This window comes from Aeribacillus composti, from assembly GCF_031760945.1.
GTDB lineage: Bacteria > Bacillota > Bacilli > Bacillales > Aeribacillaceae > Aeribacillus > Aeribacillus composti.
The window spans coordinates 675,857-733,527 of the sequence record NZ_CP134501.1 but is presented as its reverse complement, the minus strand read 5'-3'; the positions used below and the strand labels follow the sequence as shown (position 1 = coordinate 733,527).

Sequence of the window (57,671 nt, the reverse complement as noted above, 5' to 3'; positions counted from 1 at the left end):
CGCCGTGAATGGCAAGGCCACCATGCCAAATTTTAGGGATTTCCGAAAGATTTTCAGAATAATATTCCCATTGAAAAATGACATAATAAGTTCTGGCACATATAATCGCAATAGGAATAGCAAACAATGCAAGATCGATAAATATATCTTTATGAAGACCTCTTCTCTCCCCTTCACGCATCGCCAAATATAGGCCGAGCAATGCGCCGATTCCTATAATGATCCCGTACCAATGAACTTGTAATGGTCCTAGCTGAAATGCGATTGGATCAATGGGCTGAATTGCCTCTTTCATTCTCTCATCTCTCCTATTTCATCAATTAAAAATCTTCGTGATCTCCATCTTCGATAACATCCGCCAATTTATTTGTAAATTGTTCCGCCGCATTGAATCCCATTCTTTTTAACCGGAAATTCATTGCCGCAACTTCAATAATAACAGCCAAGTTTCTTCCAGGACGTACAGGAATTGTTAATTTTGTCAGTTCTGCATCCAAAATTTTCATTTTCTCTTCATCGAGTCCTAAACGGTCGTATTGTTTGTTCGGATCCCATAATTCCAAATCGATGACAAGGGAAATTCGCTTATGACTACGGACGGCTCCTGCACCAAACAATGTCATCACATCAATGATTCCAAGACCGCGGATCTCTAAAAGATGGCGGATCAATTCCGGCGCACTGCCGACTAATGTATCCCGATCCTCCTGACGAATTTCAACACAATCATCTGCAATTAAGCGATGCCCTCTTTTCACCAGTTCAAGAGCAGTTTCACTTTTGCCTACCCCGCTTTTTCCTGTAATTAAAACACCCACCCCGTAAATATCAACAAGCACTCCATGTACAGCTGTCGTTGGAGCAAGCTTGCTTTCCAAAAAATTGGTTAAGCGGCTTGACAAGCGGGTCGTTTTCAATGGTGAGCGCAGCACTGGAACATTTGATTTTTCAGATGCCTCAATTAATTCCGGCGGAGCCTCCATCTCTCTTGACACAATGATTGCCGGTGTTACATCTGTACATAGCTGCTCCATCCGGCTTTTCTTTTCTTCAGGCGTCAATTTTGCAAAAAACGTAAGCTCCGTTCTTCCCAGCAGCTGTATACGCTCTTTTGGATAATATGTAAAATAACCAGCCATTTCAAGACCAGGTCTGGAAAGATCACTTGTAATAATGGGCCGGCTGATTCCCTCTTCTCCGCTGATCAATTCAAGTTGGAATTTTTCGATAATATCTTTTGTACGTACTTTCGACACGAAGTCTTTCCTCCTTAGACTTAAAAAACTTTTTTCATCTTTTTATTGTAACACTTTTCTTTTTGGCAACAAACATCTTTCATCAAGGACATTCATTGCTTAAAAGCAGAGACAAGGGCATCGGAGCGAAAGATAAAGGCTATTCAATCCAAAACTCTTCTTTTTTAGGAGAGAAAAAAAAATGCTTGTTGGAATAAGGTGAATATGCACGGACATAAAATTTGGAGCGACTCGGAAAATAATGGAGCAAGCGTAAAAAGCCTTCTCCTCCTTCAGGAGCCCCCTGATAGTCCGCCAATAATTCATAAACAATCCGATCAGGAGTCCCATCATGATCATCATCAATTTTTGTTTTTAATAACTCACTGTCATCATAATGGCCGCTCAAAACGATTTTTACATTCGGATTCTTTTTGACGATATTGCGAAATATACGATTTCCAACCAGCGTTCGTTTTCCATTTTTATGCAAATATTTATGGACAGCTATGATTGCTGTTCGGTCTGAATGACGTTTTAAGACTTCGTTCATCCAGCTGATGCTGTCTTTGTCAACATGCCAGCCGATATACAAAAAAAGAAAATGTTGATGTCCGAGCGTAATTAAATCGTAATGCCCTCGATTATTCCGATATCCCCCACCGTAATAAGGCTTCGTGAAAAAACGATCTTTTCCAAAATATTGATGAAACATTTTATATGATTTTCCTTTTACTAAATCGTGATTGCCCGCAAGCACTCCATAAGGAATAGACACCTGTTCCAGTTTTCGGAACATGCGGTCTGCTTGAACCCACTGCTGTTTCTTTTCCGCACGGTTGACAATATCACCGGTATGAACAACATATTGTATATTCCAATTATCACGATTTTGCACAATCCAGTCCATTTGATTACGAAAAATATGAGGGTATTTTTCCGAATAGTATTGAGTGTCTGAAAGCCATACGATCGTGTAGACGTTTGAATCATTTGGCGAAGCTGCAAGCTCAAAGCTAGGAAATGCGGGAGATAAAATCATGAAAACAAAAATAATAAGAGGAAAGATTTTTTTCATTTATATCACCTATTCGTATCATTCCCGAAACGATAGGAGATATGAATGAAAAAATCTTTTTCATTAGTCTTTAAAACGGTTCATAAACACCAATTGAATGAGCAGATTCAAAAATGAAATGAAGATGGAGGCGAGGAGGGCAGTTCCAAAGCCATCAATATTAAAGGCATCTCCCATTATTGCCTGGGCAATCATCAACGTAACTGCATTGATGACAAATAAAAATGTTCCGAGAGTAAAAACCGTAATCGGCAATGTCAATAATATTAGAAACGGCTTCACAAAAACATTTAACACTGACAAAATCATACTGGCTACAATAGCCGCTCCAACTCCGCTTAAATAAAACGAATCAAAGAACCCAGCTACAACAATCAAAATCAGTGCATTTAATAAAATGCTTGTCAACCATCTAATAAACATCGAAATTCGTCCTTTTCACTTTCTATTTACAAATTATTATAACACTTTCTATGTGAAAGTATGAAACAGATTGACATTTTTTCACTATTTTGGTAACATTCTTTACACAAATGGGAAAGGAGTTGATAGGCTTTATATTTTCTGAATTTTCATATTTTGCTCGCCCTAGACGACTCGTCTTTCTGTCCTGACGTAAACGTTTGTTTATTTTAACAGAAAGGAGGGGCAACAGTTCAAATGAACTCATTGTATCTTTTATCTGATTACCTGTTAATGAAAGCCTATTATGAAGCCATTCAAATCGAGGCTAGTGAAGAGTTTATCGTTTTATTAGAAGAAGAAATTGTTAGAAGAGGAATTGTCCTTTCCTCTCCTAACATAAATGTACAATAAAATTAAACTCACGGAGAAGATTATACCATTTTTTCGTTATTTTGTAAAATGAATTTTTCTTGAATTGGAATGGATGTTTCATGATCGTTTATATAATTTTTTCTGAAAGGGGTTGTTACATAAGCAGAAAACTGACTTATGGACAGCCCTGCATACGTTATGACACAATGTAAGAAAAAGGCCGTTCTCCTTTCTCGAACGATGTCAGGGCATTTTTTCTGCTAAATAAATTTCATTTTTTGCTAGAGAAATATGTTTTCATTTATTCATTAGCACAAATTGTGTGCAATTAGTTGGAAACTGGCATTTGCAATGAACGCAGCTTTTGTACAAAAGCTGCGAATTTTTCATTTGTCCACCAAGCAATTATCACGAAACGCGCACTGCTGTATCATATTAGTCCACACTTTGTTCGCAGCACAATTCATGACTTTATATAGGAAAAATTTCACCAAATCGTATCTTCATCTATAAAAGAAACTGAAGGACAACCTAAATAGTGCAGCAACTAGTCCGAAAGGCCATGAAGCGATCAAGGGATAAATTTAAAACAATTAATTATCTCGACCTAATTTTTTTGTAAAAAGACCCCACAACGTGCAATGTTTACACATGTGGGGCTTCTTTTTTTCAATTGGTTCAATGTCATTTGGTGTTTTTTAAACATTTCCGTAAATTAGGAAAATTTCATCCGATTATGCAGTTGTTCTTAGATCCATCCGTTTTTCATAACGGCTCATTTTCTTTTCGAGTTTGGCAAATATGACTTCACATACCCAACAAATAATCCAGTAGATGATCGATGCAACTAAATACATTTCTAAAAATTTATATCCATTATTTGCTATAATTCTTGTAATGGCTAAAATTTCTACGACTTTTACAGCAAAAGCTAAAGATGTTGCTTTGATCAGTCCAATAAACGTATTGCCTAAATTCGGAAAAGCCACAACGAATGCTTGAGGCAGGACGATTCGATATAATCCTTGTGCAGTTGTCATGCCGACTGAGTACGCAGCTTCCATTTGTCCAGCGTTTACTGCATTGATCGATGCGCGGAATATTTCTGCCTCATAAGCAGCTGTATTGATTGTATAAGCAATTAATGCATAAATCATCGTCGGAACTTCATCCGCATTTAAATTCAATCCGAAATGATGATTAAGAAAATCAAACAATACCGGAACACCGTAGAAAAAGACGTACAATTGGACAACTAACGGTGTTCCCCGAATAAAAGAAATATAAACGATGGACAATTGATTTAGTACAGGAACTTTATATATTCTGCAAAGAGCAATAAGCAGCCCGAATACAAGTCCAAGCACCATCGCAACAATGGCAATCGTCAATGTCACTGGCACACCTTTTAACACTTCAGGCACTTGCTCTAAAGCAAATTTAAAATCAATAGTTGTTGCCACGAGTTATCACGATCCTTAGCAAAAAATTACTTAGATAAACTAACTCGACCTTTTTTAAACACTTTTTCGGCATAGCCGATAATACCTTCAATGAGGATACAAGTACCCCAATATACAAGAGAGATCACGACATAAATCTCAAACATTCCCATACCATGATTATTCCCTAAGATAATTCGAACTTGCCCCATAATATCAATAATACCGATCGAAAAGGCAAGTGATGTATCTTTTAACAATTCAATAATATTATTGCCTAAATTAGGCAATGAAATGACAAAAGCTTGAGGCAAAATAATTCTCCTTAGAGCTTGTGTATACGTCATGCCAACGCTGTATGCTGCTTCTAATTGCTCCGTGCCGACAGCTAAGTAAGCTGAACGGATAACTTCTGATAAATAAGCTGCTGTATGAAATGAGAATGTAATAATAACAAAAACAAGTCTGTTCCAACTATTAATATCAATATTAAAAACTAGCAATAATTGAGGCAGTCCGAAATAGACAAGAAACAGCTGAACTAATAACGGAGTACAACGTGTGAATGACAAGTAAAATGTTGCAATTCCATAAAGGATAGGCGGTTTTTGGATTCGAATAATCGCGATAATAACACCTAAAATTAAAGCGAAAAATAAAGATGTGACCAGCATGAACAATGTTAGAGGGAGCTTATCTAACACTTTCAAAAATAAATCTGCCCAATCTTGTAAACTCGTGTTAATTTTGCTCACCACCTTCATTAAGAAATATATACGAATTTAAATATACCGTATTGAATGATTAAATAATCATTCAATACGGTTTTTGATTATTTCTCGTATTGGAATCCTTCTTTTTTAATATAGTCAAGGTCTTTGAAAAAGTCTACACCAAACCATTTCTCAGCAAGTTTCGGAAGCGTACCGTCTTCAATTAATTCAGCAGTTGCTTTGTCAATTTTCTCAGCTAGTTCTTTATGTTTTTTGTTATAAACAATATAAATCGGCTCTTTCGAAACGATACCACCTATTTTCAAATCCAATTTAAGCTCTTTTTGAAGAGCATCAAATGTAGTTTTGTTCAAAAAAACAGCATCTGCTTTTCCTTCAGCAACACGTTTTAAGTTATCTGCTGCTGACGGATTTTCCATACTTTCAATCTCGATCGGATTATCTGGATTCTTTTCGTTGTACCCGTTTAAAATAGCACGAAGTCCACCGCTTGGCGCCATTGGAGCGAGTTTTTTATCCACCATATCATCTAACGATTTAATATCATTTCGATCTGATTTCGTCACTAATACAGTTAAAGAGTATCCATACTCATGTTCTGGATAAAGGAATTTCTGTTCTCTTTCCGGATTTTTGAAAAACCAGTTAATCGCAAAATCGAATTTTCCTGTGTCAACCCCGATTAAATTCGATTCTTCTTCTCCAAACGTATACTCAAACTTGTATTCTGGCAATTTCTTTTCAATTTCCGCTAAATAATCCATATCATAACCGATAGGTTTATTTTGATCATCCGTATATAAAAATGGTGGATTTACTTCATCACTTAATGCCACTTTAATCACTTTTTTGCCGTCATCAGTTTCTTTACTTTCACTGTTCGAACAACCAGCGATGACGAAAATAGATAAAATGAATAAAAAGAATTTTGTCCAAATACGTTTACGATTCATGCAGTAATTTTCCCCCCATGTAAATTTTAAAATAGTATATTCAGGCTCTATTAGAAGCCTTTTTTAAAATTGTTTTGTTCGCTCATGCTTTGGATGAACTAATATTTCTTCAGGCGGTCCCTGTTCAATAATGGCGCCGTCTGCCATGAACACAGCACGATTCACTACTTCTCTTGCAAAGTGAATCTCATGAGTTACGATCACCATTGTTTTGCCTTCATCAGCAATTTTTTTAATAATCGACAAAACCTCTCCAACCATCTCAGGATCGAGCGCGGAAGTAGGTTCATCAAATAAAATGACGGAAGGGTTTAAAGCAAGTGCTCGCGCTATACCAACACGCTGCTGTTGACCACCGGACAGCTGGCCAAGATAGTCATTCATTTTCTCTTTCAGGCCAACTTTTTTAAGTAAATCAATGCCAATTTTACGCGCTTTGGCAGCTTTCATTTTCTTTGCAACGATAAGACTTTCCATTACGTTTTCCAGCACCGTCTTATTTTTTAAATAAATTATTATGCTGAAAAACCATTGCGGTCTTTCGTCTTAGCGTTAAAATGTCTTTTTTGACGCATGTTTTCCTTTCACGGAAAACACATCAATAGTAATAGTACCTCCGTCAGGTCTTTCTAAATCATTCATACATCGAAGAAGGGTGATTCTCCCAGATCCGCTTGAATCGATAATAACTAGGACATCCCCTTTGTTTACTTTTACATCAATTCCTTTAAGAATTGAATTTTTTTAAAGCTTTTTTGAATGTCCTTTAATTCGATTATACGAATCACCTCTCTTTATTATCAAAAATATCAAAACATTGGGTTAATTGAATAATCTACACTATAACACAACTATTCCTAGTTGTAAAGTATGAATTAAATTGTTATAATGGAAAATGTTCGTAAATTTAATAGTTCATTGAACCTATTAAAATATTAATCTGAACAGAGTTTGCTTAAGGAAGTGTGGAACGTGTCAAAAAAATTATTTGTGAAAACGGATGCGCAAAGATTGTGGATCGAAAAGCTGTTAAAGCATGAAGAGTCGTTTAAAAGTCATTCTAGGGAAAGCGATGAAAAGACAAAGTTTCCAAAAGAAAATATCCAAGCGCTTGTCAATATGGGGTATACGAAGCTCTCGCTGCCAAAAGAATATGGAGGCGGCGGCATTGGTGTCACAGATCTAGTTCTATTCCAAGAAACCATTGCTAGCTTTGATGGTGCTACAGGCCTAGCCATCGGTTGGCATCTGGGCGTCGTTGGGGAGTTGTATGAGAAAAAACTTTGGAGGGAAGAAAAGCTTGCCTCTTTTGCAAAAGAAATTTTAAACGGCGCTTTGGTGAACAGAGCAGTTAGTGAAGCAAAAACAGGCAGTCCAACCCGCGGCGGGCGCCCTGAAACGGAAGCAGTGAAAAGAGATGGCAAGTGGATTATTTCGGGCAGAAAGACATATACTACTATGTCACCTGTGCTGACACATTTTCTTGTATCTGCATGGGTTGAAGAAAAGGAAGGAATTGGATTTTTCTTAATTGAACGAGAAGCAAAGGGATTATCAATTGAAAAAAATTGGGACGTTATCGCCATGAGAGGAACAGAAAGTCACGATCTTGTGTTAGATAACGTTGAAGTAGCAGAAGAAAATTTTGTAGAGCTAAACCATGGACCGAGAGGAAATACAATAAATGGTTGGATTCTGCATATTCCCGCTTGTTATTTAGGTATTGCACAGGCGGCGCGTGATTATGCAGTGAAATTTGCGACAGAATATTCTCCAAATAGTATAAATGGAACCATTAGCCAATTGCCAAATGTACAAAATTTAATCGGTCAGATTGACTTAGAATTAATGAAAGCTAGACATTTCTTGTATAGCGTAGCAGAAATTTATGATGATGAAGCACGCCGTCCATACATTACAAACGAGCTTAGTGTTGCGAAGCATATTGTGACGAACTCAGCCATCAACATTGTCGATAAGGCGATGAGACTAGTTGGAGCAAAAAGCCTTCAACTGTCAAATCCGCTGCAGCGGTATTATCGTGATGTGAGAGCAGGGCTTCACAATCCGCCAATGGATGATATGACGATTTCTAAATTGGCTCAAACAGCCATTCAAGAAATGGAAAATAAATAATTTATATAATGCCTTCTTTTCACAGGGACTGATTTTAAAAAAGCTGATCCAAGGCCGTCAAATATTTTTTTTGGGTCAGCTTTTTTATGAATTAGCAATGCATCAAAGATATTCAATACATTCGGTAATTGTAGACATCGTGAGCACAATAACTAAGACGCCAGAAAAACCGATTCATCGAGTCTTCAAAATTATGAATTTGAATGAATGATAGGAGAAACATCAGTTTATAAAAAAAGAGCCCTTTGTCACACAAAGGGCTCAAGCTCTGTTTTTATGCGAAATGTTCATATATCAAAGAAAATCAGTATTTCCTCGATTTTTCGCTGAAAGGGCTAGTAAAAATCTACAACTCATCTCCTGAAAACCGATGGAATAAAACCATCCGTTTCAGGAATTTCAGGAACATTCTTCGTCATTTAAAAGAGACTGGCAACAGCCTATTTAACTGTTTGCCGCTGCCTCTTTTTTCAAAATGAAATTTTTCATTCTCTCCCGATCCCGATCCAAAATCGGTTTTAAATATTTTCCTGTATAAGACTGTTTCGCTTCTGCCACTTCTTCAGGGGTACCCGTTGCAATGATTGTTCCTCCGCCGTCCCCGCCTTCTGGTCCAAGGTCGATGATATAGTCAGCTGATTTAATCACATCTAAGTTATGCTCAATTACAAGAACTGTATCTCCGTTTTCAACAAGCCGATGCAAAACCTTCAAGAGTCTAGCAATATCGTCAACATGCAGCCCTGTTGTCGGTTCATCTAAAATATACAGCGATCTTCCAGTAGATCTGCGATGCAGCTCTGAAGCAAGCTTTATCCGTTGTGCTTCCCCACCGGACATTGTCGTAGCCGGCTGACCAAGTTTCATATAACCAAGTCCTACATCGTAAATGGTTTGCAGCTTCCGTTTGATTTTTGGAATATTTTCAAAGAACTGAAGTGCGTCTTCCACAGTCATTTCTAAAATATCCGCAATATTTTTTCCTTTATATGTGACTTCAAGAGTTTCCCGGTTATATCTTTTTCCGTGGCATACTTCACACGGAACATATACATCTGGAAGAAAATGCATTTCAATTTTAATGATTCCATCGCCTCGGCATGCTTCACAGCGGCCGCCCTTCACATTAAAACTGAAGCGTCCTTTTTTATAGCCTCTTACTTTCGCTTCATTCGTTGCTGCAAACACATCACGAATATCGTCAAATACGCCGGTATACGTAGCTGGATTTGAACGCGGCGTTCTTCCAATCGGAGATTGGTCAATGCTGATGACCTTATCGAGATGTTCAATCCCTTTCATTTCTTTATAGGCACCAGGTTTTGTTTTACTGTTATTCAGCTTTTGCGCCAAGCCTTTTTGCAATATTTCATTGACTAACGTACTTTTCCCCGAACCAGATACACCTGTTACTGCCAAAAATACACCTAAAGGAAATTTGACATTTACATTTTTTAAATTGTTCTCGCTTGCTCCTTTTATTTCAATATACCGACCATCCGGTTTTCTTCTTTCGACCGGCAATGGAATGAACTTTTTCCCTGACAAATATTGTCCTGTAAGCGAACGGTCATCATTCATCACTTCTTTTGGTGTACCCGCAGCTACAACTTGACCGCCGTGCACGCCAGCTCCCGGCCCAATATCGATCAAATAATCAGCTGCAAGCATCGTATCTTCATCATGTTCAACTACAATCAACGTATTGCCGATATCCCGCATATTTTGAAGAGCACGGATCAGCCTGTCATTGTCCCGTTGATGCAAACCGATAGACGGCTCGTCCAATATATAAAGTACTCCTGTCAGTCTTGATCCGATTTGCGTGGCAAGACGGATTCTTTGCGCTTCTCCACCAGAGAGCGTACCAGCTGATCTGCTTAATGTTAAATAATCAAGACCTACCTCAATTAAAAAATTCAGCCGTTCTTTTATTTCTCTTAAAATCAAATTGGCAATTTTCATTTCTTTTTCTGTCAATGCCAATTGGTCAAAAAACTGATAGGCTTCACGAATAGATAATTGAGCGACTTGTCCGATATGGCGTCCGTTAATAAGAACAGCCAGACTTTCCTTTTTCAGTCGATGCCCTTTGCATGTCGGACACGGCTGATTCGTCATATATTTTTCCATTTGTTCACGTATGAAATCAGATGTCGTTTCTTTATAGCGCCGTTCTATATTGCGGACCACACCTTCAAATTCTACATAGCCTTCCCGGATTTGCCCGAAATCGTTCTCATAGCGAAAATAAATTTTTTCCCCGCCGCTTCCAAATAAAATTTTATCGAGCAGATGTTTCGGTATATCTTTAACTGGAATGTCCATATCAATACCGTAATGGTTGCAAACCGCTTGAAGAAGCTGCGGATAATATTGAGAGCTTGTCGGCTCCCACGGTGCAATTGCGTGTTCTTTTAATGTCAAGTTTTTATTTGGAATAACGAGATCCAAATCCACCTCTAGTTTTGAACCTAAGCCGTCACAAGCATGACAAGCTCCGTACGGGCTGTTAAAGGAAAACATCCGCGGTTCAAGCTCTCCAATCGAAAAACCGCAAATCGGGCAGGCATGATGTTCACTGAAAAGCAGCTCTTCGCCATCGATGATGTCAATTATGACTTTTCCATCGCCTAATTTTAAAGCTGTTTCAATTGAATCGGTCAACCGGCTTATAATCCCCTCTTTCACGATCAGCCGATCCACAACGACATCGATGGAATGTTTTTTATTTTTTTCAAGAGAAATATCATCGGTAAGCTCCATCATTTCTCCGTCAATCCGCACGCGGACAAACCCTTGCTTTTTTATTTCCTCCAATGTTTTCACATGCATTCCTTTTTTTCCAGACACAACAGGCGCAAGAACCTGCAGTCTTGTCCGTTCCGGATATTCCATAATCCGGTCAACCATCTGTTCGATTGTTTGCGAAGAAATTTCTATCCCATGCACCGGACATGTCGGCCGCCCGACACGGGCAAAAAGAAGCCGTAGGTAGTCATAAATTTCTGTCACCGTTCCGACCGTTGAACGCGGATTTCTGCTTGTCGTTTTTTGATCAATCGAAATGGCCGGCGATAAGCCTTCGATCGCATCGACATCAGGTTTATCCATTTGTCCTAAAAATTGGCGGGCATAGGCAGATAAAGACTCCACATATCGCCGCTGTCCCTCTGCATAAATTGTATCAAATGCTAAAGAAGATTTACCCGATCCCGATAAACCTGTTACAACGACAAGCTTGTCTCTTGGAATCGTGACATCAATGTTTTTTAAATTATGAGCGCGTGCACCTTTTACAACAATTTTATCCATTGCCATATCCAATCATCCTTCCGCTTTCAGCTCCAAAATTAGATCGCGCAATTCAGCAGCTCTTTCGAAATCTAATGCTTTTGCAGCTTCTTTCATTTCTTTTTCCATACGGGCTATCAGTTGTTCTCGATCTTTTTTCGACATTTTGTTCAGCTTCACAGCCTTTTCCGTTTTATATTCTGCTTCATCTTCCGCTGCATATGTCGCCCTAATTACATCGCGAATATCTTTTTGAATCGTTTTTGGCGTAATGCCATGTTGACGGTTATATTCCTCTTGAATCGCACGACGCCGTTTTGTTTCGTTTATGGCGATTTCCATCGATTTTGTGATTGTATCAGCATACATAATGACATGCCCGTTTGCGTTCCGAGCCGCCCGTCCGATTGTTTGAATAAGAGAACGTTCCGAACGGAGAAATCCTTCTTTATCTGCATCTAAAATTGCAACGAGAGAGACCTCCGGAATATCAAGCCCTTCCCTGAGCAAATTGATCCCGACCAACACTTCATGTTTGCCAAGGCGCAGGTCGCGGATAATTTCAATGCGCTCGAGCGTTTTAATTTCGGAATGGAGATATGTCACCTTAATCCCGATTTCCCGCAAATAATCCGTTAAATCTTCCGCCATTTTTTTCGTTAATGTGGTCACAAGCACCCGCTCATTCCTTTTAACCCGCTTTTGAATTTCGCCGATTAAATCGTCTATTTGCCCTTCAACAGGTCGGACGTCAATGGTTGGATCTAAAAGTCCAGTCGGGCGGATAATCTGTTCAACAACAACCGGCGTATGCTCCAGCTCATACGGCCCAGGGGTGGCAGAAACATAAATGACATGTTTCATATGCTTTTCAAATTCCTCAAATTTTAACGGACGGTTGTCAAGTGCTGAAGGCAAACGGAATCCATGATCGACAAGCACTTGTTTTCTCGCCTGGTCGCCGTTGTACATCCCGCGGATTTGCGGAATCGTCACATGCGACTCGTCAATGACGATCAAAAAATCATCTCCAAAATAATCTAAAAGCGTATAAGGAGTCGAACCGGGCGGTCTTAATGTAAGATGACGGGAGTAGTTTTCAATCCCGGAGCAAAAGCCCATCTCCCGCATCATTTCTAAATCATATCTTGTCCGTTGCTCGAGCCGTTGCGCTTCCAAAAGCTTTCCATTCTCCCGCAGTTCATGCAGCCGTTCCTCAAGCTCCTTTTCAATATTAGCAATGGCAATTTTCATTTTTTCTTCTCTTGTCACAAAGTGTGATGCCGGGAAAATCGCTACATGCTCCCGCTCTCCAATAATTTCGCCTGTCAGAGCATCAACTTCACGGATGCGGTCGATTTCATCTCCGAAAAATTCCACGCGGATACAATGTTCATCGCGCGAAGCAGGGAAAATTTCCACTACATCCCCGCGCACGCGAAAAGTTCCCCTGCGAAAATCTACATCATTTCTTTCATACTGCACATCCACTAAACGGCGCAGCAAGTCATTGCGCTCGATTTCCATTCCTGTACGAAGACTTACGACCAGCTCACGATATTCTTCTGGCGAACCTAAACCATATATGCAAGAAACGCTTGCGATAATAATAACATCTTTCCGTTCAAACAATGCAGAGGTGGCCGAATGTCTTAATTTATCAATTTCATCATTAATGCTCGCATCTTTTTCAATATACGTATCTGTTTGCGGAACATACGCTTCCGGCTGATAATAGTCATAATAGCTGACAAAATATTCAACTGCATTGTTCGGGAAAAATTCTTTAAACTCGCTATACAGCTGTCCGGCAAGCGTTTTATTATGGGCAATGACCAGCGTCGGTTTGTTCACTTCTTTAATCACATTGGATATCGTAAACGTTTTGCCAGTTCCAGTTGCACCTAACAATGTCTGATGTTTTTTTCCTTGCCTGATTCCCTCCACCAGCTCTTTGATAGCTTTCGGCTGATCTCCTTGAGGCTGGTAATTTGAAACTAATTCAAACCGATCCATGGAACATCCTCCAATTCAGAAACTTATATTTTATTTTAACATATAATCAGGCTGAATCACCAAAAATACGAACTGACGTTTGATTTTCATAGACAATAAAAACCTGTCAATCGTGTTGAACAGGTTTAAGTAGATGTTTTCTTATCCTTTTTCATGCTTCTGGCAGCGATAAAACCAGCTGCTAAGCTGGCTACATCCAAAATGGCGATATAAATAGTATCCATATGACCTGCAAAATAAGAGGCAATTAATAAACCAGCCGTCAACAATGTCCCAACGACATGACTATATGTAACTCTTGTGAAAAATAAGACAAGCAAAAAAGGGGCGAATGCGGCAAACACAAGCTTGATCATAAAAAAACCTCTTTTCGTCAACGGTTATACATTTATTATATTGAAGCCCTCAAAAAGCTTTCAAGCAAAACCACAAAAGAGAAGGGAAAAATAAGCCAATGCAAAGAATAAAAAATGATGCGATGTATAGCGGTCAGAAAACCTAGGATACAGGGGAAATAGTTGAAATCGATGAAGTCAAAATAAACGGCTTTATGATTATATTTAAATGCAATAATGAAGCTCATAGGCTAAAAAATTCGCCTTTATAAAAGCAACTTTTATACTATATTTACTTTTTTCTTACGGTCACCCCCTAAGACTACCCTAAGCATATAAAAAAGCATCCAATAGCCGCCTTTTTTCACTATTGGATACTCTTTCTTAATCTTGAGATAGATAAAACAAATGATCTAAATTTACATATGAAATATCGTATTCAGAATTTACTGCATGTAATATTTTTTGATAATCTTCCACCTTAAGATCTAGTGGTAGATTTTCAAACTATTCTCCATTTACATGAAAATCCAGTATTAATGCACAAAAATCTTTACCATCAACTAAATCCATTGCAAACTCTCTAAAAATATCTGCATCTTCTTCATTTAACTGTTCATCTGACAATACATAGATTTTTATTACATTTTGAAATTGTTGAATATCCTCTTCATTCATGTATTTATAAAGGTCTTCTTAATCCCCGATAATAAGATATCCCATAGACATACTGTTTTTAAATAATAAATAAATTTCTAAATCCCTGAGTCTAATTTGTCTTTTTTAAGATATATAATTTAATTGATTCTTCCTCTAAATGTAGAGATGTTTAATAATTGTTTAAAGATTAAAAAATATTTTTCAATATTCGTTTTGTTTCAGCATATACATTGCAATACTCCTGAACTCCACTTATCAAAAAATGAATGATTCCAGCCACCTAAACTTAATCATCTCAGCTGTAACATAAAGAGCTGTTAGGTCACCGAGCAATATCTTGGATCAATTCTCTTTAGCATTAGTTTTAGCTTTATCTAATTCTTTTTGGTTCTTAACTGCATTCTTGAAAGTTTCCTTTTCTTGTACACATTTTTGTATGCCTGATTTTATTTTATGGCTTGGGTTATCTGTAACGATTATTTGCCGATAAATGTTCTTGAGCTTTATTTTTGATTATTCTCCAAAAACGCCTCATATGCTAAACCGATTGCTCCGCAAAGTCCCGCATTATCCCCTAATCCGGGCGGAACAATATAATCTGCAATGTTTTCTAGCACCACTTCATGGCGAACATAACCGTTTAATAAAGCTTGAACATTTTGATGTATAAGGGGGAACAATTGCTTTTGTTTGGCGACTCCGCCGCCAATTATTATTTTTTTAGGCGATAAAACGAGTATAAGGTTGGCAATTCCTTGTGCAATATAGTACGCTTCCAAATCCCATACTTTCTCATTTTTTTCTAATTCTTGCCCCTTTTTTCCCCAGCGTTTTTCTATAGCAGGACCGGATGCCATTCCTTCCAAACAATCTTTGTGATACGGACAATTGCCGGCAAACGAATCTTCAGGATGGCGCCGAACAAGCATATGCCCCATTTCCGGATGGATTAGCCCGTGTACTAGATGTCCTTCAGAGATGGCACCGACTCCGATCCCGGTACCGATCGTCATATAAATGCAGCTATTCAGACCTTTCGCAGCCCCCCATTTCATTTCCCCCAGCGCTGCTGCATTGACGTCGGTATCAAAGCCAATTGGAATAGGGAATTCTTTTTTTATCGCTCCGACAAGATTTATATTCGCCCACTGTAGCTTCGGAGTAGATGTTATGTATCCGAATGTTTCGCTTGTGCGATCTAAATCAATCGGACCGAATGAGCCAATTCCAAGCGCTTTAATATCTTTATCCCGAAAAAATTTGACCACTTGTTCAAGCACTTCATCAGGCGTTGTCGTCGGAAAAGAAGTCCGCTCGATGATATTTCCGTTTTCATCTCCAATTCCACAGACAAATTTTGTTCCGCCCGCTTCAATTGCACCTAAAAGCATGCACAATTCCTCCCATGATTTTGTCCAAAATGTTATGTCCAATTTTTCATTAGCGGCAGGTTGTCAAATTAATAAGATTATAATAAATGTCATATGTTTATGGAAGAGAAATATTAAAAAATGCAAGAAAAAAAGGCGATCAGCCATTAGCTGAAAGCCTCATTTAGAAGTTTTTTATTTCGTTCCCATAAAATCGTTAAACTAATGAGGGTCACTAAAACAGTCGCCCCCATATCAGACAGAATGGCTATCCAAAGCGTAAGCCAGCCTGGAATCGTCAGCAGCAGTGCAGCGGCTTTTAAACCTAGAGCAATCCCGATGTTTAACTTGATGATTCTATTAACTTTTTTGGCGGTTGAAATAGCTTCAGGCAGCTTTCCTAAATGATCTTGCATTAAAACAATATCAGCCGTTTCAATTGCGCTGTCTGTTCCTTTTCCCATTGCAATGCCTAAATCAGCAGCTGCGAGCGCAGGTGCATCATTAATACCATCTCCGATCATTGCCGTTTTTCCTGAGAGAGACAGCTCTTTTACCTTTTCCACCTTTTCTTCCGGCAGAAGGTTTGCAAAATATTCACTTAAACCAACCTTTTTCGCCACTTTTTCAGCAGTTTTTTCGTGGTCTCCTGTCAACATGACAGTCCTCTTCACACCTGTTCGGTGAAGCATGCGGATCACCTGGCTGCTTTCCTGTCGAATTTCATCCGCTATACCGACCATACCGAGAACGTTTTTGTCATCTGAAACCAAAACGATTGTTAGTCCTTCCTGTTTAAAGGCCTTTATATCTTCCTTTACATTTTCGCTGAGCGAAAGATGTTGAATCGTTTTTTCATTGCCGACACGGTATTCCTTCCCGTCTATCTCCGCTTTTATTCCCTCACCTGATGTTGCAACAACGGAGCGAGCCTCCAAAAGGGAAACGTTTAACTCATCTATTTTTTTCATAATGGCTTTAGCGATCGGATGAGTAGAGGATTTTTCAATTGATCCGATGATGCTCCAAAAAGAAGGATCATATTCTACAAACTTCTCTACATAAGGCTCCCCTTTTGTCAGTGTACCTGTTTTATCAAAAGCTATTATTCCAATTTTCCCTAATTGCTCTAAATAAACCCCGCCTTTTACAAGAATACCTTTGCGTGCATTTCTCGTGATTCCTGAAACGATAGCAATGGGAGAGGATAAAACTAATGCACATGGACAGCCGACAATTAACACTGCCAATCCTTGATATAAGGATGTTCTCCAATCAACTCCTAAGAAAAGCGGCGGAATAAAAATAACGACAAGAGAGATAAGCATGATCAAAGGAGTATAATATTTCGCAAACTTATTAATGAATTGCTCAGTCGGCGTTTTTGTTTCCTGCGCTTCTTCAACTAAATGCAAAATTTTCGCTAGAGACGATTCTTCGTATGGCTTTGTTATCCGAACTTTCAAAATTCCTTCATTATTAATGCTTCCGCCAAACACTTCATCTTTTGCTTCCTTTTCAACAGGGAGAGATTCTCCAGTAATGGCCGCTTCATTAACTGAGCTTTTTCCTTCCACCACTATCCCATCCGATGGAATTTTTTCACCGGCTTTGACAAGAACAATATCCCCTGCCTTGATGTCATGAATGGAAACTTTCTTTTCCTGACCATCTATAACAATCGTAGCTTCATTCGGCGCAACTTCTAAAAGCGATTCGATAGAACGACGGGCCTTTTCCATTCCCAAGCCCTCTAAATATTCGTTCACTCCAAATAAAATGGCAACAACAGCACCTTCCTTCCACTCTCCGATGCCAAAAGCTCCAATCAAAGCAATTGTCATAAGGGTGTCAATGTTAAATTTCAATCGAACGAGGTTTTTGGCCCCTTTCAAAAATGTTTTATATCCGCTGATCACCGTAGCAATTATATACATTGTAACAGCGGCGGATTGTGATAATGTTTTCTCGAACACAACAGCAGCTATAAAAGCTAAAACCGAGAGCAAAACGAGCCACAATAAATAAGAATGTGTATCTTCATGTTTATTTTCTTCCTCAATATAGGCCCCATCTGATGCTAAAATTTTTTTGACTTTAGCAATATTAATTTCTTCATTGACATACAGTTTGCTAGATTGAAAATTTAATTTTGCATTTTCCCCATATTCAAGCTTTTGGATTTCCTCTTCCAGATTCTTTGCGCAATTTGCACAAGACAATCCCTTTACCCGATACTGAATCATTCTCTAATCCCCCAATGAAATAGAGTACACATTGCAGTATACAGTATATGTGTTTATATGAATAAGTGTTCATATTTTATATGTCCATTTTATGAAAAGGCAATTCAATTGTCAAATATTTTCGTAAATATAATTTTGACATGTACATATAAATAACCTTACAATATTAATGTTATCGAAATTCGATATCGATTCTCAAAATGGGGGGGTAAAAATGGAAGATAAAGTGTTGCGCAAGCTTTTTCTCGGTTTTATACATATTCATATTTTACATCATGCAAGCGAACATCCTATATTCGGCTTGTGGATGCTTGAGGAACTGAAAAGTCATGGCTACAACATAAGTGCAGGGACTCTTTATCCGATTCTCCACGCAATGGAAAAGGACGGACTGTTAGAAAAAACAGAACAAAATGTAGAAGGAAAAATACGAAAATATTATACAACTACACAGAAAGGGAAAGCCGTTCTGAAAGAAGCCCGGACGAAAGCGTACGAGCTTTTTAAAGAAATACATAATGAAGGTGGGGGATAACATGAAGGAATCAAAATGGAAAACGCTGTTCGAGATATTTGCCATTTCCACAAAGCTTGGATTGACCTCATTTGGGGGACCAATCGCCCATTTAGGATATTTTCATGAAGAATATATTCGGAGAAGAAAATGGTTGAATGAAAAGAGCTATGCAGATTTGGTTGCTTTATGCCATTTTTTACCCGGACCTGCCAGCAGTCAAGCCGGGATCGGCATCGGTCTCATGCGGGGAGGAATATTAGGCGGACTTTGCGCCTTTATCGGCTTTACGTTTCCGTCTGCAATCGCACTGATGATCTTTGCTCTTATTCTTAAAGAGTTGCATATTGTTGATGCCGGCTGGATTCACGGCTTAAAGATTGTTGCTGCTGTTGTAGTCGCCCATGCTGTTATTGGAATGGCACAAAAACTTACCCCTGACCGAGGGAGAAAAGCCATCGCATTAGGCGCGCTAGTCGTTACTTTATTATGGCAACATGCTTTTTCCCAAGTTGTCGTCATGTTGCTAGCGGCTTTTATTGGATTTTTATTATATAAAAAAGTAGAAGAAGACACCCAGACTTCGTTGCAGGTGCCGATTTCAACACGATTTGCCGCAAGCTGTTTATTGTTATTTTTCGGGCTTCTCCTTTTCCTTCCTTTATTAAAAGTGTGGACTTCTTCTTACTGGATCGGCTTGTTCGACAGCTTTTACCGCTCTGGATCTCTCGTATTTGGGGGCGGACATGTGGTGCTCCCGCTGCTTGAACAGGAATTTGTTCCAACAGGAATGTTAACAGAAAAAGAATTTTTGGCTGGTTACGGAGCAGCACAGGCAGTTCCTGGTCCTTTGTTTACATTTGCTTCTTATATTGGAGCGGTCATGAATGGATGGGCTGGGGGATTCGTTGCAACTTGCGCCATCTTTCTTCCGGCAATTCTGCTCATTTTTGGTACATTACCGTTTTGGGGAAAGCTTCGAAGCAATTCAAAGATTAATGGTGCGTTAATGGGCATACAAGCTGCTGTCGTCGGAATTTTAATTGCCGCTTTTTATGATCCGATCTGGATAAGCTCCATTAATCGTCCGATTGATTTTGCTTTTGCTGCAATTTTATTCAGTATGCTCGCTTATTGGAAGATAGCTCCATGGATCATCGTCTTAACGGGCGCCATTGGCGGCTTGTTCTTGTAAAATTAGATCTGCTGACACAAAGATCCTTCAGGTTTCACTTGATATGATCCCTCTTATGTAGACCTGTCTACCATAAGAGGGATTCCTTTACGGCTAAACCGGACAAAGTATGCCCTTTTCCGACATTTTTTGATCTGGCAGAAGCTGCTATTCATGCCCGGCTTCACCTGTTCCTGTATGAAGGCTAGCCGACAGCGTGAATTAACCAAGTTAACGTTTAGGCAAGGCTGTTCAAGAACGAGAGGTTATCTTCTGCTAGTCAATAATTAAAATAAACATATTGAAATGCTCAATTTCCATGCTTGGCAGCTTCTCAAAAAGATAACTGAATCGACTTCTCAATGATTGCTCGCAAGTACCCTGAAATGTCCTTATACGATCAATTTAGAAATTCTCTCCAGCTGCAATCTACTTTGAAGCAATCATCTTTTAAAAACTGCTTCATTTATCTCATTGCTATTGTCACTTTTAACGAGCTCTTAGATTTCTTAAGCCCACTGAAAATGCCTCAGAACTAGTTGACCGTATTTCCAATCTGAAAGGTTCCCTCCTCATTATGTACTGTTAAACAGATTTCCTAAACTTGACAAAAGACAGAATGCAAAATACAATAAAATATGAACATATGCTCATATATAATAAAAGAACGAGGGAATTATGAATGAAGACGGAAGATCATTCTTTCTTAAAACCTGAAACAATTGAACATATATCGCAAATATTTAAGGTGTTAGCCGATCCTACTCGAATTAAAATTCTTTATTTGTTATCACAAGAAGAGTGCAGCGTAAATCATATTGCCGAAGTGTTGGAAATGTCTCAATCAGCAGTTTCCCATCAGCTTAGTATATTGCGAAATCTTAGACTTATTAAGTATCGCCGTGAAGGAAAAACACTGATTTACTCCTGTAATGACGAACACGTTTTTTCATTATTAAAACAAGCCATTGATCATTCTGAACATCAGTAAGGAGGCATTTGGCCATGAACAGCCATCACCACTCTCACGACCATCACGACTTTAACAGGGAAAACAATAAAAAAGGACTTATAATTGCATTGCTCATTACTGTTGGAATTTTGCTGTTAGAGTTTTTCGGGGGGTTAATTACAAACAGTCTGGCCCTTCTTTCTGACTCTGGACATATGCTTAGTGACGCCAGTTCGCTTGCTCTTAGCCTAATTGCTATATGGTTTGCGGCCAAACCAGCCTCCCCAAATAAAACGTATGGCTTTTATCGTTTTGAAATTTTAGCCGCTTTGTTTAATGGAGTTACCTTATTTGTTATCGCTGGATTTATCATTTGGGAAGCTGTTCAGCGTTTTTTCAATCCGCCGACTGTAGCAAGCGGCTCGATGATGTTGATTGCGTCTATTGGTCTTTTTGCTAATCTTTTAAGTGCCTGGGTGTTAATGAGAAAAGGTGATGTGAAACATAATGTCAATGTTCGCAGCGCTTATCTTCACGTTATCGGCGATGCATTAGGCTCTGTCGGAGCCATTGCTGCCGGATTCATCATGTGGCTCTTTGACTGGTATATAGCAGACCCTATTATTTCCATTTTAGTTGCTTTATTAATATTAAAAGGCGCTTGGGGAGTTTTGAAGCATAGCATACACATTTTGATGGAAGGAACGCCCGTTACCATTGATCAAAATGAAGTGAAGAAAGCCTTAAAAAGTATTGAAGGTGTGAAGGATGTTCACGACCTGCATATTTGGACGATTACATCAGGTTTAGACTCACTAAGCTGCCATATTTTAATTGAAGATCATCAAGACAGTCAAAAGGTGTTGCAAGCTGCCATTCACATGATTGAAGAAAAATTTAAGATTTTGCATACAACCATTCAAATTGAAACCTCTCAAATCCATCATGGAAAAATGAAAGTCTAGCTTTTTTCGGAGTTGATTGAAATGGCACAAAATGTTGATGTTCTTGTAATCGGCGCTGGCCAAGCAGGATTAGCGATGGGGTATTATCTAAAGCAACACGATATATTATTTGCCATTGTCGGCAAGGAAAATCGAATCGGAGATGTTTGGAGAAATCGTTACGATTCTTTAGTGCTTTTTACCCCTCGATCGTTTAGCTCCTTGCCAGGAATGGTCTTAAAGGGTGACCCGAACGGATATCCAACTAAGGATGAAATAGCCGATTATTTAGAGGATTATGCTCAAAAATTCGAATTACCTATTCATCTGAATACAGAAGTCATTTCTCTTCAAAAAGAAAATGAGATTTTTAAAGTGACAACCAACCATAGGAGATATATGGCAAATAAAGTGGTTATAGCAACAGGGCCTTTTCAAAAGCCTTATCTTCCACCATTTGCCGAAAGCTTATACGATCAAGTGTATCAAATGCATACATTCGGCTATTTGAATCCATCTCAATTGCAAGATGGCTCTGTTTTAGTAGTCGGTGCAGGAAATTCTGGAGCGCAAATTGCAGTTGAATTGTCCGAAGACAGAGAAGTTTATTTATCAGTAGGTCATAAAATGAGATTTCTCCCACTTGAAATTATGGGGAAAAGTATTTTCTGGTGGTTTCAAAAAATAGGTTTATTAGACGTCCATATCAATAGCCCGTTAGGCAGGTTGATCAGTAAACAAAGCGATCCTATTTTCGGTAAAGAGCTGAAACATTTACTACAAGAAGGCAAAATAAAAATGAAGCCTAAAACAGAGAGTGTTTCAGGAGTTGTTATCTCTTTTGCAGATAACAGTCAAATTCAAGTTCAAAATGTCATTTGGGCAACCGGATTTTATTTTGATTACAGCTGGATACAAATTCCTAATGTTTTAGATCATAGAGGAAAGCCCGTTCACCAAAGAGGGGTTACTCCTGTGAAAGGATTGTACTTCTTAGGATTGCCTTGGCAATATCGGAGAGGCTCCGCTCTTATCGGAGGGGTGGGCGCCGATGCAGAGTACTTGATAAATGATATTTTAAACCATTGAAGGTGCTTGCAATGTTTAGATAGAGTTTTTCTAGCCGCGGCTATTTTCATGATTAGACATATTTACTGAAAGGCTTCAAATATCATTGAACAATGTCAGTTCCTTTGTACAATGATTTCTCGAGCCTAATTCTGCTAGCTATAACATTTTTTGACGTAAAAAACCACTTAGCCAATCATTGACTAAGTGGTTTGATGTGATAGAGAAAATATACCTTTATCGTTCCGGAAAAAAATGAAACTCATTCCGAAGAATTATGGCCTATCCCTAAAAATTATGTCGCTATTCCGGTTGATTATGAACCATTCATACCGGTTAAGAGGCTTCTGACTTCCACTTCTCATCTTGCACAAAGAGCAAGCCGAGTTCATGATGCTCCCCTTCGTATAAGGCGCGTTGGACAAAACGGATTTCTTTGTTATGTCCTAGTACCTCCAACTTACAATGCGTCCTGCTTATCTGCAGCGCTTCGTAAAATTCGTACGTTGTTTTTACATTTTTTCCATTCACCTTTGTTATAACTTCTCCCGCTTTTATTCCCATTTTCTCTCCCGGGGATTGAGGAAGCGTGCCTAATACGACCAGTCCATAATCTTGTTTCGAGAAATAAAAAGCGGCCGAATTATCATTCATCCTTTGTTTTACAGTTATTAATCCCTTTCCTATCAATGCAAGAGCCGCGGCAACAAACGACAGAAATGGAGCCCACAACGAAGCAGCAGCAACAACAAGAGAAATAATTCCAAGAATCGAAATGCGCCGGCCTGTTACTTGAATGCTTTCCTTTGGCAAAGACCCTTGAATTCTTTGATAAAAACCGACAAAATACGGAATCATCACGAGCATAAATGGTTCACCATTTAAAGAAATAATTGGCCACCAAGAAAAAGGAGATTCCAATGAACCGCCTGGAACTAAAAGCATTAACGGAATCATCCATGTTCTGTTCGCTACATGATTCCCAATCGGCATTCCTCTCTTGCTTTTTATGATAAATGGGGATGTATGGTAATGTGCTGTTCGATAGATGAGAATCCCTTCACAAATAAGCAAAAAGCTCAAAAATAGCGACAAGACGCTGTAGTTTGTTTTATCAAGGCTCACAAAAAATTCATCGATCCAAGGAGATTGATCTGCCACTCCATTTAATAAAGCTGTTAAAAAAATCGTTCCGCCCAATGAGATACTTGATGACAAAAAACGCGGCTGAAAAGTTAAACTAACAGCCAGCAGCCAAATAGTCAATAAAACGAGTGTTCCGAATGGAATCCACAGTCCTAGAAGCATGAAAAGAACAGAAAGGATAAGGCCAGCGATAATTCCCTTCGTATAAGTAAAACGAATATCGTCAAACACATCATATACGCGCACATGAAAAGATTTTCGTTCTCTTCTAACCCGCCAATATCCATTTAAAAAGGAAAAAATGAGAAAGAAATACAAAAGCGGATGCAAGAAAAAACGGCCTATGCTGAAAAGCAATTCTAAAAGCCATTGTCCAACCAAACGGCCCACCCCTTTTACGAATCATATGAGACTTTCCTCTATTTTATCAAATCTTTTAAAAAAGAAGCTAGAACGTCATATAAAAAACTGGAAATAGGTAAAAAGGCCGATTGACCAAATTCATGGAGCGGCGGCTTTTTTGGCTTCATACCGCTTTTTTCTAAAAAGCTGAATGAATCAGACTTGCAGCAAATTGATCAAAAAATTGAGCAAGGAAACAGCCACTTAACAATGCCGCTCTGTCACTTCCCGATGATTTAAAAGAAAACGCAGCCATATTGTCATAAAACTGCGTCCATCCTCTGTATAATTGTAAATTTCACTACGATATGAAAGCAGAAATTTTCTCAACTGAAAAGCCTGCACAAGGAAGCGAAATCTCATTTAGAGGCTGTCCATAAAGTGAAATCCCTATTGAAAACAAAAAATCATAAACATCGATATATCAACGTTTCTAAAACATTAAAGGGGGCGTCAATAAGCCGTAAAAACGACTTATTAGACAGCCCCTTAAACAAAATGCAACAGAAAAGCTGCCGTATTTTTTCAATACTTAAGAAGATCGTGCTAATAGTGAAATGGCAGTTTGCAGCTGCAAGTCATTTTGTTTTGAACGAGTTTCTTTTGTGATCAATTCATTCATTTTTATAGCTGTTTTTTGATCCACTTTCCCCGTCACGGATAAACCGTTCATTTTTTGAAACGCCTTTACAGCCAGCTCGGTTTCTAAACTGAAATAACCGTCTTTTCTCCCAGGATCATAACCTAATCCTGATAATAATATTTGTGCAATGCGAACTTGTTCATTATTCATCTCTTTTTTTAATGGCTGTAAAATATCGAGCGGTCCAGCTTTAAAATAATCCGGCTGCGATATTTTTACCGTTGGTTCCACACCTTTTTCATGAATCCAATTTCCTTTAGGAGTCAACCATTTGTATAATGTCAGCTTTATGTTGCTTCCATCATCCAGCGGTATTGTTTGCTGAACTGTTCCCTTTCCAAAGGATTTTTCGCCGACAATGGCATACCCTCCTGCTTCTTTCAACGCAGCTGCCAAAATTTCCGAAGCAGATGCGCTGCCGTTGTCAATTAAGACTGCAATAGGATAATGCTTCTTTTCTTTTAATGTTGAATAATACATCTCCCTTTTTCCGTCTCTCTTTTCTATTTGAATATATGGTGCATGATTAGGGACGAGCTGCTGCAAAATTTGCTCTACAGCCTGCAAATATCCCCCCGGATTGCCGCGAACATCGATGACTAGACCGTTAATTTTCTTTTTTTCTAACATTTTTAGCTTTTGTTTAAAGTCATCAGCTGTCCTTTCAGAAAATGAAGTAATATGCAAGACGCCTAACCGCTTGTCATTTTTATTGATTTCGGAGCTGAACACTGTTTCAATCGGAATCTCATCCCGCTTTACTTCAAAAAACAATAAATCTTTACTTCCAGGGCGGCGTATCGTAAGTTTGACGGTTGTTCCTTTTTCTCCTCTGATTTTCAGTACTGCTTCATGAAGATCTGAACTGGAAACTGTTTTACCATCAATTTTCACAATTTCATCATTTGGTTTTAAGCCCGCTTTTTCCGCCGGCGAATTTTTAAATGGTGAAATAATGGTTATTTTGCCGTTGTTCATACCGATTTCGGCACCGATTCCTTCAAATGAAGAATCAAGGGACTCTGTAAATTGTCTAACAGTTTCCTTATCCATATAGACTGAGTATGGATCGCCTAAAGAAGATAGCATCCCTTGAATGGCACCTTCTAGGAGACGTTTTTTGTCGACTGGATGGACATATTTTTCAGAAATTAATTCATACGTTTTTATAAATTTCTCCAATCCTGGAATGGTTTCATCTGAACTTTGCGCAGATGCAGCAATTGTTTTATTTTCCAGCGATTCATTATTTTCAGCATGACCGTGCACATCCAAAACGACGATGGAACTGGTCACTATCCAAAACACTGTAATCAATTTTATTATTTGTTTCATATGTTTTTGCCTTCCTTTCCAACAATCCGAATTATTTATAGCGTATGCAAAGCTTGTACAAATCATGTGCGGATTACAGGAAAAGGAAAAGCAATTCAAAAAACTTAATATACCGCCCTTTGACAAGAATTTGACCGCTTCTAGCCAGGTTCCATCAAGAAAATAGAAAAATCAGCCAACGATCATCTTTGCTTCGAAAATGGGTAAGGTGTTTTGTTCTCATAAAAACGCTTTCCTTTCTTTTAGTCAAGCAAACTGCCTACACCGGCATAATCATACGGGAGGAGTAACTATATTTTTTGTAATTATCTATCACTACATGAAAAAGAATTATTGTGAAAATCAATCCATTGAAGCTTGATGTAATCTCCCGTTTCCTCTATTTTTTGCATCGATGAAACACGATCAGAAGAAAACTGTTTTGCAATTTATAAAAAAAATAACAATGCACAACAAACTCTTCTTCCCTTGAGAGCTTATTGTGCATTGTTAATAAATTTTTATGGAAGAACGCTTAAAGGATTGATCGCGCTGGATTTGCCTCGCCATGTTCCGTTATGTACTTCAAAATGCAAGTGCTGCCCTGTTGATCTTCCTGTATTTCCCATATATCCAATAAACTGACCTTGGCTCACTTTTTGACCACTTGAAACGTTAATGCTTCTCAAATGCCCGTAAAGTGTAGTATACGTTTTACCGTTAATATTATGGATGATCATAATCACATTGCCGTAGCCGCTCATTTGTCCAGCATAACTAACCGTGCCGCCAGCAGAAGCGTAAACTGGAACCGTTCCCCGTTTTGCAATATCAATTCCTGCATGGAATCTGCCCCATCTCATACCCATTTTAGAGGTAAGAACACCTGAAGCCGGCCAGATAAAAGATCCGCTTCCTGCAGCTGATGATACAGATGGTTCTGGTGAAGATCCGCCATCGCTTGAAGCAGCAGCTTTATCGCTTGAAGCAGCAGTTTTATCACTTGATTTAGAAGCAGATTGTGAAGCTTGAGCCTGTCTAGCCTTTTCTTCTTCTAGTCTTTTTAAATATTCTTGCTGCTGTTGTTCAATCATTTTTTGCTGCTTTGCCAGCATAGCATCTTGATGTACCAAATCTTCTAATTGATCCATTGCCTGGCCATGTTCCGCTTCCAATTGCCCCAACAATTTATCTTTTTCATCAATTTGCTTATCTAGCTCTTGTTTCAATGAAGCCAATTCAGATAAAGCTTCTTCCAAAGAGGACAGCTGTTTGTTTAATTTAGCCTCCGCTTCCTCTTTCAGTTTCATATCTCTTTCATGCTCTTCAATAATTTTTTGATCCGCATCAACGATCGTTGTAACAGCGCTTATACGAGTTACAAAATCATTGAAGCTTTTCGCACCTAAGATAACGTCGAGATAGCTGATTGTACCTCCGGTTTCCTGCAAGGATTTGACCCGTTCTTTTAACTGTTCATTCCGCTTATCAATCCGTTCTTTCACTTCAGCAATTTGTTTTTTCAACTGATCAATTTCATCTTTAGTGTCCTTGATTTCATTCTCTTTCTCTTCGATTTTTTCACCAGTATCCAGCAATTTTTCATCTAACTTTTTAATCTCTTGATTAAGTTGATTTTGTTTTGTCTCTAATTCTTTTACTTCACTTTTCTTGCTCTCTATATTCGATTGAACATTGGACCGCTCATTTTGAATTCTTGCTTTTTTCTCCTCAAAGGATGACGCATAAGCGCTTTTGCTCAGCGGTACAAATACCCCGCTTGTCCCCAATATAGCTGTAAGACTTAATGTCACTATTCTCTTTTTCACAATCCGGTTCCTCCTCTTAATTCATGTTTTCAATCAATTCGATCTGGTATGATAAGAGCTGCCTAAGACAAACTACACTTTCAAAAACTTTCGAACAGACATTAAGCTTCCCCATATGCCGATTAAGACGCCGATTAACAATAAGATAGCCGATATTTGAAAAACAAAAGGAGAAAATGGCAACAACTCAACAAAAGAACCTTGAATATAAGGAACGGCAATATTTACTAAGCTATTGTAGCTGACAACTAAAACTGTAATTGGTATGACAGCTCCCAGCGCTCCTAAAAACAAACCTTCTAAAAAGAACGGCCAGCGTATAAACCAGTTTGTTGCACCAACAAGTTTCATAATTTCTATTTCTCGTCTGCGGGCAAATATAGTGATTTTTATAGTGTTTGAGATTAAAAACATCGCAGTAAACACAAGCCCGATAATCAAGACTATGCCGATATTTCTTGAAACGTTGACAACTTCAAACAATTTTTTCACAGTTTCTTCTCCATATTGAACATTTTCGACATAGCGCATTTTTTTAATTTCTTCCGCTACAACTGGAGTATCTTCGGGAACTTTCGTTTTGACGATGAAAACATCGTTTAAAGGATTATCCTGTTCAAATAGCTTGAATGACTCTCCTTTTTCACCGAAGCTTTTAATTAATTTTTCCAGCTCCTGGTCTTTGGAAGAAAATTGGACATTCTCTACTTTTTCTAGATTTTTCAATTTCGATTCAAGTTGGTTTTGAGCGTTTTGATCTGCTGTCCTGTCAATTAGCACGGTTATTTCAACATCTTCTTCAATGTTGCTGGCAATATTATTTAAATTCATCATAATAACCAAAAACGTGCCGACCAAAAGAAGGGTCACTGTTACGGCTGATATAGAGGCTACGGACATCCAAGCGTTTCGCCCAAGACTTTTTACCGCCTCCCGCAAATGACGACCGAGAGTTTTATTCATAAAGACCATACTCCCCTCTCGCCTCATCGCGTACAATTTTGCCGTCCTCAATCGTGATAACCCGCTTTCGAATCGTGTTCACGATCACTTTATTGTGGGTGGCCATTAACACCGTTGTGCCCCGATTGTTGATTTCCTCTAGCAATCTCATAATCTCCCAAGAGGTTTCAGGGTCCAAATTCCCTGTCGGCTCGTCTGCTATTATAACAGGCGGATTGTTTACTATGGATCTAGCAATTGATACGCGCTGCTGTTCACCGCCAGACAATTCGTCAGGGAAGGAACGGGCCTTATGCTTCAATTGCACAAGATCAAGCACATTTAATACTTTCTTTTTAATGTTCTTCGGATTTTCCCCGATCACTTCCAATGCGAAGGCAACATTCTCATAAACAGTCAATTTCGGCAATAATTTAAAATCTTGAAAGACAACCCCGATATTTCTCCGCAAATACGGCACTTCTTTTTCTTTTAGGTTTTCTAGTTGTATACCGTTTATGACAATACTGCCTTTTGTAGGCTTTTCTTCCCGATACATCAATTTGATAAATGTCGACTTTCCAGCACCGCTAGGACCTACGATGTATACAAATTCGCCTTGATTGATTTTTATTGAAATACCGTTAATGGCCGAAACACCATTCGAATAGGTTTTATAAACATCCTTCATTTCGATCATGCTATCACCTGAAGTCATTGAATTATTTCAGTACTTAGTCAAAAAAATTTTTATAACTTGAAACTAATGTTATTTTCTATTCGTCTATTAATTATGAAGCAGAAAACAAATCTTACATCCTTCCCACAAAAAACATTATAACATCATTTTTCGTCAAAAATAGACTTTTTCATATTACATTTTTGTTTCAATATCATATTTCGAGGGAAAATTTTTAAAATTCTTGTAAAAAAAACTACAAAATTTTCTATTATCTTCTATTTTTTTCTATAGCATAAAAAAGCGAGGGTGATCATGTCCCCTCGCTTCTTATGTTACTTTTGTCCTGCAAGCCACTCAGCGACAACATCTGCTTCGCTATCGTTCAATAAACCTTTTGGCATAGCGCCTTTGCCGTTTAAAATAATATCTTTTATTTCATCTTTGCTATATTTGCTTCCAACTTTCTGTAAACTCGGACCGGAAGCACCTTCAAGATTTTGTCCATGGCAGCTTGTACAATTTTGTTTTATCAGATCTTCTGCAGATGCAGTATTCTCAGCTTGATCTGTTCCGCCATTTGTTCCGCTTTCTTGGTCATTCCCGCCGCCCCCGCATGCAGCTAATACGAGTGAAAGACCAAATACTAAGATCAAGAACTTTTTCACTGCGAAATCCCCCTTCGCCAATTAGTCTCGAAGATATTATAACCTAATTATTGAGGTTTCAATCTGGAACAAATTGACCAACATTTGACAATCCTGTGAAAATAACTTGAATATTGATAAAAAAGAAAAAGGGTGTCTAATAAGTCGTTTTTACGCCTTATAGACGCCCCTTTAATGTTTTAAATGTTGATATATCAATGTTTATGATGTTTCGTTTCAATGGATTTTGACTTTCTGGACAGCCCCACAAGTTCTCTAATCAAATGGAATTTAGGGCAGTTTTTCTTCGTCATTTTTCCGCATCACAGTTCTATTCGCTCATCTTTTGTAAACGCGTCATCATCCTTTTCATAACAGCCTTAAGACAATTTTGCTCTTAAATATGCATCAATAAATGCATCAATTTCCCCATCCATTACAGCTTGGACGTTGCCGATTTCGACATTTGTCCGGTGATCTTTCACCAATGAATATGGATGGAAGACATAAGAACGGATTTGGCTACCCCAGCCAATTTCCTTTTGCTCTCCTCGAATTTCCGCTAATTCTTTTTCCTGCTCTTCAATTTTTAATTGGTATAGCTTAGATTTTAACATTTTCATTGCTCGTTCTCTGTTTTTAATTTGAGAGCGCTCCGTTTGACATGTCACGACAATTCCAGTTGGCAAGTGTGTAATCCGTACCGCCGAGTCGGTCGTATTTACGTGCTGCCCTCCCGCACCGCTTGAACGGTACGTGTCAATTTTCAAATCCTCGCTTCTAATTTCAATATCGATTTCATCATTAAATTCTGGCATCACTTCGCAGGAAACAAAGGAAGTATGGCGGCGGCCTGATGCATCAAAAGGAGAAATGCGCACTAACCGATGGACTCCTTTTTCCGCTTTTAAATAGCCGTATGCATTGTGTCCTTTAATTAACAGCGTTACACTTTTTATTCCTGCTTCATCACCCGGAAGATAATCGATCGTTTCAACTTTAAATCCTTTCTTTTCCGCCCATCTCGTATACATTCGCAGGAGCATAGATGCCCAGTCCTGAGATTCCGTCCCTCCTGCTCCCGGATGAAGCTCTAAAATCGCGTTGTTTTTATCGTAAGGCTCATTTAAAAGAAGCTGTAATTCAAAATTATTCAATTCCTTCGTTAATTTTTTCAATTCGGATTCAAGCTCTCTTTGCAAATCATCATCCGGCTCTTCTTTAATAAGCTCGTAAGTTACTTGAAGATTTTCATATGATTCATTTAAATGGTTAAATTCTCCGACAAGATCTTTTAAGGCGTTTGCTTCATTAATTACCTTCTGAGCTGCTTGCTGGTCATCCCAAAAATTTGGCGCAGCCATTTGCTCCTCTAATTTTTTTATGCGTGCTTCCTTCTCTTCTAAGTCAAAGAGACCCCCTAAAATCCGCTAATCGTTTAGCCATTTTCTCCAGTTCATTCCGAATTTCTACTAAATCCATTAGTCCATCACCTCTAAAAATTTTTTGCACAGTATACTATATTTTTGCAGATTCGCTTTGTCCACTTATACATTAATTAAAAAATTTATGGGACAGGCGAGACTGACATCTCGCCACACCCATTCTATTTAAAATCGTTATCTTCCGCAACAATGTTTGTATTTTTTGCCGCTTCCGCACGGACATGGCTCGTTGCGGCCAACCTCTTTTGCTTTTCTGACAGGTTTCTTTTTCGTCTGGGCGTCTCCTTCTTTCGGCTGCACGGCTTCGCCGACCGCCACTTCCTGACGTTCCAAATTGTTTTGAATTTCAGCTTTCATTATATATTTTGTAACCTCTTCTTGGATGGACGCAATCATATTTTCAAACATTGTGTAGCCTTCCAATTGATATTCACGAAGCGGATCGGTTTGTCCGTATGCACGTAAATGAATACCTTGGCGAAGATGATCCATTGCATCGATGTGATCCATCCATTTTGTATCAACGGCGCGGAGTACAATGACTCGTTCAAATTCACGCATGTTTTCCTCGCCAAAAGCAGCTTCTTTCTCATCATAACGCTTCTTCGCTTTTTCCCAAATGATATCAATAATTTCATCCGATTCTTTTCCGCGAAGGTCATTTACATTAAAGTCATCTGCTTCATCCAAAATATTGGCTTTTACCCAGTCGACTAATCCTTCAAGGTTCCAGTCTTCTGGAAGCTCTTCTTCAGGCGTAAATGACTGTACAACACGGGTAATCGTTTGTTGAATCATGTCTTCAACATTTTCTCGCAGATTTTCAGATTCAAGCACTTCATCTCTTTGTTTATAAATAATTTCACGCTGCTGACGGAGCACATCATCATATTGAAGAAGCTGCTTCCGCGCATCAAAGTTGTTTCCTTCCACCCGTTTTTGCGCCGATTCCACAGCACGGGTAATCATTTTGCTTTGAATCGGCTGGGAATCGTCCATCCCAAGCCGATCCATCATGCTCATCATACTTTCTGAACCGAATCGGCGCATCAGTTCATCTTCCATTGACAAATAAAACTGCGTAACACCCGGGTCTCCTTGACGTCCAGAACGTCCTCTCAGCTGATTGTCAATTCTTCGGGATTCATGGCGTTCTGTGCCGATGACAGCTAATCCACCCAACTCTTTTACGCCTTCGCCGAGCTTTATATCCGTTCCCCGTCCGGCCATATTTGTCGCGATCGTCACAGCATTCTTTTGTCCGGCTTGTTCAATAATTTCTGCTTCCTTTGCATGGTTTTTTGCATTCAACACATTGTGCGGAATTCCCCGCTTCTTAAGCATATTAGAAAGCAATTCAGATGTTTCAACCGCGACTGTACCTACTAGAACAGGCTGACCAATCATGTGCCGCTGAACGATGTCTTCTACAACCGCTTTAAATTTCCCCTCCATTGTACGGTAAACGAGGTCCGGACGATCTTCGCGGATAACCGGCTTGTTTGTCGGGATGGTAATAACCTGCATGTTATAAATGTTGCGAAATTCTTCTTCTTCTGTTTTCGCAGTCCCTGTCATTCCCGCCAGCTTTTCATACATTCGGAAATAGTTTTGGAACGTGATCGTTGCCAACGTCATGCTTTCATTTTGAATTTCAAGGCCTTCTTTCGCTTCGATTGCCTGATGCAAACCGTCGCTGTAACGGCGGCCTTTCATTAACCGTCCGGTAAATTGGTCTACAATGATCACTTGTCCGTCTTCAACGACATAATCAACGTCTTTATGCATGACGACGTGGGCTTTCAGCGCATTGCTGATATGATGGTTTAGTGTGACGTTTTTTAAATCGAACAAATTATCAATATGGAAAGCACGCTCCGCTTTTTCAATTCCTTCTTCCGTAAGTTGAACGGATTTCGTTTTTTCATCATAAGTATAATCTTTATCCTTTTGAAGCGTTCTGACAAAAGCATTTGCCTGAATATACAGTTTGGTGGATTTTTGTGCTTGTCCAGAAATAATAAGAGGAGTTCTTGCTTCATCAATTAAAATGGAGTCTACCTCATCGATTACCGCAAAATGCAGAGGGCGCTGCACTTTTTGTTCCTTGTATAAAACCATATTGTCGCGCAAATAATCAAACCCAAGTTCGTTATTTGTTGAATAGGTGATATCAGCTTCGTAAGCAGCCTTTTTCTCCTCTTTTGACATACCGTTTAAATTTAAACCAACAGTCATGCCGAGAAATTCAAAAATTTTGCCCATTTCTTTTGCATCCCGGCTTGCCAAATATTCATTGACGGTAACGACGTGAACGCCTTTCCGCGTCAACGCATTTAAGTAAACAGGCATCGTTGAGGTTAATGTTTTCCCTTCACCTGTCTTCATTTCCGCAATATTGCCTTCGTGAAGGGCAATAGCTCCCATAAGCTGTACTTTATATGGATACAGGCCGAGCACTCTGTGAGCGGCTTCTCTTACAACTGCATAGGCTTCCACAAGCAGATCATCGAGTGTTTCTCCCTTTTCAAGCCGTTCAGCAAACTCAGCTGTTTTTGACCTCAATTCCAAATCAGAAAGCTTTCTCATTTCTGGACCGAGAGCATTTATTTTTTCAGCTATTTTTTCATAACGAGCTAAAGTGCGTTTATTCGGATCAAACACTTTATTTAAAAGTCCAAGCATCTTTAACGCTCCTTAATTTATTTTATTATTTTAGTTTCTTTTAAATTTTATCACTGCTTTTCCAAGCGTACAACTTTTGCTGTGTGAAACTCTTTCCATAAACCCGTCCCATTTGTCTACATTTTATTTGCTTGAAGGTAAAAAAAGTACAGCCAAGGTAGGCTGCACTTTTTTATATATAATAAATTTTACTCATTCGGTTCAATTAATCCATAGCGGCCGTCTTTTCTGCGGTAGACAACATTTGTTCTATTTGTATCAGAGTTCGTAAAAACAAAGAAGTTATGGCCGAGCATGTTCATTTGCAAAATAGCTTCCTCAGTATCCATCGGCTTTAAATTGAACCGTTTTGTTCTTACAAGTTCGATATCCTCTTCATTCACATCAGTGTCATCATTCGTTTCCGCATTGATGAAATATTTAGCATCAACTTGTTGTTCACGAAGCTTCCGGTTTACTCTTGTTTTATGCTTGCGGATCTGACGTTCAAGCTTATCAACGACAAGATCAATCGCAGCATACATATCTTCATGATATTCCTCAGCACGCATCACTAAATGCGTCATTGGAATCGTTACTTCAATTTTAGATTCTTTGTCATTATAATATTTTAAATTCACATTTGCATCGGCTTGTACTCCATTATCAAAATAACGTTCAAGTTTAGATAATTTTTTTTGTACATATTCTCTTAATGCTGGAGTTACTTCAATGTTTTCCCCTCTAATGTTGTATTTCATATTGAGCTCCTCCTTTTATTAAGGGATATATATATAGTTCGATATTTCGTTCGTTTTTCCTTTCACAAAATAAAAAAAATCGTGAACATTTTATGAATGCTGATGAGCGGGGAAAACGATTTTCACACTTTCATCCATCGCTACATGATCGTGTCTTTTTGTACATATATTGCTATTTTTTCTTATCATAAAAAATGCCATCAATAGTGGCATTCGCATAAGAGTTCATATATTTTTTTGTCATCTCTTTCTGGGCTTTCATCTTGACGATATCATGTTGTATCTCTTGTTTTATTAGTTTAAGCTGCTCAACAAGAATTTGATTCAATTGGATAATTTTTCTTCCTGCTTCTTTCTCCTTGGGCGTGAAGGGAGGATTCATGCTTTTTGTTAACTCCTCCCGTTTTGCTAGCAAGTCTTCTATTTTTTGTATCACTTGATCACGGTCGCGATGTTGATCTTTAGACTGTTTTGTCAATTCCACTAACTCTTCCGTTATTTCCAACAATTTTTCCACTTCGTCCATTACGCTTGTCCGCCTTCACTATGCCGCTGTTTCCGGTTGATTTGGATTACTTCTTTCCACGTATCTCTGAACTCTGTCACATATCCTTCCACTTCTTCAATAATGGTGACATCGTTTTTAAAATTGGCCTCAACAAGCCGTCGATTCATGTACTCATACAGTGCGTACATATTTTTAGAAATCTCAATATCCATATTTAGCGTGGCCATTAGTTCACAAATGATTCTTTGTGCTTTTTGCAAATTTTCGTTTTTTTGTTGGATAGATTTTTCTTCTATTGCTTTTTTCGCAAGCTTTAAAAATTTTAAACACCCGTTATAAAGCATTAACGTGAGTTCACCCGGTGATGCAGTTTGTACGCTGTTTTCCAAATAAGATTGATAAGGATTGTTCATTGCCATTTAAGACACTCCTCAGATATCATATCCATTAAAAAGTAAATAGTAAAGGCAGACGATTAAGCGCCGCCTCCAAATAATTGCATCAAATATGCTGACTGTTGGTTCGCCCGCTGAATCGCCTGTTCCATTGCCGTAAATTGCCGATAATATCTTGATTCGATTTGTATAAGCCGATCTTGAAAGGCATTGATTCGATTATCCAAATCTTTTAAGTTTTTTCCAATCGTAAACTGGTCATTTGTAGACAAAGACGTTCCCGCTTTGTCTTTGATTTTTGTCATCATACCTTTCAAAGAATCGCGGAGACGGCGGGCAATCCCTTTATCATTGTAAGATTCGCCGTCAGACATAAATAGTTTATAGATCGCTTCTGGATTTTCCTGAATTTTTTCCCGGAGTTTATTTTCATCAATTGTAAGTTTGCCTCGATCCAAATAATTGGCTGTTGTTGAAATCCCAATATCCGTAAGCTGCTTAAACCCTTTCAAAGTATCTCCGGCGACAGGAGAATATAAATCCAACCGCATTTGATTAAGACCGCTTGTTAAAATCGCATCGCCGCGAAGAAGGCCACTTTTCGCTTTTTCTTCCCACAGCTCGATTTGCTTTTCCGTCATTTCCTCTTTTTGTTCATCCGTTAGGGGAGGAAAATTCCGGAAGCGCTCTTCTGTTAATTTGCCATTAATCTTTTCAATCACTTCATTATATTTATTAACAAATTTTACAATAGTATCGAGAATTGCATCAACATCTGTTGATGTAGAAATCGTAACAGGACTTGTCGTTACATTTTTAATTGTATATTCAATCCCCGCAATCGTAAACGTATTAGATGTTTGGACAGTTTCGTAGCCGTTGATTTTAACTTTTGCATTTTGACCCGCAGTTTCGGGGATTAGGTTAAACGTTGTATCATCAAGTGAAAAACCTAGGCTTTGCAAAAAATCAAATGTTTCACTATCGGCAGCTTTAATCGTTCCGCCTTCACCTGTTTTATTATTCGTTAAAACGAGCCTTTCCACACCAGATGAATCCTTTAATTTCATCCCCGTAACGCCTAGATTTGAGCTGTTGATTTTGTAGATAACATCATCAAGCGTATCATTTTCACCAATATTAATCGTCACTTCTCTCGTTTCTGTTGAACCTGGATCGGTCACTTCAAATTTTAGCGTTCTTGCACCAGATGTAAAATTATTTAACGTTGCTGCACTATATGTGGCAGCCTTAGCCAATTGTTGGACTTCAATCGCTGTTGACGTATTAGCTGAAGCGTTGATTGCCTTTGCCACAACAGCTGACTCATCAGAGCTCGTCACTTTTTTTTGTCGGAAATTCGACAGTCTGTATACGCCGTCAAAAATCAATCTGTCCAATTCGTCCAACAGCTTGTTGATTTCCCTGTAGCTGTCGCGCTGCCATTCAAAAATTTGCTTTTGTTGGACCATTTTATCGAGCGGAATTCTTTCCGCCTTCATTAAATCTTTTACGAGAGCGTCAATGTCCATTCCGCTTGCCAAACCGACAATTCGCATTTTTTCCACCCCTAGTTAAATTTTCCGATCCACGATTAATCCCATCAGCTCTGCCATTGCCGCATATATATCAAGCATTTTTTTCGGAGGAATTTCCCTGATGACTTCGTTCGTCTCTACATTGACAACTTGTACAAAATATTCTTTCAGTTCTTCATGAAGTACAAATTGAATCGATGTTTTAATCGGCTTCAAAAAATTGTTCAAATCCTCAATTGCTTCCTCCAGCGTAACTTTAGCTTTTTTTTCTTCTTCTTGGACAGGCTGCTGGTTTTCAGGCATTGACAATTTTTCCTCTTTTCCTTGCATATCCTGCAAAAAAGCATTATTATTAACACCGGTTATCTTTTGTATTCCCATATTCCTTCTCCTCCGAGGAATTCTTGCTATTTTATTTATCGGTAAAAAATTGCCTTGTTTTAGCATCTTTTGACAAAACATTCATAACTTTATTGAAATGATTTCTTAATTTTTAAAATATTGAGTTTATGAAATCGGTAAGCTGAAGGGCTGCTTAAAATCCACACAACCATTTTTTATTCTTCTAAAAGCTTAGGTCGTTTAAGATGGGGAAGGCTTCCAATTTACTAGTAGAGTAGAAAACTGTTTTCAAAGGGACAGCCTATGCTGTCTCTTTTGCTCTCAGCTTCCCCTCATCAAACCGTACGTGAGGTTTTCCCTCATACGGCTTTCCGACGTTCTTCCTTTGGCTTTCGTTCTTGTCTAACTTGCTAATTTCACTAATAAGCCTTGTGTTAATTTTATAACTTCTTTCATTCTCGCATGTTTCTTCCTTTGGTTCTTCTTCTTATTCCAGTACAGAGTAAGTCTTTCTAATACATACCAGTCCACTTTATTTAGCCACTTCTTGGCGATGGACGAAATACTGTAGTAATTCTTAAATCCTTGTAAAATTCGATTGAGCCCTTTCACCAGTTCTTTGATGTCCATAAATCGCTTGTTCCTTGGACTCGTATATTCCTTAAATTCATTTTCATTTTCTTCATGGCTTTCTTACTTGGAAATGTGAGACATGACATAAACTTTCGAGCCACCCTTGTTCATCACAGGAAATTTCCGATGGTGTAGATCTAGAAAGTCAAATCCGTTTGTGTCGTCCCATAGGCTGACCAGTTTGGATTTCTCTGTGTTGATTTCAAGGTCGAGTTTCTTCATGATGGCTTTTAGTACTTGAATGCTCTCCAGCGCCTCGTTTTTCGTGCGACACATGATCACGAAATCATCTGCGTATCGCACCAGTTCTCCTAAGTGTAGGAACTTCTTCTTTCATATCGTGTCCATATAATGCAGGTAGCTGTTCGCTAAAAGAGGCGAAATGACTCCGCCCTGCGGGGTACCCTTTTCGGTGTTATGAAACTGTCCATCTTCCATTACACCTTAGCTGGGCGCGCTAAAAAACAAAACCCCTTTTTCAACAATAGCTTTGTGAAAAAGGGGTTTTGAAAACCTCGTCAAAAGGTTCAGTTTTAATTTGGACCGTCAACTGCTCCATTATGCTTGCTAAGTTTAAACGAATACAGGTTGAAATTCATCGGTCACTTGTTGGAATCCATTATTTTCTTCATAAGCTTCTTCACGTTCCACATCAAATCTTTCCATAATCGGCAAATCATTCGCAGAGAACAGGTAAGAATCTTTTTCGGCAACATGCTCATGCCACGCCCAATTCGGAACAACGAAGAAATCGCCGCTTTCCCAATCAAAGCGCACACCGTTGATAATACTGTACCCAGATCCTTTATAGACATGGTAAATAGTCGAGTGCGTATGACGGTGAGCTTTTGAATGAAACCCTTTTGGAAGCAATTGCATCCAAGCGGAAATCGTCGGATTGGCTTGTTTGCCTGTTGAAGGATTGATATATTCAACCGCATATCCATCGTACGGATCTGGATCAAAGCGTTTTAAACCTTGAATAGCTGCTTCAGTCTGCTTCCATTTATAAGACCCTAACGGAGCGATTTTTGGTTCACGGTCAGAAATTGGACGAACCATGCCACCTTCATATCTTTGCGATGAGTAATTATCAGGAACTTTCGGTTGTTCAATTCCGTCTGGATAAGGATCAAAGAACGTGCCGCCAATCGAATAGATAGTTGGAATATCAAGACAGTCCATCCAAATCATCGGCTCATCACCCGGATGTCCATGACCATGCCAAAGCCCTTTCGGAGTAATGAGATAATCGCCTTCCTCCATAAAAATCCGCTCGCCTTGCACAATTGTATAAGCGCCTTTTCCTTGACTGATAAAGCGCAGCGCACTTTGCGAATGGCGATGCGAAGGCGCTACTTCACCGGGAAGAATTAATTGTACGGCAGCATAAAGCGTTTGTGTTGTTGATGCCCATCCCCAAGGCTTTCGATAAGTCAATCCAGGATTTTGAAAATAAATCGCCCGTCTTTCCCCGCCGCGCTCAGGAGTAAAAATTTCAGTTGCTTCCATCAATTTTTTATAAAGGGTTTTCCATTTCCAAAGATACGCTTCAGCTTGCGGAGTTGGCTGGCGATGCATTAAATCTGGAATAGCATCCCAAAGCGGTCCTAGATGGTATTGCTCAATATCTTTTGTGAAATCTCGGACAATTTTACTTTTAAAAAACTCATTTTTTTCCGCCATGATGAACTAACCTCCTCTATTCTTTTAAAGCTTTGATAAATTACGTTGAATTTGGCTATAATGCTTGCTTGCATGTTCGACAAGCAGGTGGTCGACAATAAAAGACATCGGTTTTGTTCCGAAACGAGGATTGCGGCTCGGGGCCTCTGATTTTAAATCTTCTTCTGACAGCTTGCTCAACACTTTTTCCACTTGATCTTTTACGTTTTCAAGCTTGTTTAGCACGTCTGAAACTTCACGTTTTTCTGTATTAGCAACAGCAGCAAGCCTGTTTTCATCCGTAAGTCCTCTTCCCCATTCTGTACCCGGCGACTCAAGCAGCCGCTCAATTTCGTTTAACCAGTATGGAATCGCTTCTTCAACATGGCAAAGAATTTGCATGATGGACCATTCTTCTTCTGATGGATTCCAACGAATGGTCTCTTCTGAAAGACTTTTTGTAGTTTCAATCATTTGGTCAATGGATTGTTTTATGCTTTCAATCGCTTCGTTCATATTAGTCATTCGCTGATCTCCCCCGTCACTTTTTTCACTTTATTTTCTAATGCACCGATGCCGTCTATCTCGATGCGGACAACATCTCCATCTTTTAAAAATACTTGAGGGTCTCTTGCTACACCAACACCTCCTGGAGTTCCTGTCAAAATGACATCTCCCGGCTCAAGGGTCATAAGTCCAGATAGAAATTCAACCAAGTACTGTACGGAAAAGACAAGATTTTTCGTGTTAGAACGCTGACGTTCTTCACCGTTAACCGTTAAGACTACTTCCAGCCCAGAAGGATCTGACAGCTCATCGGTTGTTACTAACCACGGTCCCATCGGAGCGCTTCCATCCACTGTCTTGCCTTGAAGCCATTGCAGCGTACGGCGTTGAAGATCCCGGTAAGTCACATCATTCACAATTGTATAGCCTGCAACATAATCCAATGCTTCTGCTTGGGAAACATTGCGCGCCCGTTTTCCAATCACAAAAGCAAACTCAGCTTCATAATCCAGCTGATCGGAAATTGGATAATGAGGAATGTCATCCTCCGGTCCGATGACAGTATTCGCGAATTTCGCAAAAACTACAGGATATGGAGGAATCTCTCTTCCCATTTCCAAAATATGCTCCCTGTAGTTATGGCCTACGCAAATCATTTTCCCCGGCGATGGCACTGGTGCTTCCACTTTTACATCTTCTTTGGAAAACACAAGCTGCTTTCCTTTATATTTTTCATGTTTTAAAGCAAATGCAACTGCTTCTTTTGCATAGTCCAAGCTTTCCTTTCCGCCTTGTAAAAATCCGTTCATATCTGCCGGCACATACGCCTCAGCAATTTGTTTGAAGCGCAATTTCCCTTCCGATTCCAGCTTTTTTTCAAATGCGGCATGCAGATCAATCACTTTTCCATCCTCAATTGCACCGATGCGTGTGACGCCTTGTTCTGTAAACGTGATCAGTTTCACTATTGAAACCCCTTTCATTGATTATGGTCTTGTTACCATCTTAATATTGAAAAAAATCTAAAAATACATTATTTTTCTTATATACAGAACAAAAATGGATTTCCTCATCAATCAAAAAATTTTTTACAGGTGATATGGATGACTTCTCAAAATAAAAAAAGAATTTCTTCTGTTGAAAACGCTTTAAAAATTTTAAAAAGCTTTTCAATGGACGAACCGGAACTGGGTGTGTCAGAAATAGCCGAAAAGCTAAATATCGGAAAAAGCACTGCCCACAGACTTTTAACAAGCTTAGCCAGCGAAGGATTTGTATACAAAGATATAAACACAAATCATTACAGTTTAGGTGCTTCGATCTTGACATTAACAAGCATCGTTAGCTCCCAATTGAAAATTTTAAATGAGGCGACGCCGGTTCTAAATGTTTTAACAGAGGAGACAGGCGAAAATTCGCACATTTCCATATTAGAAGGCACCGAAATTATTTATTTGCAAAAAATTGAATGCACGTATCCTTCAAAAAAAGAATATACCCATATCGGCAGAAGGAATCCTGTCTACTGCACAAGTCCCGGTCAAGCCATTTTAGCCTTTGAAGACGAAGAAGTAATCGAGAAAATTTGCTCGCAGCCCTTCAAAAAATACGGTCCGAACACGATCACTTCACCCGAGCAATTAAAAGAAAAACTTTTGAAAATAAAAAAAGAAGGCTACGCCGTTTGCAATCAAGAGTTCCAAAAAGGGATCATCGGAATCGGTGCGCCCATTTTTAATGAACATAACAAAGTGGTTGCAGCAGTGAACATTACCGGCTCTACGAAGCGAATCAATTCCATTAACATCAAGCAGCTTATAAAAAAAGTGGTGAATGCGGGAGAAAGAATTTCTGAATTAATAAAACAGAGAAAAACGAAGCAATTGTTCGGAAATGACGACTAGACTGGAGGACTAACATGAGCGAAAAATATTTGCTGTCATCTGTGAAGAACGCAATGAAAATTCTGCGTCTTTTTACACATAAACAAAAAGAGCTAGGGATTACCGAAATATCAAAAAAATTAAATATTTCCAAAAGCAGCGCCCATCGCCTTGTTTCATTGCTTGTAAAGGAAGGATTTTTATCAAAAAATCCCCGGACAAACAAGTATCGATTAGGCCTTTCGATTCTAACATTAGGAGGCGTGATTTTCAGCAATCATGAGTTATACAAAGAAGCGCTGCCTATTGTAAAAAAGCTTGTTCACACATTAAATGAATCCGCCCATATTTGTCTTTTGGAAGAGGATCAAGTAGTGTATTTGTTCCGAATTGAAAGCAGCCAGCCCGATCGGCTGTTAACATATATAGGGCGGAAAAATCCGATTCATTGCACAAGTGAAGGGTTATGCATTCTGGCTTATCAAAACAAACGAACAATTGAAAAAGTTTTGTCGAAAAAATTATATGCATACACTCCCTATACGATCACCGATCCAGACATTTTAAAAAATGAGTTAAAAAAAATTAAAAAACAAGGATTTGCCATATCAAAAGACCAATTTTATGTCGGGTATGTCGGGATCGCAGCACCAATTCGCGATTATTCCGGCAAAGTGGTGTCTTCACTGTCCATGATTGGCTCAACTGCCAGAATGACAGATGATCGGTTTCCAGTCTTTATTGAACATATTACGCAAGCAGCTAAAAGCATATCAGAGCATTTAGGGTATATCGACGGAAAATGAGTACATTTTTTAAAATTTTGAATTTTTTGTTTTGTATAAAAGAACTAGAATATTCCTTTTTCTTTCTTTTCTGACTATGATAAGAAACTAGCTACAAGTCTAAAAGGGAGGAATATTCATGGTTCATACAGTACAAACACAAGAAAATGAACTTAGGTCGCTGCAATTGCAAAAACTGAATCGATTGTTACATTTTGTTTTGAATCATAATGAATTTTATAAAGAAAAACTTGCCGGTTTAAAGCTTCCGCTGCAATCTTTGGAAGAAATGAAAAAGCTTCCTTTCACAATGAAAAAGGAATTGGTCGACGATCAAAACAATCATCCTCCATACGGCAAAAACCATTCATACCCTTTAGAGGAATATGTAAGATACCATCAAACTTCCGGCACTTCAGGGAAACCGCTGAAAATTTTAGATACAAAAAAAAGCTTTGAATGGTGGGAAACATGCTGGCTGGAAGTTTATCGCTCCAGCGGAGTTACGAAAAAAGACAGAGTATTTTTCGCCTTTTCGTTCGGTCCTTTTATTGGATTTTGGGCTGCATTTGAAGGAGCAAAACGATTAGGTGCCCTTTCGATTTCATCCGGCAGCCAAACTTCGATTGAGCGATTGAGAAGCATGATAGAAAACAGAGCAACAGTACTAGTCTGTACTCCAAGCTACGCTTTACATCTGGCGGAAGTAGCGGAAGAAAACGACATTGATATAAAAAATGGCCCTGTCCAAAAAATCATTACGGCTGGTGAACCTGGAGCCTCTGTCCCTTCTACACGAAAGCAAATTGAAAGTTTGTGGGGAGCCGTTTTATATGACCAAGTAGGCATGACAGAGATGGGAGCATACGGTTATTCTTGTTCAGAACAAAAAGGGATTCATGTCAATGAATCGGAGTTTATCGTAGAAGTGATCAATCCTAACACGTTGGAGCCGGTGGAAGTTGGTGAAAAAGGAGAATTAGTATTAACCAATTTAGGAAGAGAAAGCTATCCGGTTATTCGCTATCGGACAGGCGATATCGTGATCCGGTCTGATCAGCAATGTGAATGCGGCAATTCCTATCAATTTTTCCCTGGAGGAATTCTCGGCCGCGCAGACGATATGGTCATAATACGGGGCATTAACATTTACCCGTCTTCCATCGAATCCATTATTCGAGAATTCAAAGAAGTGAAAGAATTTCGCATCGTGTACTACACAGAAAATGAGATGGATCAAATCAAAGTGGAAATTGAATCCGATTCTGAACAAATCGTCCCTATCCTCGCAACAAAATTAAGAGAACGAGTCGGTTTAAGAATTCAAGTTGAAAAAGTTCCAGACAACGAGCTGCCTCGCTTTACAATGAAAGCGAGAAGGGTTGTGGACAATCGAAAAAAAAGATAAACACATATATATTTTTGAAAACGTTTTCCGCATAACTAGAAAAGGATGAAGATTTTCTTATCTCCAAAAAATAAAGCAGCCTTGCTTCATCTGTAAGAAGACAAGGCTGCTATTTTGCATAATTTTATTCTTCAAACTTAAAAACGGCTTTTTTCTGACAAAACTTGCATTTCTTTTTCGTGTAATGACTTAATATAATGACATGCGGTGCATCTAACAGCTTCAGCGATTCCTTTACATGCTTTTCGCACGAAAATATGGCTGCCGCACACATATGGAACCCCTACATGATATAAAATGTTTGGTTGTTTGAACCTAATGGAATATGTCCCATTTCTAAAATATCAACTAAATAGGCAAATGGATTTTCTCCCCATCCGTTTATATTTGCAGCCAATTCCCATGCGCATGCCAACACGCTGATGTACATGGCATGGCCAACTAAAAATCGAATGAATGATTCATCTGAAAATGTTTTGAAGGCACCTTTATAGACTTCATGAAATACAGCTTCCGGCAAGTGATAGACGATTTCGTTCAAAATTTCCTCTTGTCCGGATTGATCAATTTTCTCTTTCAGCCTGTCAGGCAGCACCTTCAATGCTTCCCATAAAGAGCTGTTAGTTAACCGTATGGTATCGTATATATTTCCAATTTCATCTTTTGAAATCCACTTAATTTCGTAATTTGCTATATTCAGTGATTGCAAAAATTTTTCTGCTTTATTCTGGACGTCATCATGAATTGTTCCGACATGCTGGTACCAGTTAATGTTTAGCAGACGATCCGCCATTTGATTGACTCGTTCATGCTTGAAATCATATGAAGACTGGTTCTCAATGAGCGTAATTGACATGTTTTCCACCCCTTTATCTAAAATCAAAAGCGATTAATATTTTGTTGTTAATTCAGGCGGACCAAATTTCGGGCCATAAGGGCCTTCATCAAGCCATCTTCCTAATTTCGGCACAATGGCTGTTAAAGATGCAGCAATTTCCCTTTTTAAATTCATTTCTGGAGAATTTCCTTGCAGGTGATGCAATGCAGTCGAAGAGCTGTTGCGATTCCACAAGCCTGCAATTCTCCGTTCATTTGCCGCTTTTTCAATCGCTTCGCGTCTTTTCTCTTCGCTTGAAGCATCAAGAGCCTTTTCAATTCCTTTAACAGCAATTAAAGCATCAGGAACCCCCGAATTCAGCCCTCTAGCACCAAATGGTGCAAATAAGTGGGCAGCTTCTCCTGCCAACAGAACTCTTCGTTTTTCGTCTGTATATGAATTGGCGACAACTTGATGAAATCTGTATGATGATACCCACGTAATCCGTTCTGCATATTTAGGATCCATAACTTTCGGAAGCCATTTTTTTACTCCTTCCACTTCCGAATATTCATCTGGATTATCGTCTTCCAGCAGTTGAAGGTCGATTCTCCACCCGCCTTTGAACGGTACAAACATTACATTCCGCCCGCCCATTGCCGGATGCTGATAGTGGAAAACCCTTTCAAGCGGCAGCGGATCGTTTTCATCTTCTTCAACATCAACGACAAGAAATGTATCTTTTGTTCTTGGCCCTTCAAATTTTAATCCTGCTGTTTCACGGACGACAGAACGAGCGCCGTCACAACCAATCACATATTCCGCTTCCCAAACATCCCCTTTTTCTGTCACCACTTTAATGCCGTCTTCTTCTGAAATCACTTCTTTCACAGGGGCATCCCATACAAATTCAACGCCGGCTTTTTCACAATAATCATATATAATCGATTCAATATGATTTTGATGTAACGACGTAAATGGCGGAAGCTTTGTCGGATCACTAGTATCCGTCACACCGTAATTTCTTACGTACACTTCTTTCCCTTTATAAATCGTGCGTTTTATCGGCCAGACAACACCATTTCTCGCAATTTCAAAACCAAGTCCTTCATCAATGCTTTCAAGCAGCTTCAACGTTGCGTTATGAATATAAATTGCTCGGCTTCCAGGTCTTGGCCGCCCTTTCGGCTCTGCTTCAATCACGACAGAAGAAATTCCTCTTTTTTTAAGTGCCAATCCTGCTACAAGGCCAACTGGACCGGCGCCTACAACGACAACTGTACGCTTGTTGCTCATGACATATCTCTCCTCGTATACTAAGTTTCAGAAAGTTTTTTTATCGAATTTCCAGTCCGATACGCTCCTTGACAATCGCATATCTTGGGTGGTTGCCTTTGTGGGAGGGGCGCGCCCCTCCCACAAAGGGTTGAGCGTACCGGGGTTGGACTTTTCGCAATGTTCCTGGATAATGGTCTTAGGATCATCGGGGATACTCTTCTCACTCCTGTAGCTTTGACTACTTGTAAAGTCTGTCTCCTCGGCCCCTGTTTGGACGTCTAACCCGCAGGCTGTTCCCGTTGGTTTTCCCCATGCTGGAAGGAGCAGCTTCCAGGGCAGCCCATGGTCCAACGTGAGTTCTCATATGCGAGGGTGACTGGTCAACAGGCGCGATCCGGGGGCATCCCGAAGAGTCCTACCCCTCGATCCTACAACAATAGGAGGTGATCTCATGAAACTCTACGTCGGGATCGACGTGAGCTCACGCGACTTAGCCACCTGCATTATGGATCATGAAGGAAATACGTGCGCACGCTTCAAAGTGGATAATCATCTTCTGGGCGCCACCTTCCTTCGGGATCAAATCCTCCTGTGGGCTAACAAGCGAAAGCCAACCGAAATTCTGATCGGGATGGAAGCCACCTCGGTCTACAGTTGGCATCCAGCTATGTTTTTCCACCAGCAGGAGGCCTTGCAGGCTTGGAACGTCAAGGTGTTTACGATCAATCCAAAGCTCATTCGCAAGTTTAAAGAAGCCTATGTCGACTTGGAGAAAACGGATGACATCGATGCTTGGATCATTGCGGATCGGCTTCGCTTCGGCCGTCTGAAGATGACGGCTGTCCTCAAGGAGCAGTTTCTCGCGCTTCAGCGACTGACACGCATGCGATATCATCTCGTCCACCAGTTAACCCGTGAGAAACAGTATTTTCTCCAGCACTTGTTTTACAAATGCAGTTCCTTTACCCAAGAGGTGGACAGTTCGATCTTCGGACATGCCATTCTCGAACTGCTGCTTGAGTCGTGGAGCCTCGATGACATCTGCCAAATGGATGTCAAGCAGTTGGCCGACTTCCTGCGCCAAAAAGGGCGCAATCGCTTTGCCGATCCGGAATGCATCGCCAAGTCGATTCAAAAGGCGGCCCGTTCGTCGTATCGGTTGTCCAAGTGTGTCGAGGATTCCATCGACTTGCTGTTAGGGCTGTCGATTCAATCAATCCGCAGCCTGCAATCGCAGCTCAAAGAGCTCGATAAAGCCATTACCCGCCATCTTGAAGGCATTCCGAACACACTGCAAACCATCCCAGGCATCGGACCGGTTTATACCGCAGGCATCCTGGCCGAAATCGGGCAAATCGAGCGGTTTCACAACCAGGCCGCCTTGGCAAAATATGCCGGCTTGACATGGTCCAAGCACCAATCGGGCCGTTTTCAAGCCGAGGACACCTCCCTCATTCGTTCCGGCAATCGCTATCTCCGTTACTACCTAGTGGAGGCTGCCAACTCGGTGCAACGGCATGATGCGACGTTTCGTGCGTACTACCGGAAGAAGTATGAGGAAGTGCCCAAACACCAACATAAACGAGCCCTCGTCCTCACCGCTAGAAAACTCGTGCGTGTGATCGATGCGCTGCTACGCAACGGTCAAATCTACACGCCAAGAAAGGGGGAAGATCGATAAGAGGATCGATCTGGTATACCAATATCAACCTTTAGACCCAGTTTATTACATGTACCAATACTGGGTTTCTTCAGTATTGCCTTTTTTCGGATCATCGGACAAGGGAATTTCCAATTTCTATGATTTTTCACCTTGACATATTACCGCAGGACTTTACATAAATGAAATGGATGGATTGATTGATTGATGGAAACGCTTACTATGATTCTATTATAATGGCATTTTTTCTTTATTCGTCACTCATTTGTTCCTCTATGCGGGACAAATAAAATACCTTTGTTATTTTTTTAAATTGAATGCCCCTCGCATCTGCAAGGTGCCAGATTTTCTTTGCGGGAGCTCGATAAGGTATATGTTGAGTTTGGGATTGCGGCATCAGCTCATACATGCTGAAAAGGGCTGTCCGATGAGTTCCTAAAATGAAGGATTTGGGAGAAATACTACTGTGAAGGACAAAATAATCGAATAAAATTTGTAAATGTCCTTCTAGAGGTAATGAAGTTCAACAAGAAGCAATTGTATGTGCTGAATGTTCGTCATAAAACGTTTGGAGAACGTAATTAAGAAAGAGAGCATAAGAAAAATCCTTCATAAGACTTCTGAAGGATATAAACAAGATAGAAAAAATGGTCTGTCCGATAAGTCCCTAAAATGAAGGGGCTCCAAAAAGTCAGTTAACCCTGACTTTTTGGACAGCCCCTTCAAACAAAAATCGAAATATATTAAGGGGGCTGTCAAATAAGTCGTTTTTTCGGCTTATGACGCCCCCTTAAATGTTTTAGAAACGTTATATATGATGCTTATGATTTTTTGTTTTCAATGGAGAATTGACTTCCTGAACAGCCCTACTTGAATTATTTTTGGAACTTATCGGACATCCACGTAAGAAACAATCGATTATAGCTTGTGAATGCCTGAATAATTTCCGGCAGTTATAACGGCAGATGCTATCAATCGTTTATCATGAACAAAATCATTGTTGCTTGATTGAATCGTTTTAAATAATTTTTCTTTTTGCTGCTTTATTTGTTCATCGTGTAACACACTGAACTTGAACATTTCTGACACGATTTTACTAGATGCCTCATATGCGAAAATTTTTGCCAATAGTTTCTTTTCTTTTATTTTTTTCTGAGCTTTATTTGCAAGTAATTTTTCCACTCGAAATAAATTGCTTTCAATTGCATAAATCGAAATGGCCAAATTTGCCAACCATGCTAAAATTTCTTGTTCTTCCTTATAATTTTCAAATGACTGTAAAATCATTTCCATCGCTTGTCCCGCGAGCCTTCTCAAGTTGGACAGCAGCTCCCACTCCTGCGCCATTTCTTCAGATGGACCTTCATCCAGCTTTCTGAAATCCGGCCATTCCGCTTTTGATTGCAGCAGTGTTTGGGCAATAATCATCCGGTTAATCTCGTTTGTTCCTTCAAATATTCTGTTAATCCTTGAATCGCGGTAAAGGTGCTCCACTTCATATTCGGAAATATAACCGTATCCGCCATGCATTTGCAGCACTTCATCCACAATGATATCCAGCGCTTCGGAGGCAAACACCTTGTTGATCGAAGCTTCCACTGCAAATTGTTTTAAAATATCTCTATACGGTATATTATTTTCTTTACAGTACTGATATCCCCGATCCAACTCGCCGGCAGAACGATATACCATGCTTTCAATCGTAAATATTTTTGCAGCTATGTCGGCTATTTTTTCTTGAATTAACGGAAATTGCGACAGCGGCCGATTAAATTGTTTCCGCTCTGTTACATGCTGAACGGCGAGCTCCAATGCTCTTTTTGCCATGCCGAGGCTTGCCGCTGATATTTTATGGCGGCCGTTATTCAAAATGTTAAACGCAATCAAATGTCCCCTGCCAATTTCCCCTAATACATTTTCAACCGGAACTTTTACATCCTCCAAAATGACCGGTGTTGTTGAAGAGCCTTTTAAACCCATTTTCTTTTCTTCCGGTCCTATTGTAATCCCTTCACTGTTTTTATCGACAATAAAGGCGGTGAACTTCTCACCGTCCACTTTCGCGTACAAAATAAAGAAATCTGCAAAAGATGCATTAGTAATAAATTGTTTTTCGCCATTAATTAAATAGTATTTGCCGTCATCAGACAATCGTGCTGACGTTTTGATACTTAAGGCATCCGTTCCTGCCGACGGTTCTGTCAATGCATACGCACCAATTTTTTCGCCGCTAACTACGTAAGGCAAATATTTTTCCTTTTGTTCGTCTGTTCCATAATACACAATCGGAAGGGAGCCAATTCCAATTTGCCCTCCAAATGTTGTTGAAAAAGATCTCGTCTTTCCAATTTCCTCCATGATGATAACCGAGCTGATTTTGTCTAAATCAAGCCCTCCGTATTCTTCAGGCACATCTGATCCTAATAGACCTAATTCTCCTGCTTTTCTTAAGAGCTCAATCGATTGATCAAATTGTTGTTTTTCTATTTCCGGCAAAACAGGCAAAACTTCTTGTTCCACATAGGCTGATGCAGTGCTAGCTATCATGCGATGTTCTTCAGTAAAATTCTCCGGTGTAAATATATCATCTAAAGAAATCACTTTTTTCAAAAAAGGGTTGCTTGAAAATTGTTCCATTTTATAACACCTCTGTTTTTTACCATTCATTTTCTCCCAAAGCTGCTTCACCTGTTATTAGAGCAAAAACAAGAAAAGTGCATTTGCACCAATAAGCTGAAAACAGTCCCCATAACCACCGGCATCTGTATAAGCTTGCTGAATGGAAGCGCAAAACATAATGGCATCACATACATAATGGAAAGAACAAAAGCTAAAGGCACGAAAGAATAGCGGGAAATTCCAAATCATACATCAATTTTCCTTTGCGTCCAAAAAAAGAGGCGGAGTCAGCCGAAATAACGGCTGAAAAGCTCATCAAGAGACGACAAATTATATGGAAGGTAAGTAATTGCTGCTGCAATATCGAAAAAAGACAAGAATAGAAGCAGGGAGCCGCCAAAAGATTAAGAAAATCCGGATCTCGCAAATGAAATCAAATGAGCATGCACAATCATCAAACGCTTATGAACATTTTTTGCAATCGTTTTCAAATTTCAAAAGATTGGAAGTAAAAATAATAGATTTGAGATATTGTTATTTTATCTGAATTTTCGGAAATTCTAACTCAATTATTCAGTCAATAAACCAGCTTCCAAATCGCACATGAACATCAAACGCATGAATGACTTCAATACCATGGCAAAACTGTCCGTTACGACGAGTTACATAAATAATGCCGGCCGGCAGTGTAAAGAAACCAACAGGAAACATTATATGGAATTGATGCTTACTTCATAAGATATCCCGATATTTTCCAAATCATCGCCGGAGTTTCAATGTTTCAGCCGATAAGCTGTTCTTAAACTCTTCTTTTCATCGAACCATTTACGCATTGAAATTAAATTTTTCCATCACTTGGTCTTTCAGTCTTACCTTTTGAATTTTACCGCTCGCTGTGACAGGAAAATCTTCTGTGAAAATAATTTTGTTTGGAACTTTGTATGATGCCATTTGCGCTTTAACAAACTCTTTTAATTCTTCCTCTGTGCAAGCTGCGCCTTTTTTCAGCTTTATAACAGCACAAACTGATTCGCCCATTACTTCATCAGGCAAGCCTATGACAGCTGCTTCGACAACTTGAGGGTGTTTAGTTAAAACTGCCTCGACTTCCTGCGGATAAATGTTGAAGCCTCCACGAATGATCATTTCTTTTTTTCGCCCGACGAAACGAAGGTTTCCTTTTTCATCCAACACTCCGAGATCTCCCGTATAAAACCATCCTTCTTTATCCAAAACCTGCTCTGTTTGTTCCTTCATTTTGTAATACCCTTTCATGGTGCCAAAGCTGTGGATGGCAATTTCACCAACTTCGCCTGGAGGGAGCTCCTGCCGATTTTCGTCTACAATTTTCAGCTTTACACCTTCGATCGGTTTTCCTACAGTTTCCAATATCACTCGTTCATCCTGTTCATCATAGTCAGTCGCAGTAACAGATCCTGTTTCGGTAATTCCGTATGATTGGCACAAGTTTATTCCCATCCGCTCCCGAATTTCTTTCACTTTGTTTGGTGGAATAGGTGATGCCCCGACAATACCCGCTCGCAATGAAGAAAGGTCATAATCTTCAAAATCTTCTTGTTCTAATTCTTTTATAAACATGGCGGGAACTCCTTGTTTGATCGTCACTTTTTCCTGTTCAATTAATTTTAATGTTTCCTTCGGATGATATTTCTCTTGCAAAATGATTCTTGCGCCGCAAGAGATCGCACAAAACAAATTGACGGCCATTCCAAAAATATGGAATAAAGGAGCAGGAACGATAAACACATCTTTTTCAGTACATCTAATCGTTTTAGCCATAATATTAGCTGATTGAACAATGGCGCGATGGCTAATCATTACACCTTTCGGAATGCCTGTCGTTCCTGATGTATACAATAAACAAAACAAATCGTTGTTGACATCTAGCTTTTCAGCTGGAGCATCTTCTGACGCGGAAGACGCTACTTCTTGATAGGATAATAGATCAGGATGTTCAAAACGAACAGAAATCAAAGTTTTTACAACTTGGAACGCTTGCTTAAATCCAATGTTTTCATCAAACTGTTCCGTTACAAACAACACTTTTGGCTCCGAATTTTTGAGAATGTATTCCACTTCGTGATGCTTATACTTCGGATTAAACGGAACTAGAATTGCACCTATTTTGGCCGCTGCTACAAAAATAACGGCTGTTTCGTTCCAGTTTGGCAAGCAAACAGCGACTCGATCTCCCTTGTTGATCCCCAGCTTTTTCAAACCCGCAGCCAGCCGGTTAGCTTCTTGAAAAAATTCGCCATAGGTCAATCTGTTTTTCAGGTCATAGAGCACTTCTTTATCTTTATAGGCTTTCACCGTATGTTCTACCAACTCGTACACCGAAAACAAATAATTGTTCATTGCTTCGCCATCTCCTCTTACGCAAATATTCAAAACATGTAAGACACGAAGCATCCTGAGTCATTTCATATCGGACACTTCGTGAAATTACATGATTTGTTCGATGACTTTTTCTATATAAAATAACCTTTTCAACATGAAGTCGGTTGTATCGCTTTTATTATTTTCCAACGTAAACCGGCTTGCGCTTTTCTACAAACGCTTTCAATCCTTCTTTTCGATCTTCTGTTGAAAAGGCATTGGCAAAACTAGATGCTTCAAGGGTCAATCCTGTTTCCAGATCAGCATTGCTGCCAGCATTGACAGCTATTTTCAGCATACGAAGAGCTACAGGCGGTTTTTGGGCTAGCTTTTCTGCCCATTGTTTGGCAGTTGCCAGCAGTTCTTCGCCAGGTACAACTTTGTTCACTATATGAAGCTCCAACGCTCTGTTAGCATCAAACATGTCGCCAAAATAAAGTAATTCTTTAGCAATGCCTTGACCGACAATTTTTTGCAGACGCTGGGTGCCTCCGCCGCCAGGAATAATGCCAAGACCGACTTCAGGGAAAGCAAATTTAGCTTTTTCCGAGCAAATCCGCAGATCACAAGCCAATGCAAGCTCTAAGCCTCCGCCTAAAGCAAGACCGTTAATGGCAGCAATGACAGGTTTGGATGCGTTTTCAATTTTTGAAAAAGCTTCCCTTGACACACGGTTCATATTCATCATGCCAACAAGATCGAGATCAGCCATTTCGTTAATATCTGCTCCGGCAACAAATGCTTTTTCACCGCTGCCTGTTAAAATAATGACTCTTACTTGGCTGTTTTCTTCCAGCTCGTTAAAAACGGTTACAAGCTCTTTAAATACTTTTGAATTCAGCGGGTTGACAGGCGGGCGGTTGATGGTGACAACTGCTACATGCTGTTCAATATCGCATGTTAAAAATTCCAAGCTCATCTTCAGTCCTCCATTCTCATGATTAGTCATAGTCGTAAAAACCGGCTCCTGTTTTCCTTCCAAGTCTTCCTGCTCTTACTAATTGCTTTAGAAGCATTGGAGGTGCGAAACGATTATCATTAAACTCATTTTTCATATATTCCATTACGTAGTAGCCGATATCAACACCGGCAAAATCTTGAAGTGTGAACGGCCCCATAGGATAGTTCAGCCCGAGCGTAACCGCTTTATCAATATCTTCCGCTGTAGCTACCCCTTCTTCGAGCAGCTTAATCGCTTCAATAAATTGCGGAATCATAATACGGTTGACAATAAATCCTGGAGTGTCTTTTTTCACTTCCACCGGCTCTTTATTCAGCTTTTTCGCAAATTCCTTCAGTTCTACTACTGTTTCATCGCTTGTTTTATATCCTCGAACAACTTCCACTAATTTCATGATCTGCGCAGGATTGAAGAAATGCATTCCTGCGACGCGTTCCGGCCTGTTCGTTGCAGACGCAATCTCTGTTATGGACATGGAAGAAGTATTTGTTGCCAAAATCACATGGTCAGATGTAATTTGATCCAATTTCGCGAAAACGCTTTTTTTCACTTCCAAATCTTCTATAACAGCTTCAATCACAATATCAGCCTGTTTAAAATCCTCCAAATTTGTCGTAACTTGAATTCGTTCCAAAACTTCCTTTTTTTGCTCTTCGGTCATTTTTCCTTTTGCAACGCTTTTTTCCATAAATTTATTTATTCTTGATAAGCCGTTATCAAGAAATTTTTGTTCGACATCATGCAAGATAACTTGAAATCCTGAAATGGCGGCCAAATTGGCGATGCCGCTTCCCATCGAGCCTGCTCCAACTACCCCGACTTTAGATATCGTCATAGTCACAACTCCTTTTAAAAACATAACTTTATTAATATTCTGTAAATTATTATAGAAAATATAAAATGAAATAAACACCTACAAAATACGGAAAAAGCTTCTCTTCTATCAACAATTTTGTGGAAAAAACGCTGTGGCGCTTTTATATTCTTTCAGTTGTTTTTGAATAATACAGGTCATAAAGCTTATAAGCCATCATCATATTAAATCGATGATCAGCATCATTTAAATCAATTTCCAGCAGCGATTCAATCTTTTCAAGACGATAAAGAAGGGAGCTTCGATGAATAAACAGCTCTTCTGCCGAATTTTTAATATTTCCGTTGTTATAAAGGAACGCTCGCAGCGTATGGAATAAATCCATACTTTTCCCTTCCGAATAATTCAATAACGGTTCAAGATGCCTTTTGATGAAAAATTCCACCGCTTCTTTATTATCTAAATGATGTAAAATAGTGTAAGCACCCAATTCCTCAAACAAAGCAAACCCTTTGTGGCGAAACCTGTGAAACACGACATTCAAAGCTTGGATAGCCTGCTGATAGCTAATATAATAATCATTTAAATTTTCAGTTTTACCGCCGATCCCCATGAATACTTGGCATTCAATATTGCCTTCTCGAACCCAATTTTTTATATTTCTATAAAATACTTTCCAATAGTTTTTTGGATGCTTGCCTTCTTCTTTTACCGGAACAATCAATATATAGTTTCCATCGTTTGTCGCCATGATAATTTCTTTGCTGAAACGGGAAATTTGTGTTTTCAACTGGTCCCAAATCAATGTTTTTTTAGATTGTTGAACAAGCAAATTACTGTTTTCCGTTTCCTTCTCATCTAATAAAATCGACAACACCGCTAATCGGTGCTGATGAAATAAGTTCCATTGGAATAAATTCGCATATTGTAAAATCCGCTCTTGATCCTCTATACGTTCCACAAGCAATTTGCTGACAAAACTATCCTTTACCTGCTCTTTTGTATCCAAAACAAGCTTCTGCTTGATAAATTGGATCGAACAAATATTTCTTGCCAAATCAATTGTCAGCTGATCAAATTCATCCATGTCATTTTCGCCAATTTCGACAGCCAAAAACCCAAGCAAATTTCCTCCGCCGTTCACCTTCCACAGCCGGAAATGAAGCTCTTCCCCGTCATCCAATTGGATGTGGAGTTTCCTTCCGTTTTCTATCAATCTCTCTTTATTTCCGCTGCCCATCAGCCTTTCTACATCTTTATTTGATAAATCATAATGATGGAAGGAACAAGAAATCGGCCTCATAAAACGGTCGAACAAAAGGACGGATTTGGAAAAAAGACTTCTTAAAGCAGACGTAATACCGTCAAAATTGTCATGTTCAACTGTTTCTTTCACGAGGGCGTGCTGATAATCAAGCAGAAAGTAAAGACGTTCTTTATGCTCCTTTTCGTTTTTATATAAACGGGCATTTTCCAAAATAGCGGCAATATGATTGGAAAGCAGCTTTAATATCTCCAAATCATCTTCATTAAAAACTCCCTTTTGTTTCTCTTCTACATGAAGCACACCGATTGTTTTCAAATCAAATATTAATGGAACGGTCAGTTCAGACCCGCCTGGAGTATCCAAAAACGGAAAGTATTCCTTTAAAACATAATTTGTTTCAATATTAATCCGTTCCGGTTTTTCAAATGGACCATAGGATGGAGGCTGAAAAATAAAATGATTTTCTTTTTCGTTATATAAATAAATACAAGCCATCCTTGCATTAGTTCCTTTTCCGGCGCGTTCCACAAGTGTTTCAATATTTTTTTCAAGCGGCACATCAAGCGACAAATTTTTGCTGATCCACTCGATCCCTTCGATTTTTTTAATTTGTGCTTCTTTTTGTTTTGCCATTGCAATTGCAACAGCTACATCTTTGCCGAATTCATCAAAATGTGCCTTCATATCCAACAGAGGTACGTAGTCAAGATAGGCAATAATGCAAAAGCCCAAGCTGCTCATATCGTCTTTGAGAGGAACTGTAAACCACGTTTTTACTTTTTCTTTTTTCA

The 57,671-nt window shown here is 39.2% G+C and carries 49 protein-coding genes and 1 pseudogene (2 of these 50 running past the window's edge); 11 read left to right on the top strand and 39 right to left on the bottom strand.

Annotation, left to right across the window (positions count from 1 at the left end):
• From lgt to RI196_RS03505, 4 genes are all read right to left on the bottom strand, one after another.
• On the bottom strand, positions 1 to 295 hold the start of the coding sequence (gene lgt, locus RI196_RS03520) for a prolipoprotein diacylglyceryl transferase (RefSeq protein ID WP_063389175.1). 515 nt of this gene lie to the left of the window's left edge; the window shows 295 of its 810 coding nt (coding positions 1-295); it begins with the start codon at positions 293 to 295; its stop codon lies off the left edge, out of view.
• A gap of 25 nt (positions 296 to 320) precedes the next feature.
• Complete coding sequence (gene hprK / locus RI196_RS03515; protein ID WP_063389176.1) at positions 321 to 1,256, bottom strand: HPr(Ser) kinase/phosphatase; 936 nt, start codon at positions 1,254 to 1,256, stop codon at positions 321 to 323.
• A 139-nt stretch (positions 1,257 to 1,395) separates the two neighbouring features.
• Positions 1,396 to 2,313, bottom strand: a complete 918-nt coding sequence (locus tag RI196_RS03510; RefSeq protein ID WP_311066900.1) for a metallophosphoesterase — start codon at positions 2,311 to 2,313, stop codon at positions 1,396 to 1,398.
• 63 nt (positions 2,314 to 2,376) lie between these two features.
• Entirely contained in the window at positions 2,377 to 2,736 is a 360-nt protein-coding gene (locus tag RI196_RS03505; protein ID WP_063389178.1) for a phage holin family protein, read from the bottom strand.
• A gap of 237 nt (positions 2,737 to 2,973) precedes the next feature.
• Between RI196_RS03505 and sda the strand changes: the two genes are divergently transcribed.
• On the top strand, positions 2,974 to 3,129 hold the full coding sequence (gene sda / locus RI196_RS03500; protein ID WP_094245206.1) for a sporulation histidine kinase inhibitor Sda: 156 nt from the start codon (positions 2,974 to 2,976) through the stop codon (positions 3,127 to 3,129).
• A gap of 695 nt (positions 3,130 to 3,824) precedes the next feature.
• Here sda and RI196_RS03495 read toward each other — a convergent pair.
• The 4 genes and pseudogenes from RI196_RS03495 to RI196_RS03480 form a co-directional block, all read right to left on the bottom strand.
• Positions 3,825 to 4,553: an amino acid ABC transporter permease gene (locus RI196_RS03495; protein ID WP_311066899.1), complete on the bottom strand. Its 729-nt coding sequence runs from the start codon at positions 4,551 to 4,553 to the stop codon at positions 3,825 to 3,827.
• Between the two features lie 26 nt (positions 4,554 to 4,579).
• The gene (locus RI196_RS03490) at positions 4,580 to 5,278 is read right to left on the bottom strand and encodes an amino acid ABC transporter permease (RefSeq protein WP_235600504.1); all 699 of its coding nucleotides are present in this window, start codon (positions 5,276 to 5,278) and stop codon (positions 4,580 to 4,582) included.
• A gap of 86 nt (positions 5,279 to 5,364) precedes the next feature.
• Entirely contained in the window at positions 5,365 to 6,219 is an 855-nt protein-coding gene (locus RI196_RS03485) for an amino acid ABC transporter substrate-binding protein (RefSeq protein ID WP_311066898.1), read from the bottom strand.
• 63 nt (positions 6,220 to 6,282) lie between these two features.
• A pseudogene (locus tag RI196_RS03480) lies at positions 6,283 to 6,903 on the bottom strand (amino acid ABC transporter ATP-binding protein).
• A 288-nt stretch (positions 6,904 to 7,191) separates the two neighbouring features.
• Between RI196_RS03480 and RI196_RS03475 the strand changes: the two are divergent.
• Positions 7,192 to 8,355 carry an acyl-CoA dehydrogenase family protein gene (locus RI196_RS03475; protein ID WP_094245201.1) on the top strand — a complete coding sequence of 388 codons (1,164 nt, stop codon included), beginning with the start codon at positions 7,192 to 7,194 and terminating at the stop codon, positions 8,353 to 8,355.
• Positions 8,356 to 8,799: 444 nt separating this feature from the next.
• On the opposite strand, the gene uvrA is transcribed toward RI196_RS03475, so the two are convergent.
• The 6 genes from uvrA to RI196_RS03445 form a co-directional block, all read right to left on the bottom strand.
• Entirely contained in the window at positions 8,800 to 11,676 is a 2,877-nt protein-coding gene (gene uvrA / locus RI196_RS03470) for an excinuclease ABC subunit UvrA (protein WP_144597334.1), read from the bottom strand.
• A gap of 6 nt (positions 11,677 to 11,682) precedes the next feature.
• Positions 11,683 to 13,665 carry an excinuclease ABC subunit UvrB gene (gene uvrB, locus RI196_RS03465; protein ID WP_063389184.1) on the bottom strand — a complete coding sequence of 661 codons (1,983 nt, stop codon included), beginning with the start codon at positions 13,663 to 13,665 and terminating at the stop codon, positions 11,683 to 11,685.
• Positions 13,666 to 13,790: 125 nt separating this feature from the next.
• Positions 13,791 to 14,021, bottom strand: a complete 231-nt coding sequence (locus tag RI196_RS03460; RefSeq protein WP_063389185.1) for a CsbA family protein — start codon at positions 14,019 to 14,021, stop codon at positions 13,791 to 13,793.
• Positions 14,022 to 14,507: 486 nt separating this feature from the next.
• Positions 14,508 to 14,678: a hypothetical protein gene (locus tag RI196_RS03455; RefSeq protein ID WP_311066897.1), complete on the bottom strand. Its 171-nt coding sequence runs from the start codon at positions 14,676 to 14,678 to the stop codon at positions 14,508 to 14,510.
• A gap of 485 nt (positions 14,679 to 15,163) precedes the next feature.
• Positions 15,164 to 16,051, bottom strand: coding sequence for an ROK family protein (locus tag RI196_RS03450; RefSeq protein WP_063389186.1), 888 nt, complete (start codon positions 16,049 to 16,051; stop codon positions 15,164 to 15,166).
• A gap of 146 nt (positions 16,052 to 16,197) precedes the next feature.
• Positions 16,198 to 18,276 carry a heavy metal translocating P-type ATPase gene (locus RI196_RS03445; RefSeq protein ID WP_311066896.1) on the bottom strand — a complete coding sequence of 693 codons (2,079 nt, stop codon included), beginning with the start codon at positions 18,274 to 18,276 and terminating at the stop codon, positions 16,198 to 16,200.
• Between the two features lie 214 nt (positions 18,277 to 18,490).
• Here RI196_RS03445 and RI196_RS03440 point away from each other — a divergent pair, with 214 nt between their 5' ends.
• The 5 genes from RI196_RS03440 to RI196_RS03420 all read left to right on the top strand — a co-directional run bounded on the left by RI196_RS03440 (position 18,491) and on the right by RI196_RS03420 (position 22,949).
• Positions 18,491 to 18,811 carry a PadR family transcriptional regulator gene (locus RI196_RS03440; protein WP_063389188.1) on the top strand — a complete coding sequence of 107 codons (321 nt, stop codon included), beginning with the start codon at positions 18,491 to 18,493 and terminating at the stop codon, positions 18,809 to 18,811.
• Between the two features lies 1 nt (position 18,812).
• The gene (gene chrA / locus RI196_RS03435; protein ID WP_311066895.1) at positions 18,813 to 19,985 is read left to right on the top strand and encodes a chromate efflux transporter; all 1,173 of its coding nucleotides are present in this window, start codon (positions 18,813 to 18,815) and stop codon (positions 19,983 to 19,985) included.
• A 661-nt stretch (positions 19,986 to 20,646) separates the two neighbouring features.
• A complete protein-coding gene (locus RI196_RS03430; protein WP_063389190.1) occupies positions 20,647 to 20,955 on the top strand; it encodes an ArsR/SmtB family transcription factor in 309 nt (102 codons plus the stop codon).
• A 14-nt stretch (positions 20,956 to 20,969) separates the two neighbouring features.
• On the top strand, positions 20,970 to 21,881 hold the full coding sequence (locus RI196_RS03425) for a cation diffusion facilitator family transporter (protein ID WP_066249822.1): 912 nt from the start codon (positions 20,970 to 20,972) through the stop codon (positions 21,879 to 21,881).
• A gap of 21 nt (positions 21,882 to 21,902) precedes the next feature.
• Positions 21,903 to 22,949 (top strand): flavin-containing monooxygenase, encoded by a 1,047-nt coding sequence (locus RI196_RS03420; RefSeq protein ID WP_311066894.1) that lies wholly within the window; start codon positions 21,903 to 21,905, stop codon positions 22,947 to 22,949.
• A gap of 315 nt (positions 22,950 to 23,264) precedes the next feature.
• Here RI196_RS03420 and RI196_RS03415 read toward each other — a convergent pair whose 3' ends face one another.
• The 18 genes from RI196_RS03415 to RI196_RS03330 form a co-directional block, all read right to left on the bottom strand.
• Positions 23,265 to 24,455: a PDZ domain-containing protein gene (locus RI196_RS03415; protein WP_066249828.1), complete on the bottom strand. Its 1,191-nt coding sequence runs from the start codon at positions 24,453 to 24,455 to the stop codon at positions 23,265 to 23,267.
• Positions 24,456 to 25,008: 553 nt separating this feature from the next.
• Positions 25,009 to 26,454 carry a S41 family peptidase gene (locus RI196_RS03410; RefSeq protein ID WP_311066893.1) on the bottom strand — a complete coding sequence of 482 codons (1,446 nt, stop codon included), beginning with the start codon at positions 26,452 to 26,454 and terminating at the stop codon, positions 25,009 to 25,011.
• 500 nt (positions 26,455 to 26,954) lie between these two features.
• A complete protein-coding gene (locus RI196_RS03405) occupies positions 26,955 to 28,262 on the bottom strand; it encodes a murein hydrolase activator EnvC family protein (RefSeq protein WP_311066892.1) in 1,308 nt (435 codons plus the stop codon).
• 72 nt (positions 28,263 to 28,334) lie between these two features.
• Complete coding sequence (gene ftsX / locus RI196_RS03400; protein ID WP_311066891.1) at positions 28,335 to 29,225, bottom strand: permease-like cell division protein FtsX; 891 nt, start codon at positions 29,223 to 29,225, stop codon at positions 28,335 to 28,337.
• The gene (gene ftsE / locus RI196_RS03395; protein ID WP_311066890.1) at positions 29,218 to 29,904 is read right to left on the bottom strand and encodes a cell division ATP-binding protein FtsE; all 687 of its coding nucleotides are present in this window, start codon (positions 29,902 to 29,904) and stop codon (positions 29,218 to 29,220) included. The genes ftsX and ftsE overlap by 8 nt, the downstream gene beginning before the upstream one ends.
• 314 nt (positions 29,905 to 30,218) lie before the next feature.
• Entirely contained in the window at positions 30,219 to 30,551 is a 333-nt protein-coding gene (cccB, locus tag RI196_RS03390) for a cytochrome c551 (protein ID WP_063389198.1), read from the bottom strand.
• Positions 30,552 to 30,910: 359 nt separating this feature from the next.
• A protein-coding gene (prfB, locus tag RI196_RS03385; protein WP_130158800.1) for a peptide chain release factor 2 occupies positions 30,911 to 32,012 on the bottom strand; the annotation gives its coding sequence in 2 pieces (ribosomal slippage) (positions 30,911 to 31,939 and positions 31,941 to 32,012; 1,101 coding nt in all).
• Positions 32,013 to 32,149: 137 nt separating this feature from the next.
• A complete protein-coding gene (secA, locus tag RI196_RS03380) occupies positions 32,150 to 34,660 on the bottom strand; it encodes a preprotein translocase subunit SecA (RefSeq protein WP_311066889.1) in 2,511 nt (836 codons plus the stop codon).
• 188 nt (positions 34,661 to 34,848) lie between these two features.
• Positions 34,849 to 35,400 carry a ribosome hibernation-promoting factor, HPF/YfiA family gene (gene hpf / locus RI196_RS03375; protein WP_063389201.1) on the bottom strand — a complete coding sequence of 184 codons (552 nt, stop codon included), beginning with the start codon at positions 35,398 to 35,400 and terminating at the stop codon, positions 34,849 to 34,851.
• Between the two features lie 172 nt (positions 35,401 to 35,572).
• Positions 35,573 to 35,926, bottom strand: coding sequence for a flagellar protein FliT (gene fliT / locus RI196_RS03370; RefSeq protein ID WP_311066888.1), 354 nt, complete (start codon positions 35,924 to 35,926; stop codon positions 35,573 to 35,575).
• Complete coding sequence (fliS, locus tag RI196_RS03365) at positions 35,926 to 36,327, bottom strand: flagellar export chaperone FliS (protein WP_063389203.1); 402 nt, start codon at positions 36,325 to 36,327, stop codon at positions 35,926 to 35,928. The genes fliT and fliS overlap by 1 nt, the downstream gene beginning before the upstream one ends.
• Before the next feature lie 56 nt (positions 36,328 to 36,383).
• Entirely contained in the window at positions 36,384 to 37,862 is a 1,479-nt protein-coding gene (locus RI196_RS03360; protein ID WP_066249845.1) for a flagellar hook-associated protein 2, read from the bottom strand.
• 15 nt (positions 37,863 to 37,877) lie between these two features.
• A complete protein-coding gene (flaG, locus tag RI196_RS03355; RefSeq protein ID WP_063389205.1) occupies positions 37,878 to 38,222 on the bottom strand; it encodes a flagellar protein FlaG in 345 nt (114 codons plus the stop codon).
• Between the two features lie 363 nt (positions 38,223 to 38,585).
• The gene (locus RI196_RS03350; RefSeq protein ID WP_066249848.1) at positions 38,586 to 38,813 is read right to left on the bottom strand and encodes a group II intron maturase-specific domain-containing protein; all 228 of its coding nucleotides are present in this window, start codon (positions 38,811 to 38,813) and stop codon (positions 38,586 to 38,588) included.
• Positions 38,814 to 38,876: 63 nt separating this feature from the next.
• Positions 38,877 to 39,092 carry a hypothetical protein gene (locus tag RI196_RS03345; protein ID WP_242009297.1) on the bottom strand — a complete coding sequence of 72 codons (216 nt, stop codon included), beginning with the start codon at positions 39,090 to 39,092 and terminating at the stop codon, positions 38,877 to 38,879.
• A 297-nt stretch (positions 39,093 to 39,389) separates the two neighbouring features.
• The gene (locus RI196_RS03340) at positions 39,390 to 40,502 is read right to left on the bottom strand and encodes a cupin domain-containing protein (RefSeq protein WP_063389206.1); all 1,113 of its coding nucleotides are present in this window, start codon (positions 40,500 to 40,502) and stop codon (positions 39,390 to 39,392) included.
• A 24-nt stretch (positions 40,503 to 40,526) separates the two neighbouring features.
• Positions 40,527 to 41,006, bottom strand: a complete 480-nt coding sequence (locus RI196_RS03335; RefSeq protein WP_094245185.1) for a DinB family protein — start codon at positions 41,004 to 41,006, stop codon at positions 40,527 to 40,529.
• Positions 41,003 to 41,953, bottom strand: a complete 951-nt coding sequence (locus RI196_RS03330; RefSeq protein ID WP_094245184.1) for a fumarylacetoacetate hydrolase family protein — start codon at positions 41,951 to 41,953, stop codon at positions 41,003 to 41,005. The genes RI196_RS03335 and RI196_RS03330 overlap by 4 nt, the downstream gene beginning before the upstream one ends.
• 138 nt (positions 41,954 to 42,091) lie before the next feature.
• On the opposite strand from RI196_RS03330, the gene RI196_RS03325 reads away from it, so the two are divergent.
• The 3 genes from RI196_RS03325 to RI196_RS03315 all read left to right on the top strand — a co-directional run bounded on the left by RI196_RS03325 (position 42,092) and on the right by RI196_RS03315 (position 45,064).
• Positions 42,092 to 42,892, top strand: coding sequence for an IclR family transcriptional regulator (locus RI196_RS03325; protein WP_066248859.1), 801 nt, complete (start codon positions 42,092 to 42,094; stop codon positions 42,890 to 42,892).
• 14 nt (positions 42,893 to 42,906) lie between these two features.
• A complete protein-coding gene (locus tag RI196_RS03320; RefSeq protein WP_063389210.1) occupies positions 42,907 to 43,677 on the top strand; it encodes an IclR family transcriptional regulator in 771 nt (256 codons plus the stop codon).
• 118 nt (positions 43,678 to 43,795) lie between these two features.
• Positions 43,796 to 45,064, top strand: a complete 1,269-nt coding sequence (locus tag RI196_RS03315; RefSeq protein ID WP_311066887.1) for a phenylacetate--CoA ligase family protein — start codon at positions 43,796 to 43,798, stop codon at positions 45,062 to 45,064.
• 283 nt (positions 45,065 to 45,347) lie between these two features.
• Here RI196_RS03315 and RI196_RS03310 read toward each other — a convergent pair whose 3' ends face one another.
• Both RI196_RS03310 and RI196_RS03305 read right to left on the bottom strand, forming a co-directional pair.
• Positions 45,348 to 45,920 carry a hypothetical protein gene (locus RI196_RS03310; protein WP_311066886.1) on the bottom strand — a complete coding sequence of 191 codons (573 nt, stop codon included), beginning with the start codon at positions 45,918 to 45,920 and terminating at the stop codon, positions 45,348 to 45,350.
• 33 nt (positions 45,921 to 45,953) lie between these two features.
• Positions 45,954 to 47,177 carry an FAD-dependent monooxygenase gene (locus tag RI196_RS03305; RefSeq protein ID WP_311066885.1) on the bottom strand — a complete coding sequence of 408 codons (1,224 nt, stop codon included), beginning with the start codon at positions 47,175 to 47,177 and terminating at the stop codon, positions 45,954 to 45,956.
• A 433-nt stretch (positions 47,178 to 47,610) separates the two neighbouring features.
• Between RI196_RS03305 and RI196_RS03300 the strand changes: the two genes are divergently transcribed.
• Positions 47,611 to 48,840 (top strand): IS110 family RNA-guided transposase, encoded by a 1,230-nt coding sequence (locus RI196_RS03300; RefSeq protein ID WP_027725928.1) that lies wholly within the window; start codon positions 47,611 to 47,613, stop codon positions 48,838 to 48,840.
• An 897-nt stretch (positions 48,841 to 49,737) separates the two neighbouring features.
• Here RI196_RS03300 and RI196_RS03295 read toward each other — a convergent pair.
• The 5 genes from RI196_RS03295 to RI196_RS03275 all read right to left on the bottom strand — a co-directional run.
• Complete coding sequence (locus RI196_RS03295; RefSeq protein WP_311066884.1) at positions 49,738 to 51,456, bottom strand: acyl-CoA dehydrogenase FadE; 1,719 nt, start codon at positions 51,454 to 51,456, stop codon at positions 49,738 to 49,740.
• Positions 51,457 to 52,263: 807 nt separating this feature from the next.
• Positions 52,264 to 53,817 carry a class I adenylate-forming enzyme family protein gene (locus RI196_RS03290; protein WP_130158388.1) on the bottom strand — a complete coding sequence of 518 codons (1,554 nt, stop codon included), beginning with the start codon at positions 53,815 to 53,817 and terminating at the stop codon, positions 52,264 to 52,266.
• A 160-nt stretch (positions 53,818 to 53,977) separates the two neighbouring features.
• Positions 53,978 to 54,757, bottom strand: coding sequence for an enoyl-CoA hydratase/isomerase family protein (locus tag RI196_RS03285; RefSeq protein WP_130158386.1), 780 nt, complete (start codon positions 54,755 to 54,757; stop codon positions 53,978 to 53,980).
• Positions 54,758 to 54,779: 22 nt separating this feature from the next.
• A complete protein-coding gene (locus RI196_RS03280) occupies positions 54,780 to 55,634 on the bottom strand; it encodes a 3-hydroxyacyl-CoA dehydrogenase family protein (protein ID WP_063389218.1) in 855 nt (284 codons plus the stop codon).
• A 142-nt stretch (positions 55,635 to 55,776) separates the two neighbouring features.
• A protein-coding gene (locus tag RI196_RS03275; RefSeq protein ID WP_130158384.1) for a helix-turn-helix domain-containing protein crosses the window boundary here: on the bottom strand, positions 55,777 to 57,671 show its 3' portion. It continues 325 nt past the right edge of the window; 1,895 of the gene's 2,220 nt are visible here — the last part of the coding sequence; the start codon falls outside the window, past its right edge; the stop codon is at positions 55,777 to 55,779.

Excerpts from the sequence above, each read along its gene's own strand:
- RI196_RS03510 (WP_311066900.1), bottom strand. The coding sequence starts at position 2,313 with ATGAAAAAAATCTTTCCTCTTATTATTTTTGTTTTCATGATTTTATCT.
- RI196_RS03505 (WP_063389178.1), bottom strand. The coding sequence starts at position 2,736 with ATGTTTATTAGATGGTTGACAAGCATTTTATTAAATGCACTGATTTTG.
- sda (WP_094245206.1), top strand. The coding sequence starts at position 2,974 with ATGAACTCATTGTATCTTTTATCTGATTACCTGTTAATGAAAGCCTAT.
- RI196_RS03485 (WP_311066898.1), bottom strand. The coding sequence starts at position 6,219 with ATGAATCGTAAACGTATTTGGACAAAATTCTTTTTATTCATTTTATCT.
- uvrA (WP_144597334.1), bottom strand. The coding sequence starts at position 11,676 with ATGGCAATGGATAAAATTGTTGTAAAAGGTGCACGCGCTCATAATTTA.
- uvrB (WP_063389184.1), bottom strand. The coding sequence starts at position 13,665 with ATGGATCGGTTTGAATTAGTTTCAAATTACCAGCCTCAAGGAGATCAG.
- RI196_RS03460 (WP_063389185.1), bottom strand. The coding sequence starts at position 14,021 with ATGATCAAGCTTGTGTTTGCCGCATTCGCCCCTTTTTTGCTTGTCTTA.
- RI196_RS03455 (WP_311066897.1), bottom strand. The coding sequence starts at position 14,678 with ATGAATGAAGAGGATATTCAACAATTTCAAAATGTAATAAAAATCTAT.
- RI196_RS03450 (WP_063389186.1), bottom strand. The coding sequence starts at position 16,051 with ATGCTTTTAGGTGCAATTGAAGCGGGCGGAACAAAATTTGTCTGTGGA.
- RI196_RS03445 (WP_311066896.1), bottom strand. The coding sequence starts at position 18,276 with ATGATTCAGTATCGGGTAAAGGGATTGTCTTGTGCAAATTGCGCAAAG.
- RI196_RS03440 (WP_063389188.1), top strand. The coding sequence starts at position 18,491 with ATGGAAGATAAAGTGTTGCGCAAGCTTTTTCTCGGTTTTATACATATT.
- chrA (WP_311066895.1), top strand. The coding sequence starts at position 18,813 with ATGAAGGAATCAAAATGGAAAACGCTGTTCGAGATATTTGCCATTTCC.
- RI196_RS03430 (WP_063389190.1), top strand. The coding sequence starts at position 20,647 with ATGAAGACGGAAGATCATTCTTTCTTAAAACCTGAAACAATTGAACAT.
- RI196_RS03425 (WP_066249822.1), top strand. The coding sequence starts at position 20,970 with ATGAACAGCCATCACCACTCTCACGACCATCACGACTTTAACAGGGAA.
- RI196_RS03420 (WP_311066894.1), top strand. The coding sequence starts at position 21,903 with ATGGCACAAAATGTTGATGTTCTTGTAATCGGCGCTGGCCAAGCAGGA.
- RI196_RS03410 (WP_311066893.1), bottom strand. The coding sequence starts at position 26,454 with ATGAAACAAATAATAAAATTGATTACAGTGTTTTGGATAGTGACCAGT.
- ftsX (WP_311066891.1), bottom strand. The coding sequence starts at position 29,225 with ATGAATAAAACTCTCGGTCGTCATTTGCGGGAGGCGGTAAAAAGTCTT.
- ftsE (WP_311066890.1), bottom strand. The coding sequence starts at position 29,904 with ATGATCGAAATGAAGGATGTTTATAAAACCTATTCGAATGGTGTTTCG.
- secA (WP_311066889.1), bottom strand. The coding sequence starts at position 34,660 with ATGCTTGGACTTTTAAATAAAGTGTTTGATCCGAATAAACGCACTTTA.
- hpf (WP_063389201.1), bottom strand. The coding sequence starts at position 35,400 with ATGAAATACAACATTAGAGGGGAAAACATTGAAGTAACTCCAGCATTA.
- fliT (WP_311066888.1), bottom strand. The coding sequence starts at position 35,926 with ATGGACGAAGTGGAAAAATTGTTGGAAATAACGGAAGAGTTAGTGGAA.
- fliS (WP_063389203.1), bottom strand. The coding sequence starts at position 36,327 with ATGGCAATGAACAATCCTTATCAATCTTATTTGGAAAACAGCGTACAA.
- RI196_RS03360 (WP_066249845.1), bottom strand. The coding sequence starts at position 37,862 with ATGCGAATTGTCGGTTTGGCAAGCGGAATGGACATTGACGCTCTCGTA.
- flaG (WP_063389205.1), bottom strand. The coding sequence starts at position 38,222 with ATGGGAATACAAAAGATAACCGGTGTTAATAATAATGCTTTTTTGCAG.
- RI196_RS03350 (WP_066249848.1), bottom strand. The coding sequence starts at position 38,813 with ATGGACATCAAAGAACTGGTGAAAGGGCTCAATCGAATTTTACAAGGA.
- RI196_RS03345 (WP_242009297.1), bottom strand. The coding sequence starts at position 39,092 with ATGTGTCGCACGAAAAACGAGGCGCTGGAGAGCATTCAAGTACTAAAA.
- RI196_RS03340 (WP_063389206.1), bottom strand. The coding sequence starts at position 40,502 with ATGGCGGAAAAAAATGAGTTTTTTAAAAGTAAAATTGTCCGAGATTTC.
- RI196_RS03335 (WP_094245185.1), bottom strand. The coding sequence starts at position 41,006 with ATGACTAATATGAACGAAGCGATTGAAAGCATAAAACAATCCATTGAC.
- RI196_RS03325 (WP_066248859.1), top strand. The coding sequence starts at position 42,092 with ATGACTTCTCAAAATAAAAAAAGAATTTCTTCTGTTGAAAACGCTTTA.
- RI196_RS03320 (WP_063389210.1), top strand. The coding sequence starts at position 42,907 with ATGAGCGAAAAATATTTGCTGTCATCTGTGAAGAACGCAATGAAAATT.
- RI196_RS03315 (WP_311066887.1), top strand. The coding sequence starts at position 43,796 with ATGGTTCATACAGTACAAACACAAGAAAATGAACTTAGGTCGCTGCAA.
- RI196_RS03310 (WP_311066886.1), bottom strand. The coding sequence starts at position 45,920 with ATGTCAATTACGCTCATTGAGAACCAGTCTTCATATGATTTCAAGCAT.
- RI196_RS03305 (WP_311066885.1), bottom strand. The coding sequence starts at position 47,177 with ATGAGCAACAAGCGTACAGTTGTCGTTGTAGGCGCCGGTCCAGTTGGC.
- RI196_RS03300 (WP_027725928.1), top strand. The coding sequence starts at position 47,611 with ATGAAACTCTACGTCGGGATCGACGTGAGCTCACGCGACTTAGCCACC.
- RI196_RS03295 (WP_311066884.1), bottom strand. The coding sequence starts at position 51,456 with ATGGAACAATTTTCAAGCAACCCTTTTTTGAAAAAAGTGATTTCTTTA.
- RI196_RS03290 (WP_130158388.1), bottom strand. The coding sequence starts at position 53,817 with ATGAACAATTATTTGTTTTCGGTGTACGAGTTGGTAGAACATACGGTG.
- RI196_RS03285 (WP_130158386.1), bottom strand. The coding sequence starts at position 54,757 with ATGAGCTTGGAATTTTTAACATGCGATATTGAACAGCATGTAGCAGTT.
- RI196_RS03280 (WP_063389218.1), bottom strand. The coding sequence starts at position 55,634 with ATGACGATATCTAAAGTCGGGGTAGTTGGAGCAGGCTCGATGGGAAGC.